This is a genomic window from Gordonia sp. VNK21 (genome assembly GCF_046098115.1).
GTDB lineage: Bacteria > Actinomycetota > Actinomycetes > Mycobacteriales > Mycobacteriaceae > Gordonia.
In genome coordinates, this window is record NZ_JBJURU010000009.1 from 6,019 (window position 1) to 63,689 (window position 57,671).

Sequence of the window (57,671 nt, forward strand, 5' to 3'; positions counted from 1 at the left end):
CGGCCCGGGTGGTGGCCACCCCTCCAGCTGTGGTCGCCACTGGAGTAGAATCGTCAGCCGCTGCAGCAGGCTGAGGTCACCGCTGGTGTCGACCTCCCCACCGGTGGTGGGCCCGGCCTCCGGGTCGGTGCTCAGCCACGATTTGATGGTCTCGACGGCGGCGCCGCCGTCGGTCGCACAATGGTGGGCCTTGAAGTAGAAGGCGAAACGATCGTTCTCGAGCCCTTCGATCACATGCGCCTCCCACAGCGGCCGGGTCAGGTCGAGTGGCCGCGAATGCAGGCGTTCGACCAGCGCACCGAGCTCGGCCTCCCCACCCGGTGAGGGCAGTGCATCGAGCCGGACGTGGTAGGTGGGATCGGGTTCGGTCTTCTTCCAGTACGCGGCGTCGGCGAGCGGCAGACCGGCGAGCCTGCTGTCGTACGGGAAGGGCAGAAAGGCCAGGGCGGAGAAGGCGCGGTAGACCTGCCGGACGAAGTCGTGCGGTGCGCCCGGCGGCAGCCGGAAGATCGCCAGAGCGCCGATGTGCATGGGCGTGCGCGGCGACTCCATGCGCAGCAGGGCGTGATCGACCGGGGTCAGCAGCCTCATGGCCCGATGGTAGCCGCGCAGCGGCGTCCCGGTGACGACGTTGCCGCAGCTCCCCGACTCACCAGTCCAGGCCGAGATCCAGGGCGGTGACCGAATGGGTGAGGGCGCCGACCGCCAGGTAATCGACGCCGGTGCGCGCATAGTCCAGAGCCATGTCCAGACTCAGCCCGCCCGACGACTCCAGCTTGGTGCCGGGATTGCGGCTGTCCCGGCGCTGGACCGCCATCTGGGTCTCCCACGGCTCGAAGTTGTCGAGCAGCACCAGCTGCGGATCCAGCGCCAGCACCTCGTCGAACTGGGCCAGCGAATCCACCTCCACCTCCACCGGCAGATCCGGGGCCGCCGCCCGCACCGACTCCAAGGCCGTCGCCACCCCTCCGGCGGCGGCCACATGGTTGTCCTTGATGAGGGCGGCGTCGCCCAGACCCATGCGATGGTTCACGCCGCCACCCGCGCGGACCGCATACTTCTGCAGGAACCGCAGTCCCGGCAGGGTCTTCCTCGAATCCCTGATCTGCGCACCGGTCCCCTCCACCGCGGCCACCCAGCGGGCGGTCTCGGTGGCGATACCCGACAGATGACAGAGCAGGTTCAGTGCGGTCCGCTCCGCGGTGAGCAGCGAGACGGCCGGCGCCCGCACGGCCAGCACAGTCTGTCCCGGCACCACCGGGTCGCCGTCGGCGATCTGCTCGGTGACCGCGTAGTTGTCCGCTCCGATCACCGCATCGAAGACGGCGCGGACCACCGGCAGCCCGGCGATCACGCCGGGCCGGCGGCTGACGATCCGGGCCTGGGCCACGGTCTCGGCCGGCACCGTCGCCAGAGTGGTGATGTCCGGCCCGTAGCGCAGGTCCTCGTCGAGCGCGGTGAGGATCAGCGAGCGCAGTTCCTCGCTCTCGGCGAAGTCCAGCTCCGCCGCGGGACCGGACTGACCGACGAAGCCGTCGCCCACCGGCGTCACTCCCCGCCGCCGGGATTGCCGATGGCGATCATCCGCTCGACGGACTTGCGGGCGCGTTCGGCCACGTCCGCGGCCACGTGCACCTCGTCCTTGCCCTCGGTGAGGCAGCGCTGCAGCGCGGCCGGGGTGATCATCTTCATGTACGGGCAGGCGGCCCGCGAATTGACCGGCTGGAAGTCGACGTCCGGGGCGGCCTTGCGCAGCTGGTGCAGCATGCCCACCTCGGTGGCCACCAGCACCTGACTGGCCCTGGTGGCGCGGGCGGCGTCGATCATGCCGCCGGTCGAGAGGATCTTCACCTTGTCCTCGGGCACCGCGCCCTCGCCGGCCAGGTACAGCGCCGAGGTGGCGCAGCCGCACTCCGGGTGGATGAACAGATCCGCATCCGGGTGGCTGTCGCTCTGGGCGGTCAGCTCGTCGCCGTTGATGCCCGCGTGCACGTGGCATTCGCCGGCCCAGATGTGGATGTTGTCCCGGCCCAGTTCGCGTTTGACGTGCGCACCGAGGAACTGGTCGGGCAGGAACAGCACCTCGCGATCCGGGTCGATCGAGGCCACCACGTCCACCGCGTTCGACGAGGTGCAGCAGATATCGGTCAGGCCTTTGACCTCGGCGGTGGTGTTGACGTACGAGACCACCAGCGCGTCGGGGAAGTCGGCCTTCCATTCGCGCAGCTCGTCGGCGGTGATCGAGTCGGCCAGCGAGCAGCCGGCCCGCTCGTCGGGGATCAGCACCCGCTTGTCCGGGCTGAGGATCTTGGCGGTCTCGGCCATGAAGTGCACACCGCAGAAGATGATCTCGTCGGCGTCCACCTCGGCGGCGATCCGGGACAGCGCCAGCGAGTCGCCGCAGTGATCGGCGACGTCCTGGATGGCCGGCAGCTGGTAGTTGTGCGCCAGGATGACCGCGTTGCGCGCCGCGGCGAGCCGCTTGATCTCGTCGGCCCATTCCGGGGTCGCCTCCACGCCGCCGAAGGCGGGCGGGATACTGGTTCGCGGATCGGCCATGCCCAGATCGGTCACGGTCCGGGTGATGCCGGTCGGCTCGGTGGTCACGGTTGTCGTCATGGCGACTGCACTCCCATCACAAGGTCTCCGGGAGCGGGCTGGCCCCGGAGGGGTTTTCGACCAATGATCGAAAACTGTTCGCCATGGTAACACCGTCCATTCGGCGGCCATTCCCGGCCGCCCCGCGGCCCGCCCGGCACCGGCCGCGCGCGAGGGGCCATACCCTAAACTCGACTGTCATGCCGACGTCCATTGCTGTCGAGGTGCTCAGCGCGGTCTTTCAGGTACGCGAACCCGACGAGGGCCCGGCCACCCTGCACGTACTGCTGGTGGGCGCCGACGGCGGTGAGAGCTGGCGGCTGCCCGGCGGAGCGCCCGGCGAGCGCGAGAACCTGGCCGCGGCGGCGCGACGCCACCTGGGCAGCCAATGCGGACTGACCCGGGTGGCCCACCTCGAGCAGCTGTCGGTGCTCTCCGATCCGGACCGGGTCCCGGTCACCCGCACCATCGCCTCCTCGTATCTGGGGCTGGTGCCGCGCGATGTGCCGGCCGAGTTCACCGGCTCCCCCGAGGGCGCCCGGGCCGCCTGGTTCGACGTGGACCACCTGCCCGGACTGATCTACGACCACGCCGAGGTGGTGGCACTGGGCCGCTCCCGGCTGGCCGGCAAGCTCTCCTACACGAATCTGGCCTTCGCGCTGGCCCCCGCGCGGTTCGCGATGAGCGAGCTCTCCGAGATCTACGGCGCCGCCCTGGGCTATCCGGTCGACTCGACGAATCTGCTGCGGGTGCTCTCCCGGCGCGGCGTGGTGGTGGCCACCGGCACCGTCGGCCGCACCGGCCGGGCCGGCGGCCGCCCGCCCGCGCTCTACACCTTCGCCGACGACGAGCTGGTCGTCACCGACGAATTCGCCACGCTGCGCCCGCCGCCCTGACCGTTCACGGGTGCGGGCCCGGTCCGGGCTGCTGCGGATCCGCACCGGGCCCGCCCACGGCCGACGGACCGGAGGGCGGCGGGCCGAGCACCGGCGGCATCGAACCCGGGACGTACACCGGGCCGCGGTCGGCCGGCTCGGGCAGATCACCGCGGCCCAGATCGGGATCGGACTTCGCGGACACCAGGAAGAAGTAGACGAGAGCGGCGAGTCCGGGCGCGCAGATCAGCAGCAGCCACGGAGCCGGCAGGTCACCGAGGCGGGCGCCGTCGAGCCAGATGTCGCCGAGCGTGTCGTACACGCCGGGCGTGTGCCGGTCCACCTCGTACCGGGCCGAGGCGATGCGCCGCCCCACCTCCATGGCGATCGCGCTGACCGCGACGGCGGCGACCACCGCGTACAGCAGACCCGACAGGCCGCGGCTGCGCGGCAGCAGGAACCACACCAGCAGCCCCACCAGCAGCCCGAGGACCGCGGAGACGAAGACGAAGACAGCAACGGCGCCGAACAGGCCTGCGGACTGTTCCTGGGTGAAGCCGACGATCTGGTCGGTGACCGTGATCTGCGTGGTCGGCGCGGTGAACGCCCAGGTCACGCCGCCGAGGACGCCGAGGATCAGCAGTCCGGCCACCACCAGCGCGGTGCGCCGCACATCGGCGACCGCGGCGGCGGGCTCCGGCGCCGAGGTGCCCGCCGGCGGTGACTCCGGCGAGGGCTGAATCGGCGGGTACGGACTCGGATCGGTCATCGGCGGTCGGATCTCCACTCGGCGGGACGGACGACGGGGACGCGGACGGAACGAACGCGTGCCCCGGACTCACGCCCACTGTAGTTCGGCGACGAGGCTCAGCGCCGGTCGAGTTCGGTCGAATCGACGGTGCCGTGCCGCGAACAGCGCGCAGTCCAGCCGTCGGGCCGCACCTGCACCACCATCCGGCGGCCGCACCGGCCGCAGTAGCGCGGCGGTTCGAGCCCGAGCCGGGCCGCGGTGGGCACCGCCGCCGGATCCTGTACCTCCAGCTCCAGGCCGGTGTAGACGCCGTAGCGCAGCGGCGGCTGCAGCGGACCGGGCACCGGCTCGGCCTGCAGCAGCGGATTGCCCCGGGACCTGCCCGCCGCCCCCGGTACCGGCGAACCCGCCGCCACCGGCTCCGGCGCCGCCCGGTCAGATGGTGTCATTGAGCGCCTTGATCGGCATGGACAGATCCTCGAGCAGATCCAGGTCCTGTTCGGCCGGCCGCCCCAAGGTGGTCAGGTAGTTGCCGACGATGACGGCGTTGATGCCGCCGAGGATGCCCTGCTGGGCGCCCAGGTCGCCCAGGGTGATCTCCCGGCCGCCCGCGAACCGCAGAATGGTGCGCGGCAGCGCCAGCCGGAAGGCCGCCACCGCCTTGAGCGCCTCGGCGGCCGGCAGCACGTCCAGATCGCCGAACGGGGTGCCCGGCCGCGGGTTGAGGAAGTTGAGCGGGACCTCGTCGGGTTCGAGCAGCGCCAGGTCGGCGGCGAACTCGGCGCGCTGCTCGAGGGTCTCCCCCATGCCCAGGATGCCGCCGCAGCAGACCTCCATCCCGGCGGCCCGCACCATGCTGAGGGTGTCCCAGCGTTCCTCGTAGGTGTGCGTGGTGACCACGTTCGGGAAGTGACTGCGGGCGGTCTCGAGATTGTGGTTGTAGCGGTGCACGCCCATCGCGGCGAGCTCGTCGACCTGCTCCTGAGTGAGCATGCCCAGACTGCAGGCGATCTGGATGTCCACCTCGTTGCGGATGGCCTCGATGCCCGCGGCCACCTGGCTCATCAGCCGCGCGTCCGGTCCGCGGACGGCGGCGACGATGCAGAATTCGGTGGCCCCGGTCTTCGCGGTCTGCTTCGCGGCCTCCACCAGCGACGGGATGTCGATCCAGGCGCTGCGCACCGGTGAGGCGAACAGTCCGGACTGGCTGCAGAAGTGGCAGTCCTCCGGGCAGCCGCCGGTCTTGAGCGAGATGATGCCTTCGACCTCCACCTCCGGTCCGCACCAGCGCATCCGGACGTCGTGGGCCAGTGCGAGGAGCTCTTCGAGGCGGTCGTCGGGCAGCCGCAGCACGGCCAGCACCTGGTCCCGGCCGAGCGGCTCGCCGCGCTCGAGCACCTGCTCGCGGGCGATCGCGAGGATGTCGTTCGGGTCGCCGCCCAGGTCGGCGGGGGTGCGATCGGTGGTCGTCGTGGTCACGTCGGAATCTCCTGCGGGTTTCGGGCCGTCTCGGCCGGATCGATCGGTGGGGCTGACAGTTCGGGTGGCGGTGGCGCCTCGGAGTCCCGGTCGCCGAGCAGCCGGCCGGTCTCCGGGCGCCACCAGTGCGGTGCAGCCGCCCGGAAGGCGGCCGGCTCGGCGGCGCCGCAGCCGTCGGGCAGGGCGGCGAGCACCGGCACGCCGGTGAGCCGCGGCAGGTCGTCGCGATTGCACGCCGTCGCGAGGTCGGGGACGTCGGGCCAGCGTCCGATCACCAGTCCGGCGGGCCGGCAGCCCGCCGTCCGCAGCGCCCGGACGGTCAGTTCGGTGTGGTTGAGGCTGCCCAGTCCGGGATCGGCGACCACCAGGACCGGTGCGCCGAGGGCGCGGGCGGGTTCGCAGATCGTCAGGTCCGGCGCCAGCCGCACCAGCACGCCGCCGGCGCCCTCGATCAGCACCAGGTCGTGGTCGGCGCGCAGCCGCTCGACGGCGGCGGTGATCTCCGCCAGGGTCAGGACGCGGTCACCGCTGCGCCGGGCCGCGGTCTCAGGGGCCAGGGGCTCGCGGTAGCGGATCAGTTCGACCGTGGTGATCTCGCCGGCCAGCCGCCGCACCTGCGCCAGGTCTCCGGGCTCGCCGGGGGCCACCCCGGTCTGTGCGGGTTTGACGACGGCCACCGCCGCGCCGCGGGAGCGGGCGGCGGCGGCCAGGGCCGCGGTGGCGACGGTCTTGCCGACGTCGGTGGAGGTGCCGGTGATCACCACGACGGACCCCGGACGGCGCGCGCTCATCGCGCCCCCACCGCGGCCAGGGCCTCGCCGACGATGCCCGCCACCGAACGCAGCGTCGCCGCGTCCAGGTCGGCACGGACGGTCACCCGCAGCCGTGAGGTGCCGGCCGGCACCGACGGCGGCCGGAAGCAGCCGACGAGCAGTCCGCGGTCGCGGCAGTGCGCGGCGGCGGCCACGGCCGCCTCCGGCTCGCCGACGATCAGCGAGACCACGGCGGATTCGGGCATCGGTGCACCCACCGCGGCGGCGAAGGTGCGCGCGTTCTCGCGCAGCCGCTGCGGGAGCTGCGGGTCGTCGCGCAGCACCTGCAGGGCGGCGTGCGCGCCGCCCACCGCGGCCGGGGCCAGCCCGGTGTCGAAGATGAACGGCCGGGCGGTGTCGATCAGGTACCGGCGCAGCACGGCGCTGCCGGCGACGATGCCACCCTGGGCGCCCAGCGACTTCGAGGCCACCGTGGTCACTACCAGCCCGGGCGCGCCGGACAGTCCGGACTCGGCCACGACGCCCCGTCCTCCGGGACCGCGGACCCCGAGCGCGTGCGCTTCGTCCACCAGCAGGGCGGCCCCGTGCTCGGTCGCGGCGGCGTACAGGCCGCCGATCGGGGCGATCCGGCCGTCGATGCTGTAGATCGAGTCGGTGACCACCAGCGCCCGCCGTTCGGTCCGCGCAGCCAGCGCGGCGCGCACGGCCTCGGTGTCGCCGCGCTCGACCACCACCACGCGGGCCCGGGAGAGCCGGCAGCCGTCGATCAGGGAGGCGTGGGCACCGGTGTCGCTGACGATCAGGTCGCCGCGGCCGGCCAGCGCCGTGACGGCGCCGACGTTGGCCAGGTATCCGGAGGAGAAGACCAGCGCCGCCTCGGTGCCCAGGAACTCGGCCAGATCGTCCTCGAAGTCGGTGTGCGCCGCAGTGCTGCCGACGACCAGCCGTGACGAGGTGGCGCCGGCGCCCCACCGCCGGGCCGCAGCCGCAGCGCCGTCGATCACCGCGGGATGCGTGGACAGCCCCAGGTAGTCGTTGGAGGCGAGGTTGATGCGCTCGTCCCCGGCCGGCCGGACCACCGGATCGCGGTGCAGTCCGGCGTCGTCGATCCGCGCGGCGGCGGCGTCGAGCCAGCCGAGCGGATCGACCGGCAGCGGACCGGCCGCGCCGATCCGGGTCTGTGCGGCGGTCACGCGTTCACCGCCTGCGGCGCGGTGGCGGTCAGGCAGGCACGGACGGCGGCGCCGATCGCGTCGGTGACGGCGCCGATCTCGTCGGCCGTACAGATGTAGGGCGGCATGGTGTAGACGAGATTGCGGAAGGGCCGCAGCCAGACGCCCCTCGCCGTCGCCGCGGTCGTGGCCGCCGCCATGTCCACCTCCCGGTCGAGTTCGACCACCCCGATCGCGCCGAGGGTGCGCACCTCGCGCACCCCGTCCAGGCCGGCCAGCGGCGCGAGCCCGGCCGCGAGCTGTGCGCCGATCGCCGGCACCTGGTGCCGCCAGTGCCCCTCCGCCAGCAGATCCAGCGAGGCGCAGGCCACCGCGCAGGCCAGCGGGTTGGCCATGAACGTGGGGCCGTGGGCCAGTCCGCCGGCCTCACCCGCGCTGATCACCTCGGCGATGCGGGAGGTGGTGAGGGTGGCCGCGAGCGTCAGGTAGCCGCCGGTGAGGGCTTTGCCCAGACACAGGATGTCCGGGGCGACGCCGGCGTGCTCGACGGCGAAGTATTCGCCGGTGCGGCCGAAGCCGGTGGCGATCTCGTCGCAGATGAGCAGCACCTGGTGGTCGTCGCAGATGCGCCGCAATTCGGCGATCAGCCGGGGCGGATGGAAGCGCATGCCGCCGGCGCCCTGGACCACCGGTTCGACGATCACCGCGGCGAGCTCGCCCGCGTGGGCGGCCACTTCGCGTTCGAGCATCGCGACGTAGTCGTGGTCCTCGACGGCCGGCGGGGCGGGCACGAAGATCTGTTCGGCGAGCACCCCGCGCCAGAGGGCGTGCATGCCGCCGTCCGGGTCGCAGACGCTCATCGGAGCGAAGGTGTCGCCGTGGTAGCCGCCGCGCCAGGTGAGCAGCCGGTGGCGCTCGGGCCGTCCCAGGCTGCGCTGGTACTGGATGGCCGTCTTCACCGCGACCTCGACGGCGACCGAGCCGGAGTCGGCGAAGAAGACCTTCTGCAGAGGTTCCGGGGTCACGGCCACCAGGCGCTGCGCGAGCTCGGCGGCCGGGGCGTGGGTGAGGCCGCCGAACATCACATGCGCCATCCGCTCGAGCTGACCGGTCGCGGCGGCGTCCAGCCGCGGGTGGGCGTAGCCGTGCACCGCCGCCCACCAGGAGCTCATGCCGTCGATCAGTTCGGTGCCGTCGGCCAGCCGCAGCCGGGTGCCGGCGCAGGAGTCGACGACCAGCGGCGGGGTGCTCGCCGGGAAGGCGCCGTAGGGATGCCAGATGTGCTCGGCATCGATCCGGCTGATCTGGGCTGCGTCCATCGTCGTCACCTCCGCGGGGCTGGTCCTGAACACCGTACAGGATTACTGGACGGTGTCCAGGACGGTGATCGCGCCGTATAAGGTGTCGGGCGTGGCACACACTCCGGCCGACGTCCTCGCCGCCGCCCGCGGCATCCTCGCCCAGCACAGCCTCGCGGACCTGTCCATGCGGCGCCTGGCCACCGAGCTCGGCGTCCGCCCCAACGCGCTGTACTGGCACTTCCCGGACAAGCAGACGATGCTCGCCGCGCTGGCCGACGATCTGCTCGATGCCGTGCAGATCCCCGCCGACGGCGCCTGGGACCAACGCCTCACCGCCGCCGCGACCAACCTGCGCTCGACCCTGCTCTCCCTGCCCGACAGCGCCGAAGTGGTGTCCTCGGCCTGGGCGTCGGGCCTCTCGCACAGCGACCTGACCGCGACCGTGGCCGCCGTCGCGGCCGACGGCGGGCTGCCGCCGCCGGCCGCGCACGGCGTGGCCACCGCGATCTGCCGGCTGACCATCGGCCTGACCATCGAGGAGCAGACCCGCGCCCAGATGGAGCGGCTCGGTGTGACCGGCCCGTCCGGCCGGGACTTCACCGAGGAGTTCACCCAGGCGCTCGCCGTCATCGTCGACGGCGCCCGGAGTCTGGCCGCCGCCCGGCGCTGACCCGCGGCGTCGGCCGCGGGCCGATAGGATCGATCCGCAGACCCGTCGCGGCGCACGCTGTCTCCACCGCCGACCCCGCCGACCGCAGGATTCCGATGCCCACCATTCCGGCCGAACCCGTCGCCACCTACCGGGTGCAGCTGACCGACGATTTCACCTTCGCCGAGGTCGCCGGAATCCTCGACGACCTCGCCGGCCTGGGCATCAGCCACCTGTACCTGTCCCCCGTCCTCGAAGCGGTGCCGGGCAGCAACCACGGCTACGACTGGCTGCCGCCGCCGCGGATCGCCGAACGCCTCGGCGGACTCGACGGGCTGCGGCTGCTCCGCGAACACGCCCGCGGCCGCGGGATCGGTCTGATCCTGGATCTGGTGCCCAACCATCTCGGTGTGGCGCAGCCGCTGCGCAATCCGTGGTGGCGCGCCGTCCTGCGGGACGGATTCGGATCCCGGTACGCCCACTACTTCGACCTGCATCCGGTGGTCCTCGAGCAGGGCGGCACGGTGATCGCGCTGCCCTACCTGCACGACGCCGGCGATCTCGAGGCGCTCCGGCTCGACGACGACGGCAACCTGCACCTCCATGAGTGGGTGCTGCCCACCGCCCCGGGCACCGCCGCCCCCGGCGACGATCCGCGGGCGGTGCACGAGCGCCAGCACTACCGGCTGGTGCGCTCGGACAGCAAGGCGATGAGCTACCGGCGCTTCGTCGACATCGGCACGCTGGCGGCACTGCGCCAGGAGGACCCCGAGGTCTTCGGCGCCACCCACGGGTGGCTGCGCGAGCTGATCGACGAGGACCTCGTCGACGGCGTCCGGGTGGACCACCTCGACGGTCTGCGCGAGCCGGTGCACTATGTGCGGCGGCTGCGCGAGCTGATCGGCCCGCACCGGCTGCTCTACGTGGAGAAGTCGCTGACCGACTCAGAGGTGCTCGATCCGGAGCTGCCGGTCGACGGGACCACCGGCTACGACCAGCTCGGACTCATCGAGGGGGTCTTCACCCCCGCCCCCGGGGTGGTCGAGCTCGACGAGGTGTACCGCTCGGTGACCGGCATACCCGGCGACGGTGATGCCCTGGCCGCCCAGGGCCGCAGTCTGCGCGAGGAGACCCTGCGGGGCTATTTCGCCACCCGGCTGCGCTGGGCCAGTCTGTCGCTGTCTGCCACCGCCCCCGACGTCCCGCTGTACGCGGTCGAGCATGCGATCGCCGCGTTCGTCATCGCCTGCCCGGTCAACCGTCCGGATTATCCGGCGCTGCGGGGTCAGGCCCTGGCCGCACTGGCCGCGCTCACCGCAGATCTGCCCTCGGCGAAGGCCGGCCTGGACGCGCTCACCGCCGTCTTCCGCGAGCCGCAGCGCTCCCCCGAGGCCCTGTTCCGGGTCAGCGAGCTGACCGCGGCGGTGGCGGCGAAGGCCATCGAGGACACCGGTTTCCACCGCACCGCCCGACTGGTCTCGAGCCAGGAGCTCGGCGCCACACCGCGCATCCCGTCGATCGCGCGCAGCGAGTTCCATGAGCGCAGCGGGCTGCGGGCACGCCGGCATCCGCTCTCACTGAGCACCCTGAGTTCGCACGACACCAAACGCAGCGGGGACACCCGCGCCCGGATCGCCGTTCTGGCCCAGGTGCCGCAGCGCTGGCAGGTGCTGGTCGACACGCTCTGGCGACGGCAGTCGCCGCCGGACGACGGCACCGGCTATCTGCTGCTGCAGAACGTCGTCGGCGTCTGGCCGGACAGTGGTCTGCCGGACACCCGGCTGAGGGACCGGCTCGCCGATTCGGCACGCATCACCGTCCGGCACGCCGGGGTGCTCAGCAGCTGGCGCGATCCGGATCCGGTGGCCGAGCAGGCGGTGCTGGCCTGGCTCGACGGCCTGCTGACCGGGCCGAACGCCGACCTGATCCGGGCCTTCGTCGACATCATCGCCCCGGTGGCCCGCGCCGAGGGCCTGGCCCGGCGGGCGGTGCTGTTGCTCGGTCCCGGCGTGGGCGATCTGTACCAGGGCTCGCAGTGGCAGGATCTGTCGCTGGGCGACCCGGACAACCGGCGTCCCGTGGATTACAGCCGGCCCGCCGACGGGCCCGAGGCACAGCTGATCCGGCAGGCCCTGGCCGTACGGCGCCGGCACGCCGACTGCTTCGGCACCGCAGGGGACTACCGGCCGCTGACCTCCCGCGGCCGGTACGCCACCCACCTGCTGGCCTTCGCGCGCGGCCGGGCCGGCGGCCCCGCCGAGGTGGTGCTGGCGGTGCTGCGGATGAGCCGGTCGCTGCCGCCCGGCGAAGAGCGCACCCTGGTGCTGCTGGACCTGCCGCCCGGCGACTGGCGCGATGCCGCAACCGGCGACGTCCACCGCGGCGCGGTGACCGGGGACGCACTGTTCGGCGACCGGCCCACCGCGATCCTCGAGGCCGTCACCGGCTGAGTGCACGGGCCGCCCCGGCTCAGCCGCCGGGCTGCGGCTGCGGTTGCGCGGCGTCGGGCACGGCTCCGTCGCCACTGCCCTGCGCCTCCATACCGGGCATCACGTTGATCTCGGAGACCAGCCAGGAGCCGTCCTTCTTGATCACGCCCACCTGCAGCAGGAAGACATTGGAGCCGCCCTGCGGGGCGGTCGGGCTGGTGCCGGTCACCTTGGCCGAGACCACTGTGGTGGCCTTGTCGGCATCGAAGGACTCGACGGTGGCCGCGGTGACGTCGACGGTGACGTTCTGGATCCCGGCCTCCTTGGTGACGCTCACCATCTGCTTCGCGTCCTGTTCGACGCGCTCGCGCGCCTTGCCGGTGGTCATCGGCGCCACCTTGGCCTGGAAGGCGTCGACGTCGGCCTTGGGGCTGAGCATCTCGGTGAAGTAGACCTCGGTGAACTTCGTCGCCGTGGATTTGGCCGCGTCGAAGGCGGCGAGCTGCTGGTCCTTCTGGTGGTACTTCCAGCCGCCGACGCCGAGCAGCACCAGTGCCGCGATCAGCACCAGCGACAGCAGAGTGGTCAGCAGACCCTTCCAGGTGATCGTCAGGTGCAGTCCCCGCGACGGCTGATCGTCACGGTCGGCGACCGCGGCCCGGGCCGCACGTTTGCGGTCGACGGCGCCGGTCCGGCCGAGCCGGCCGGGTGTCCGGCCGGCGGCCGCGCCGTCCGCCTCACCGGCATCCGGCTCGTCCACGGTGTCCTGATCGTCCACGGTGTCCTGCTCGTCGCCTGTCTCCTGCTCGTCCAGGTCGTCGTCGCGGTCGCCGGCAGCCTTCGAATCCTTGCTCATACGTCCTTCGTCGTCGAATTGATCGGAGTCCCACGCGCGGCGACACCGTCGCCGGGCGCCGGCCTCAGTTCAGCGGAACCGTGCGTCCGTTCGGATCGTAGTCCGCCGGCGGCCCCGCCGTGTCGTCCCCCTCCGGGCGCGGAGCCATCGCCGCACCGCGCCGGAGCAGATCCGGATCGGCCTGCACACAGTACAGGTTGGTGGGCACCGAGGCCTCCTGGATCACCGTGGGCCGGGTCGGGGTGACCGGGTAGTTGCAGTACGGGCGCGGGAAGATCGATCCGAGCGCCCACCAGGCCCCGTGATGGAACATGTTCTGTGCGGCCGCCGAACCGTCGCGCACCGACGGCAGCAGCTCGGCCAGGGCCGGAGCCCGCAGCGCGCCCTGCCTGCCGATGTCGATGAGCTGGCCCATCACGTCGGTGATCGGGTCGGTGATGGTGTCCACCGAGCCGGCCAGGCTGGTCAGCCGCCCGGGACCGGTGCCCAGCAGGGTGCGCAGTTCGGCATCGGCCGCGGTGGCGCCGTCGACCAGGCTGCTCACCCCGCCGACCAGCCGCGAGAAGTCCGGCTGCACCTGCGCGGTGGTCTTGAAGATGGTGCCCGCGTCCTGAATCAGCGAGGTGGTCTGCGGCATCACCTTGTACAGATCCGCGAAGACCGTGCCGGCCGCGTTGAACAGGGTCCGCAACTGGTTGGGGCCCTGATCGTTGAGCGCGATGGTCAGTTCGTCGAGCGCGCCGCTGAGTTTGCCGGTGTCGACCTGGGCGATCACCTCCATGCTCGCCTGCAGCATGTCCGAGAACGGCACCGTGTGCTTGGTCTGCACCGGCTCGATGACGTCGCCGTTGCGCAGATACGGTCCGTCCGCGGTCTCGGGCACGACGTCGACGAACTGCTCGCCGGCACCGGACAGCGCAAGCGCCGAGAAGGTGGCGTTCTTGTTGATCTTGTACTGCTTGTCGAGGCTGAGCCGGACGTCGACGGTGTGTGCGGTCACCTTCAGCGATTCGACGTCGCCGATCTCCACCCCGCGCAGGGTGACCTTGGAGGTCTCCTGCAGGCCGCCGGAGATCGGGAACTTGACCGTCACCTCGTAGCGGCTCTGCCACGGCCGCCAGCCGAGCGAGCCGAACGCCAGCCACGCCAGCCCGAGCAGCATCACCAGGAACAGGGCGATGTTGCCGAGCAGGATGTGGTGTTTACGCAGCCAGGCCATCAGCGCGCACCCCCGCTCGCGGTGAGCCTCGCCAGCAGCGTGGTGAGGGTCTGCTGCAGACTCTCCGAGGCGTTGTCGACGTCGGTCAGCTCCGGCAGCCGCGAGGCCGAGTCGAAGCCGGCGCCGGGGGTGAGCCAGTAGAGCTTGCCCGACACCGTGGCCGCACTGCCCGAGGTCGACTTGACCCACTTGGGCACCAGGGTGACCAGCCGGTCCATCATCGGTCCGAGCTTGGGTGCGGTCGTGTCGAGCGCCACCAGCAGCTCGTTGAGGTGGGTGAACAATTCGATCAGATCCGACTTGCCGGTCTTGAGGAAGTCACTGGTCGCGGCGGTGACCGTATTGGTCTTGTCCAACGTGTCCAGGATCGACTGCATCTGATTGTTCACCGCGTCGATCGCCGGCGGAAGCTTGTTGATGCTCGCCGCGATCTGGGCGCGGCCGTCGGAGAGCTCCCCGGTGAGCTCGGCGGTGGTGGCCATCGCCTGATCCACCTCGGCCGCGTTCTTGTTGAACTTGTCGATCGCCTCGGTGAAACCGGTGATGGTACCGGCCAGTTCGGTGGAGTTGCCGGAGACCGCCGTGCTCAGTTCGGTCATGATCCGCTGCAGCGAGCCCACCGAGCCGGAGTCGACCTGCGCGGTGATGCTCACCAGCAGATCCTCGACCGTGGCCGCGGCCGATCCGTCGCCGGTGAGGGTCTGCCCGTCGCGGGCCGGCACCGCGGCGTTCTCGGCCGGCGGCAGCAGGGCGACGAAGACGTCGCCGAGCGGAGTCGCCTGGCGCAGTTCCGCATTCGAGTTCAACGGGATCTGCACCTTCTTGGACACGTTCATCGTGACGATGGCGCGGTAGTTCTTGACCGCGATGTCGGTCACCTCGCCCACATCGGTGCCGCCGAGCCGAACCTTGGCCTGGCCGGGCAGATTCAGGGCGTTCTCGAACTCGGCCTTGATCGAGACCGAGTCGCCGATGTCGCCCGGCGCGGGCAGCGGGATCTGCTCGACGGTGATGCCGGGCACGGCACCGCAGGCCGTCAGGCTGATCGTGGTGGCCAGCGCGACGGCGGCGGCGGCGAGTCTCTTGGTGCCGATCATTTCTCCATCAACCTCAGCAGCGATGAGTAGACGCCCAGATCGGGGCCGAAGTCGGCGAGCTGACCGGTGCGGCAGCCGTTCTTCTGCAGGTTGATCGCCTCGCAGAAGCGGTTGACCATCTCGTTGTCGAGCAGCGACTTGTCCAGCAGCACTTGGGCACGCCAAGCGCCCTGCTCGGCGGAGACGGAGTTGGTGAGGTTCTGGAACAGCAGCGGCCCCAGGTCGATGGTCTCGACGACCTGCCGTGAGTAGTCGGACAGGTTCTCGATCAGCGAGGAGAGCCGCCCGGTCGCGTCGCCGAGCGTCCCGGAGTTGGCCTGCAGGAACTCGGCGGTGTTGGCCAGGGTGGTGTTCACGTTGGCCAGCGTCGCGTCCAGACCCGGTGCCTGGTCGCCGAGCATCTCGGCCACCCGGGTGATCGAGTTCGAGAACGACAGCATCTTCGGATAGTTGTCGGTCAGCGCGGTGGTCAGCGAGCTAGTCGCCTTGATGATCTGCGCCAGGGCATCGCCGTTGTCGGCGGTGGTGCGGCCGGCCGCGGCCAGCGCGGCGAGTGCATCCTTCATCCGCTGCCCGTTGCCGTCCGCGATACCGGAGCTGATGTCGACGAAGTCGGCCAGCGGACCTTCGCCGGGGGCGTCGCCGGACAGGTTCTCCACCAGCGAGTCGATCGAGTCGAACAGGGTGTCGAGCTCCACCGGCGCCTTGGTGTCGGTCACCGTACCGCCCGGCGAGAGCTTCTCGCCGCCCTGATACACCGGCGTGAGCTCGATGTGCCGGGTGGTGACGATGGAGGTGTTGACGATCGCCGCCGTAACATCCTTGGGCAGGGTGATGTCGTCGTCGACGCTGAACTCCACCTTGACCCGGGTGGCCTCCGGCGTGATCGACAGCACCCGGCCCACCGGCATGCCGAGGATCGCGATGTCGTTGCCGGCGTACAGGCCCGGCGCCCGGTCGAAGTAGGCCGTGTACTTCTCGGCCTGGCCGAAGGTGACCTGCCAGCTGTCCGGGAGCAGCGAGCAGCCGCTGAGGCCGAGCACGGCCGCGGTGATCAGCGCGATCGCCGCCGGCACGCCGCGGCGGCCGGACCGCCGGCGGGAGAACAGTCGATTCAGCATCCGTCCACCACCCGGGCCAGGCAGAGCCAGTTGTCGGGGAAGATGCCCCACGGCAGATAACCGGTGGCGTACGGACCGTCGCCGGTCAGGTTGACCACCGTGCGGGCGGTGATCGGCAGGATGTCGAGCAGGTTGCGCAGGTTGTCCCGGTTCTTCTCCAGACCCTGGGTGATGGTGTTCAGGTTGGCCATCACCGGCGCGAACTGATTCCGGTTCTCCGCGGCCAGGGCGGTGGCCTGCTCGGTCATCTCCGCGACCCCGTCGAGCAGCCGGGTGACCAGTTGTTCGCGGGCGGTGATCTTCCCGGCCAGCTGCGAACCCTGCCCCACGATCACCGACAGCTGCTGCTGGCTGGCGTTGACCTGATCGGTGATCGCCTGGGTGTCCTTGATCAGCTGGTTGACCTGATCGGTCCGGTTGTTGAGCACGTCGGCCATGTCCGTGAGCGCGTCGAGGGTCGGCGCGGCGATCGCCGGGGCGCCCTGCAGCTGCTTGTTGAGCGAGGTGATGCTGGCGGCCAGTTCCTCGTCGTCGATGCCGGCCAGGATCGGGGTGCCCTTGGCGAGTGTCTGCTGCAGGTCGTAGGGCACCCGGGTCTCCTCGATCGTGCCGTTGGGCGCCTCGTGGGCGCCGTCACCGAGTTCGAGGTCGATGAAGCGCTGACCGAGCAGCGTGGACATCTTGATCTCGGCGGACCCGGTGTCGGTGACCTTCACGTCGTCGTTCACCCGCATGGTGATGGTGACGTGGTCGCCGGCCAGTTCCGTGCCGGAGACCTCGCCGACGTCCACGCCGGCCACGCGCACCTTGTCGCCGGGCCGGATGCCGCCCGCCTGGGCGAAGTCGGCCGAGTAGGTCCGCTTGCCGATGCCGAGCTCCTTGAAGCCGACGATCGCCACGATCAGCGCGATGATCACCACCAGGCCGATCAGGCCGTACCACATCAGCCGCCGGCTGCTCGGGCCGCGTTTGGCGTTGTGCCGGCCGCCGGCCCCCTTCGCTGCGGCCGCCCCGGTTTCAGCGGAACTCTGCTTCTCAGTCATCGGCTTCTCGCTCATCGGCACACCACCGAATGGTTCTCTCCACCGATCTTGTTGATCAGTCCCGGCGGCAGCAGAACGTCGCCGATGGCGATGTCGAGGTCGCAGAGATAGATGTTCAGATACGCACCCTGGCTCATCACCATCGGGAAGTGCACGAAGAACTCCGGCAGCAGGTCGGCACCCTTGTCGAGCTTTCCGCCGATCCGGATCAGTTTGTCGGTGGCGGTACGGGCGTAGGTGCCGGCCGACCGCAGCTGGCTGCGGCTCTGCGTGAGCACGTCGCCGAAGCCCTCGGCGGTCTGCCCGATCAGGTCCACCGAGCGCCCGAAGGCCTGCGAGTTCCCGTTCAGGTTCTCCACCAGCGCCGATGCCGAGGTCAGCAGGGTGCTGATCTGATCGCCCTGGGAGGCCATCTCCCGCATCACCGACGACAGCCCGTTGATGATCTCGCCGAGCACCTGGTCCCGGTCGGCCATGTCCTCGGCGAGCTGCCCCACCTGCGCCACCGTCTGGGTGAGCGCCACCTGGTCGCCCTGGAAGGTCTTGACCAGCGACTCGGAGAGTCCGTTGACCTGTTCCGGGGTGAGGGTGTCGAAGACCGGCTGGAAGCCGGCGAGCAGCCGGGTCACGTCGAACGAGTCCTCGCCGGGCAGATCCAGCTTGGCGCCCTTCGAGAGCTTGGTGCCGGGCACCTGACCGTCGAGGCTCAGCGCCAGATAGCGCTGCCCGATCAGATTCTGGTAGCGGATGGCCGCACGGGTGTTGTCGTAGACCGGCTGATCGTTGAGCACGCTGAAGCTCACCTTGGCGGTGTCGCCGTCGAGGTCGATGGACTGCACGCGGCCCACCCGCACGCCCGCCATTCGCACGTCGTCGCCCACCGACAGTCCGGAGGCATCGTTGAAGGTGGTGGTGAAATCGCCGGTGGGGCCGTCGATGGTCCGCTCGAGGGTCGACCAGATCAGGTAGGTCAGCAGCAGGGCGACCACGGCGAAGATGCTGAAACCCAGCAACGGCTTGCGGATACTCGCTTCGGCACTGCTGCTCATCACCGGCCTCCCTTCTTCGTCGGGGCGGCGCCGGAGACCAGCGGTCCGAGCATCAGCGTGTCTGCGGCGCCGGGCCTACGGCCGAGGGCCGCGCCGAGGGTCTCGTCGTCCTGTTTGGTGGTCACCGTGCCGGCGACGGTGCGGCGCTGCATGTCCTGCGGGTACACCCGCAGCGGCCCGGAACTGGTGGGACCGGTGCCGGTGCCCGGGCCCACACAGCCCGGCCCGCGCAGAGTGCCGTACTTGCCGCCGTTGTACACCGGGCAGTTCAGTCGGCTGTAGCGCTCGAAGGCGCCGAAGCTGACGCCGATGTTGAGCTGGACGTGACCGTTGACGCCGGTGAACACCCCGAGCACGCGGCCGGCCAGCACGTACAGCTGCTCCACGGCCTGCGGCATGGCGTCGGGCTCGTAGACCAGCGCGCCGAGGGAGGTGTTCAGATCGGTCACCACCCGCTTGCCGGCGTCCCCGTTGCGGGCGAACAGCGTCTGGGTGGTGTCGAGCAGTCCCTGGCCGCCGGCCAGCAGGGCGGTCAGGTCCTGTTCCTTCTCGGCGACGGTGATCGCCGGGACCACCGACTTGCCGAGTGCGTCGAGCAGTTCGGGAGCCGACGAGGCCAGTCCGCTGACCGAGCGGTTGAAGTTCTCGAAGCCGGACGGCGCGCCCGCCGGGAACTGCGCGTTGAGGTTCTTCCAGTAGTCGTCGAGCACGCCGACGAAGGTGTTGAAGACGTCGCCACCGCCCTGCAGGGCGTCGGCGATGGTGGTGAGCACCATGCCCAGGTCCTCGGCCGGCACGGCCTGCAGGAGTTTGCGCAGGTCGTTCTGGGCGTCCTGCAGCCGCACGGTCGGCTCGGAGGTGTCGGCCCGCACGGTGTCGCCGGAGGTCAGGTGATCGCCGCTGGCGGTGACGCCCTCGGCCAGCAGCAGCTGCACCGAGTTCACACCGAACAGGTTCGAGGGCACGGTCCGGGCGGTCACGTTGGCCGGAATGCCCGAGGACTGATTCTCGTCGAGTTCGATGTCGACCTTCTTGAGCGCGTCCGCACCCGAACTGCCCTCGGGCACCGACACCGAGGCGACGCTGCCGACGATCAGCCCGTTGTAGCGGACGTCGGCACCCGAGATGAGGCCGTCGCCCACGTCGTTGAGTTCGGCGGTGACCGTGGTGTAGCTGTCGAATTTGCCCTCGTAGCGCATCATCAGCAGCACCAGCACCACCACGGCGACGGCCAGGAAGGCCAGTCCGCGCAGGACGTAGTCGCGGATCGACGGATCGCGGCCGCCCACATCGATTCTCACCATGGTGCCCGCCTACCCCGAGATCCTGATGCCGGCGGTGGTGCCCCAGAAGACCAGGGTCATGATCAGGTTCGCGAAGACGATGGTGATGATCGACAACCGGATCGCGTGACCGGCGGCGATCCCGACGCCCTCCGGCCCGCCCGAGGCGAAGTACCCGTAGTAGCACTGGATGAACGTGGTCAGCAGGACGAAGACGATCACCTTGAGGAAGGACCAGACCACGTCCTGGGACAGGATGAACTGCTGGAAGTAGTGCAGGTAGGTGCCCGTGCCCTGACCGCTCTGCAGCTGGAACATCAGCTGGGCGGCCAGGTAGTTGGCGGCCAGCGAGATGGCGTACAGCGGGATGATCGACAGCACCGCGGCGGCCATCCGGGTGGTCACCAGGTACGGCAGCGGCCGGATCGCGATGGATTCGAGGGCGTCGATCTCCTCACTGATCCGCATCGAGCCCAGCTGTGCGGTGAACCGGCAGCCGGACTGGGCGGTGAAGGCGGTGGCGGCGAGCAGCGGGGCGATCTCGCGGGTGGTGGCGAACGCCGACAGCGCACCGGTGACCGGCGACATGCCGAGCAGGTTCAGGGCGGTGTAGCCCTCGATACCGACGGTGGCGCCGCCCATGATGCCCAGGATCACCATGACGCCCACGGTGCCGCCGCCCACGACCAGCGCGCCGTTGCCCCAGGCCACGTCCGAGAGCAGTCGCCACACTTCCTTCTGGTAGTGCCGGAAGGTGATGGGCGCCAGACCGATCGACTTCACCAGGAAGGTGATCAGGTGCCCCATGGCGACGAGGCCGTCGCGCGGGTACTCCCACAGCTTCTTGAGCCAGCCGAAGGGGCGCAGGGCCGGCGCGGTGTACCGCGATGCCGTCACGTCACACCACCTTCGCCGGGACGACGAGGGCGAAGATCTGCGTGAGGACCACGTTGACCGTGAACAGCAGCAGCACCGAGTTCACCACGGCCGCGTTCACCGAGTTGGCCACCCCGGCCGGACCACCGCTGGTCTGCAGTCCGCGGTCGCAGGCGACGATCGCCACGATCGAGCCGAAGATGACGGCCTTGATCAGAGCGAAGATCAGGTCGGAGGTGCCGGCGAAGGAGGCGAAGGTGCCGGTGTAGCTGCCCGGTGTTCCGCCCTGGAAGTAGACGTTGAACAGGTAGCCGGTGATGAAGCCGACGAAGCAGACGAAGCCGCAGAGCAGGAAGCTGACGACCATGGTGGCCAGCAGCCGCGGCGAGATCAGCCGCTGCACCGGGTTCACGCCCATCACCTTCATCGCGTCGATCTCGTCGCGGATGGTGCGCGAGCCGAGGTCGGCGGCGATCGCCGAGCCGACGGCGCCGGCCAGCAGCAGCGAGGTGACCAGCGGGGCGCCCTACCGGATCACGCCCAGGCCGGTGGCCGCACCGGAGAACGAGGTGGCACCGATCTGGCCGGCGATGTTGGACACCTGGATCGAGACGATGACCCCGATCGGGATGGCCACCAGCAGCGTCGGGAAGACCGACGTCGACGACATGAACGCGCACTGCCGGACGAATTCCTTGAACGGGAACTGCCGCTTGACGATGTCGGTGAACAGCGCCTTGAAGACCTCGACGAACATCGCCAGCTGACGACCGAAGGTTTCGAAGGACTTGACGATGTGGTCGTTGAACCACTTTCCCGGTCCGGATGCGGACCAGCGGCGGGGAGCCGGAACGGCACTTGCGGTGTCTGCGCTCACTCCCCTGCCTTCACGCTCGTCGACGCTTTTGCGGAACGGTGTTCCGGCCCCGCGCAGGCCGCCTCGCGGGCGACCGTGGCTAGCAATATACAGAACACTGCGACACAGATGTGTTCGCCATCACTAGTTTGCGGAGCTGTGACCCGGGCGTCTGACGGCTGATGCAGGTGGGGCCGTATCCGGCGGATCAAGCGGACCGAGGTGCTAATTACCGACGGGTAGCGCCCGGGCGCGTCGTACGGCGTGTCGCGTCAGCGTGTCGCGAACGGTGTCGTTCGTTCAGGTGAGGTAGCGGTATGCCGGAGTGCCCGGTTCGAGGCGTTCGACCTGAAGCCGGGAGCGCGCCATGCGGTCCTGCAGGCCGGGCAGCGATGCCGGGTCGCCGAGCTCGATGCCCACCAGTGCGGCCCCGGTCTCGCGGTTGTTGCGCTTGACGTATTCGAAGAGGGTGATGTCGTCGTCCGGGCCGAGGACCTCGTCGAGGAAACGACGCAGCGCACCGGGCTCCTGCGGGAAGTTCACCAGGAAGTAGTGCTTGAGTCCGCGGTGGACGAGTGAGCGTTCGATGATCTCGCCGTAGCGCGAGACGTCGTTGTTGCCGCCGGAGACCAGCGCCACCACATCGGCGTCGGGCGGCAGGGCCAGCTCGGCGAGCACGGTGGCCGCCAGCGCCCCGGCCGGCTCGGCGATGATGCCCTCGTTCTGGTACAGCTCGAGCATCGTCGAGCAGATCGCGCCCTCGTCGACATGGGTCACCAGCACTCCGCCCGGCTCCACCCGGGCCTCCCGCCGACCGATCACCGGCACCGCCGGGGTGCCCGGGATGCTCGCCAGTACCGGGTGGTCCACGACCACCGCACCGGCGGCCGCCATCACCGAGTGCCCGAGGCTCCCGATGCGTTTGACCGAAGCGCCGTCGACGAACGGATCCACCTCGTCGAGGGTGTGGGGTTCACCGGCCACCAGCGCGGCCGCCAGGCTCACCGCCCCGCGCGGCTCGACGGCGACGATGGACACGTTCGGGTCGAGGGCCCGCAGGTAGGTGACGATGCCGGCCAGGCAGCCGCCGCCGCCCACCGGCAGGACCACCACGTCCGGGACCCGGCCGAGCTGGTCGACGATCTCCAGGCCGATGGTGCCCTGTCCGGCCGCGGTGCGCGGATCGTCGAAGGCGTGGATCCAGGTGGCGCCGGTGCGCAGCACGTCGGACTGGGCCGCCGAGGCCGCCGCGTCGTAGGTCTCCCCCACGGCGATCAGCTCGACGAAGTCCTTGCCGTGCCAGCGGATGCGATCGCGCTTCTGCTTGGGGGTGGTGGTCGGGACGTAGATGCGGCCGTGCACCCCCATCGTGGCGCAGGCGAAGGCCACGCCCTGCGCGTGGTTCCCGGCGCTCGCGGCCACCACCCCGGCCTCGCGTTCGGCGGGGGTGAGCTGCGCCATCACGTTGTAGGCGCCGCGGATCTTGTAGGACCGCACCGTCTGCAGGTCCTCGCGCTTGAGGTGGACGGCGGCGCCGGTGTTCTGCGAGAGCCGCGGCGTCTTCTCCAACGGGGTCCGCGCCACCACGCCGTCGAGCCGCCGGGCGGCCTCTTCGATGGCCGCGACGGTCAGTCCGGGATCGACGGGTTCGACGGCGGGCCGGTCAGTATCGGATGTCGCGCTCACGGTTTCTATGGTCGCACCGACGGGCTGCGAGGCTGCGCTCGCCCCACCAGACGACGACCATCGCCGCACCCGCGAGCCATGCGGCCAGGGAACCGGAGCCGCCGAGGGCCAGCACGAGCGGAACCACCAGGACGGCCACGACGAGTGCGTGCAGCTTGTGCAGCGGCCAGTCGACACCGAAGACCGTCGCCGCGGGCAGTGCGGTCGCCGGCTCGTTGAGGGTGGTCATGACACCAGTATAACCACAACCGCAGGGAAAGTTTCGGCTGTCCGAAACAAAATGCTCAGCCGGCCAGGCAGCTCGGTCCCAGCAGCGCCTTCAGGTCGCCCATCAGCGCCGACGACGGAGTGACCCGTAGCGCCTCGGTGAGCCGCAGCTGGGTCTGATTGCGCTCACTCACCAGCGTGACGTGCACATCCGAGGTGCCCGGATGGCGGCTCAGCACCTGTTTGAGGGCGGTCACCTTGGCCGGGGTGCAGGCGCGGGCGGTGAGCGTGAGGCTCAGCGGTTTGCTCGCGCCGGCCGCAGACAGGTCCGGCACCGCCAGATCGTTGGCGCTGATCATCGTCGAATCGTCGCGCTTGTTCACCCGCGCCTTGACCAGCACGATGTTGTCGACCGTCAGGTCCATGCCGTACACGGAGAAGGCCCGCGGGAAGAAATAGACCTCCACCCCGCCGACCATGTCCTCGATGGTCACCGCCGCCCACGGCTCACCCTTCTTGTTCACCCGCCGGGTGACCGAGCTGATGATGCCGCCGATGGTGATCTGTGCGCCGTCTTTGACCTGATCCTCGAGCAGCGCAGAGATCGCGGTGTCTGTCTGCGCCGACAGCGCGTGCTCGATGCCGGCCAGCGGGTGACCGGACACGTACAGGCCCAGCATGTCCCGTTCGAGCGCCAGCTTGTGCTTGGAGTCCCACTCTTCGTCGGGCACCTTGACCGCGAAGACCTCGCCGAGCGAGTCGTCGCCGCCGGCATCGCCGAACAGGTCGAACTGGCCGATCGCCTCGGCCTTCTTGGTGCTCAGCACCGAGTCGACGGCGTCGGCGTGCACCAGGAACAGGCCCTTGCGGGGATGCTCGAGCGAGTCGAAGCCGCCGGCCTTGATCAGCGACTCGGTGACCTTCTTATTGCAAGCGGTCACGTCGATCTTGGCCAGATAGTCCGAGAACGTGGTGAAGGCGCCCTTCTCCTCGCGGGAGGCGATGATCGAGGCGACCACGCCGCTGCCCACGTTGCGGATGGCGGCCATGCCGAACCGGATGTCGTCGCCGACGGCCGCGAAATCGGCGCGCGAGGCGTTCACGTCCGGCGGCAGCACCGTGATACCCATCTTGCGGCAGTCCGCCAGGTAGATCGCGGACTTGTCCTTGTCGTCGCTGACCGAGGTGAGCAGGCCGGCCATGTACTCGGCCGGGTAGTTCGCCTTGAGATAGGCGGTCCAGTACGAGACCAGGCCGTAGCCGGCCGCGTGCGACTTGTTGAACGCGTAGCCGGCGAACGGCAGCACCGTGTCCCAGAGCGCCTTGATGGCCTGTTTGGAGAAGCCGTTGCCCTGCATCCCCGCCTCGAACTTGGCGAAGTTCTCGTCGAGGATCTCCTTCTTCTTCTTACCCATCGCTCGGCGCAGCAGGTCGGCTTCGCCGAGCGAATAGCCGGCCACCTTCTGCGAGAGCTGCATGATCTGCTCTTGGTAGACGATCAGGCCGTAGGTCTCGGCGAGGATCTCCTTGAGCGGCTCCTCGAGCTCCGGGTGGATCGGCTTGACCTCCTGGAGCCCGTTCTTGCGTTTGGCGTAGTCGGTGTGCGCACCGACGTCCATCGGGCCCGGACGGTACAGCGCCAGCACGGCGACGATGTCCTCGAAACCGGTGGGCTGCATCATCTTGAGCAGTTCGCGCATGCCCGCACCGTCGAGCTGGAACACGCCGAGGGTGTCGCCGCGGGCGAGTAGTTCGTAGGTCTTGGCATCGTCGAGCGGCAGTTTGTCCAGGTCCAGGTCGATGCCCCGGTTGGCCTTGATGTTGTCCAGGGCATCACCGATCACGGTGAGGTTGCGCAGACCCAGGAAGTCCATCTTCAGCAGGCCGATGGCCTCGCAGGAGGGATAGTCCCAGCCGGTGATGATCGCGCCGTCCTGGGCGCGCTTCCACACCGGGATGGCATCGGTGAGCGGCTCACAGGACATGATCACCGCGCAGGCGTGCACGCCGGCGTTGCGGATCAGGCCCTCGAGGCCGAGCGCGGTGTCGTAGATGCGTTTGACGTCCGGGTCGGTCTCGATCAGGGTCCGCACCTCGGCGGCCTCGCCGTAGCGCTCGTTGGACGGATCGGTGATGCCGGCGACGGTGATGTCTTTGGCCGCGACCGGCGGCGGCAGCGCCTTGGCGATGCGGTCGGCGATGGCGAAGCCGGGCTGGCCGAACTGGACGCGGGCCGAGTCCTTGAGCGCGGCCTTGGTCTTGATGGTGCCGAAGGTGATCACCTGGGCGACCTTGTCGCTGCCCCACTTCTCGCTGGCGTAGGTGATCATCTCGCCGCGGCGGCGGTCGTCGAAGTCGATGTCGATATCGGGCATCGACACGCGTTCGGGGTTGAGGAACCGCTCGAACAGCAGACCGTGCGGGATCGGATCGATGTTGGTGATGCCCAGCGCCCAGGCCACCAGTGAGCCGGCGGCGCTGCCTCGGCCGGGCCCGACCCGGATCCCCACCTCGAGGGCGTGGGCGATCAGGTCGCCGACCACCAGGAAGTAGGCCGGGAAGCCCATCTGGTTGATCACCGTGAGCTCGTAGTCGGCGCGCTCGGCGTAGTCCGCCGGGACCGGGCCGCCCTCGAACCGGCGGTCCAGTCCGGCGAGCACCTCGCGGCGCAGCCACGACTCCTGGGTGTGGCCGTCGGGCACCGGGAAGACCGGCATCCGGTCGCGGTGGGTGAAGACCTCGGAGTAGGACTGCACCCGCTCGCCGATCTCCAGCGTCGCATCACAGGCCCCGGGCACCACGTCGTCCCAGAGCGCGCGCATCTCGTCGGCCGATTTGAGGTAGTAGCCGTCGCCGTCGAACTTGAAGCGGGTCGGATCGGAGAGGGTCTTGCCGGTCTGCACGCACAGCAGCGCCTCGTGGGCGGAGGCGTGCTCGCGGGTCACGTAGTGGCAGTCGTTGGTGACCAGCGGTTTGATGCCGAGTTTGCGGCCGATCTCGAGCAGGCCGCCGCGGACGCGCTGCTCGATCTCGAGACCGTGCTCCATGAGCTCGAGGTAGAAGTTGTCCTTGCCGAAGATGTCCTGCCACTTGGCGGCGGCCTCGAGGGCCTCACGGTCGTGTCCGAGCCGCAGCCGGGTCTGCACCTCGCCGGACGGACAGCCGGTGGTGGCGATGATGCCCTCGGCGTGCTCGGCGATGATCTCGGCGTCCATACGCGACCACTTGCCCAGCTGCCCCTCGATCGAGGCCAGCGAGGACAGTTTGAACAGGTTCCGCAGACCGGTCGCGTTCTCGGCGACCATGGTCATGTGCGTGTACGCACCCGAGCCGGAGACGTCGTCGCTCTTCTGGTCGCGGCTGCCCCACAGCACGCGTTTGGTGTTGAACCGCGACTCCGGGGCGACGTAGGCCTCGATGCCGATGATCGGTTTGATGTCGTGCTTGATCGCCGTGTTGTAGAACTCGCTGGCACCGAACATGTTGCCGTGGTCGGTCATCCCGATCGCCGACATGCCCAGCCGCTGCGCCTCGGCGAACAACGGCGCGACCTTCGCGGCGCCGTCGAGCATCGAGTACTCGGTGTGGTTGTGCAGGTGGACGAACGACCCGGACACTCGGCGGCTCCTGATGCATCGCGGCTGATGGAAACTGCGGGAACGACCCCCACTCTAGGCGGCCCCTCCGACAGTACCGGCGCGGCTCGCCCGCCTGTGACGGATGAGGCGTCACGGCTCCCGGAGAACCGCCAACGCATGCTCCAGATCGGCGGGATAGGGTGCGGTGAATTCCACACGCCGGCCGTCCGCGGGGTGGGCGAAGGAGAGCGATCGGGCGTGCAGCCACTGCCGGTCCAGGCCCAGCCGGGTGGCGAGTTTCGGGTCGGCGCCGTAGGTCGGATCGCCGACGCACGGGTGGTGCAGCGCCGAGAAGTGCACCCGGATCTGGTGTGTGCGACCGGTTTCCAGGTCGATGTCGAGCAGGCTGGCTGCGGCGAACATCTCCAGGGTCTCGTAGTGCGTCACCGACTCCTTGCCGTTGCTGGTCACCGCGAAGCGCCAGTCCGAGCCCGGATGCCGGCCGATCGGCGCATCGATGGTGCCCTCCGGCGGATCCAGGTGTCCCTGGACCACCGCGTGATAGACCTTGTCGACGGTGCGCTCCTTGAACGCCCGCTTGAGCACGCTGTACGCGTGTTCGGACGCCGCGAGCACCATCGCTCCCGAGGTGCCCACGTCCAGCCGCGAGACGATGCCCTGCCGCTCGGCCGCCCCCGAGGTGGCGATCCGGAAACCCGCCGCGGCCAGCGCACCGACCACGGTCGGGCCGGTCCAGCCCTGCGAGGGATGTGCGGCCACTCCCGGCGGCTTGTCGACGACGATGATGTCCGAGTCGTGATAGAGCACGTCGAGGTCCTCGACCGGGGTGGGCTCGACGCGCAGCGGCCGGACCGGTTCGGGCAGGGTCACGTCCAGCCAGCGGCCGGCCGCCAGTTTGTGCGACTTGCCCACGGGCACACCGTCGACGGTGATGTCGCCGGCGTCGGCCAGGCCGGCCACCACCGTGCGGGACAGTCCGAGCAGCCGGGACACCGCGGCGTCCACCCGCAGTCCGTCGAGCCCGTCGGGCACCGGCATCGATCGTGATTCGCGGCTCATCGCTGCTCCCCAGTTCCCTGCTCTCCAGTTCCCTGCTCTCCAGTTCCCTGCTCTCCGGTTCCCTGCTCCCCTGCGTCTGGGCCTCCGGCCGGCTGGTCGTCGTCGCTGAATCCGGGCTCGTGCCGGGCCGCCCAGCCCGATCGGCTGCCGTCGTAGTCGTAGCCGAGCAGGGTGAGCACCACCAGCAGTACGGCGCCGCAGACCACCGCCGAGTCGGCGACGTTGAACACCGGCCACCAGCCCACCGAGACGAAGTCGACGACGTGCCCGCGCAGCGGGCCGGGTTCGCGGAAGATCCGGTCGGTCAGATTGCCCAGCGCCCCGCCGAGCACCAGCCCCAGTCCGATCACCCAGCCGAGCGAGCCGAGCCGGCGGCTGTACCGGATGATCACGGCCACCACCGCCAGGGCCACGAAGGTGAGGATCCAGGTGTAGCCGGTCGCCATGGAGAACGCCGCCCCGCTGTTGCGGATCAGCGTCAGCGTGACCGTGTCACCGATGATCTGCACCGGATCGGCCGGATCCAGGTAGTCCACCGCCAGCGTCTTGGTCAGCAGGTCCAGCAGATAGGCGGCCAGCGCGGTGACCGCGAGCACGACGAGCAGGGTGCGGGAGGACGAGGCGCGGGCGCCCGATGCGGGCGGCGCGGGTTCAGTCATACCGTCGATTGTTCCGCACGGCGCCTGCCGGTGCCGCGACCGCCCCGCACTAGGGTGATGGGCGTGATGTCCTCCTCCCGCTCCGGCCGGTTCCGCGGCCTGGTCCCGCTGTCCGTCGCCGTGACCGCCGCACTGACCCTCGGGGCGTGCTCGTCCGGCGGCGAAAACACCCCGGCCGACGACGACGGCGGGTGCGCCCGCACCAGCACCTCGGCCGCCGCGGGTGTCCGTCCGATCAGCATCTCGCCGGCCGCGGTGACGGTGCTCGCGCCGGGCGACGGCGAGCGGCGGGTGCCGGCGCCCGAGCCGGACCTCCAGAGCCCGCAGCAGGTACAGCTGAGCACCGAGAGCACCGAGGTCTCCGTGGCCCCGGGCAGCGACCAGGAGCAGGCCGATCCGGAGAACGGCGGCGTGCAGAACACCGTCGAATCGCTGACCGTGCCGCTGACGGCGCGGGCCGGCTGCGAGAACACCGACGACCTGGAGATGACGCTGGGCAGCCCGCAGTCTCCGGACGAGGCTCTGCAGCCGGGGCTGCCGGCCATGGACGGCACCCGCAGCGGGGTGACCTACCGGGACGGCCTCAATCCGACCAGCCTGCGCATCCTGCCGGCCGACGGTTCGGAGGCGCCGGCCCAGCGCGCCGTCGAACAGTCGCTGGTCAACGCCTTCACCCACGCGGTGCCGCTGCCGACCACCGCGGTCGGCCTGGGCGCGCACTGGCGGGCCACCCGCACCGTCTCGTCGGCCATCACGGTGGCCCAGACGATCGACGTGGTGCTCAAGCGCTGGACCGGCCGGGTGCTCACGCTGGAGGTGAAGGTGGACGAGAGCCCCGCCGATTCGACCTTCCGGATCCCCGGATCCACCGAGACCCTGCAGGTCAGCCGGTTCGCGAATGCGGGCTCGGGGACGCTGACGGTGGATCTGGGCCGGCTGCTGCCCACCGGCGGTGAGCTGACGATGGCCGGCGCCCGGGAACTGGTGGGCGCCGATCCGGGCCGGCCGATCCTGCAGCGCACCGGCTTCACCATGTCCTGGAAGACGGCTTCCTGATCTGCGGGTGCGCCCGCCCCGCAGAGACGACGATCCTCCCGCCGGCGCGGCCGGACGGGAGGATCGCTGCGTTGCGGGACCGCGGAGCGGTCAGTTCGCCGACGAGGTCTTCGACGACTTCTTGGACGTGGTCTTCTTCGACGAGCCGGTGGTCTCGTCCGCGCACAGCGGGGACTTCACGTCGCCGGAGCTCAGCAGCGGGCACACGGTGGACTTGGCGAGCTTCCAGCGGCCGTTGTCGTAGACGATTGCGGCGTCGACCTTGGTCGGCGGGTTGTCCGGCAGCTTCACCTCCACCTTGACCTTGGCCTTGCGCGGGCCGTCGCTGATCACCGGGCGCTTGATCTCGTAGGTCACGTCCGGGTTGTCCTCGGCGACCGTGACCAGCTGATCGAACAGGTCCGGGTCCACCTCGGAGCCCTCGACCAGGTTGGTCTTGTCCGCAGCCGGGATCTTGGGGTTGAGCGCCTTCTGCAGCATCTCGTTGAGCACCTCGACGCTCGGCCGCTTGGACGCATTGGTCAGCTGCGCGTCCAGGCCGTCGTCGGCGGCGGTCGAGGCCGACGACGAGGTCGTCACCTCGGGCAGCCCCGAGTCGTCGTCGCCACCGCCACACGCGGCGGTCGCGGCCACGGCCGCAGCGGTCACACCCACCATCACGAACTTGCGAAACTTCACCGATCATCCTCCATAAGCCTCTGCCCGGCCGTCCTCCTGGGCGCGGGCTCACCCAACTATGCCAAAAGAATCCGCCTGCGCGCATTGTGCACACGGGCGGCCAGGCCCGCCGGGCCACCGATCCCCGGCCCCGACCCACGGGCAGCCGGCCGTCATTAGTGACAGAATCAGGCCATGAGTCCACGTCAGGTTGTGATGATCACCACCGGCGGCACCGCCGCCTCCCGCACCACCGAGGACGGCGCGGTGCCCGTGCTCACCGCCCGGGAGTTGATTCCCGAGACCGTCTCGCAGGTGCAGGTGCGTCCCGTGGATCTGATGAACGTCGATTCGTCGGCGATGACGGTGCATCAGCAGTTCGAGGTGGTCCGGGCGATCGCCGAGGCGCTGAGCGATCCGGCGGTGGACGGCGTGGTGGTGGTGCACGGCACCGACACTCTGGAGGAGACCTCCTATCTGGCCGACTGCTTCGCCGACGATCCGCGGCCGGTGGTCTTCACCGGCGCCCAGTATCCGGCCGATCACCGACTCTCCGACGGTCCGGCCAACATCGCCGCGGCGATCGATCTGGCCGCCGGCCCCGACTCCCGCGGCCGCGGCGTGCTGATCGCCCTCGGCGGGCGGGTGCTGGGTGCTCGAGGCTCGTTCAAGGCGTCGACCACCGAGGTCACCGGCTTCGACACGGTGCACCCGGATCTGCCGCGGCCCCTGGTGGCCGCGGAGGTTCCCGGGGCGCTCCCGGCCCGGGTGGATCTGCTGGCGCTGTATCCGGGCGTCTCGCCGGGGACCATCGCCGCGGCGGTCGCCCAGCGCGCCGCGGGCATCGTGCTCTCGGCCACCGGCTCGGGCAATACCCATCCCGACATCACCGCCGAGGTCACGCTGGCCGTCCGCCGGGACGTCCCGGTGGTGGTCTCCACCCGGGTGCCCTACGGCGAGGTCGAACCCACCTACGGCGGCGCCGGCGGCGGGGTGGCACTGTTCCGGGCGGGCGCGATCTTCTCGCACTGGCTGCGTGCACCCCAGGCCCGGATGGCACTGATCGCCCTGCTCACCGCGGGCGCGAGCCGCAGCCAGATCGCCGATTTCTTCGCCGCCTCCGAACCCTCGTAGAGCGGGTCGATCAGGGCGGGTCAACCGTCGGATCCGCCTGTCCCGCCGGGCATCTCGGCACCGGTCTCGCCGGTGCCGTCGCCGCTCGGGTCGAGGTCGGGCCAGTCCAGCGAGTCGAGTGGATCGGCCGGGGTCAGTCCCGGTTCGGGCAACCGGAAGGTGACCGCCCGGCCGGGCCCGGTGGTGCGGGTCTCGAAGCGGACGGTGACGAAGCCGTGGCCGCCGCCCTGCACCCAGCCGTGTCCGTGGTCGCGGTGCGAGACGTCGGCGCCGGTGGGCCAGTGGTCGGTGTCCGGCCGCGGTCCGGCCTGCACCCCGGGCGCCGGCGGCCCGCCCTCCCGGTAGGCGGCACCGGTGGCCGCGCCGGCGGCCGGGTCGAGGGCGGCCGGATCGTCGAAGAGGGCGTACTGCTCGGCGTCGGTCAGGCCCGAGTAGCTCACCCCCACCAGGCGGATCGGCCCCACCTCGAGCGGGTCGAGCACGATGCGCTGGGCCGCGGCGGTGAGCACGTCCAGGTCGGTGCTGGCGGCCGGCATGGTGATCGACCGGGTGAGGATGGACATGTCGGCGCGGCGCAGCTTGACCACCACGGTGCGGGCGCCGCGGCCGTCGTCGAGCAGCCGCCGATGCGCGCCGGCCGCCGCACCGGCGACGGCCGAGCGCAAGCCGGGCAGGTCGACGATGTCGGTGGCGAAGGTCGATTCGGCGCTGATCTGCTTGGCGACGGCCCGCTCGGCCACCGGCCGCTCGTCGATACCGCGGGCCAGCCGGTGCAACGCCGGCCCCACGGTGCCGCCGAGCACCGAGGCCGCCTCGGCCTCGGTCATGGCGGCGAACTGACCGATGGTCTCCACACCGAGCCGGGCCAGCCGGTCGCCGGAGACCGGACCGATCCCCCAGAGTTTGCGCACCGGCAGCCCGTGCAGGAACTCGATCTCCCGGCTCGGCGCGATCACCGCGAGCCCGTCGGGTTTGGCCAGCCCGGAGGCGATCTTGGCGATCTGCTTCCCGGAGCCGAATCCCACCGAGGCCGGCAGCCCCACCTCGTCGCGAATGGCCGCGCGCAGGGTTTCGGCGAAGGCGCGGGCCTGCGCCGCGGTACCGCCGGCGAGCTCGGCCGGTTCGGCGAAGGCCTCGTCGAAGGACAGCGTCTCGATCACCGGGACATGGCGCCGGATGATGCCGAAGACCCGGCCGCTGACCGCCCGGTACACCGCCCCGCGCGGCGGCAGGATCACCGCCGACGGTCCGACCAGCCGGCGCGCCTGGTGCATCGGCATCGCGGAGTGGGCGCCGAAGGCGCGGGCGGCATAGCTGGCTCCGGCCACGACGCCGCGGCCGCCGGCCCCGCCGACGAGGACCGGACGGCCGGCCAGGGTGGGCCGGGTCAGTTCCTCCACCGATGCGAAGAAGGCGTCCATGTCGATGTGCAGCACCCAGCGCCCGCTGCGCTCGAGGTCCTCGGACGGATCCACCTCGCCAGCCTATCGGGGCCGGACGCGGCGCCCGCCCCGGCTACGTCCCCGGCCGGGCGTGGAAGACCGGCAGCGCGTCGAGGTGCCGACGCAGGGTCGGCGCGGCGTCGCCGGGAGTGATGCCGTCGGGCAGCAGACCGGCCACCTCCCAGCCCCAGCGCTGCAGATAGCGCTCGATCACGGCGAGTTTGATCTCCGGATCGGTCACCTCGGCCAGGTGGACGGCGGTGACCGAGCGGCCGCGGCGCAGCTGTGCCTGCGGATGGGCCCGGGCGTTGCGCACCCAGTCGGTCTCGCCGCGCGGTGCGACGAGGTACTGCTCGCCGCCGAGCCGGAGCGGATTGACCGGTACCCGGTGCTCGGCACCGGTACGCCGGCCGCGCACGGTCAGCGTCCGCGCCCCGGCCAGGCTCACTCCGAGATCGGCGAGTCCCCGGACGACGGCGTTGAGGGCTCGTTCGCGGCGGCGCAGGCCCCGGTGGGCGGTGTGGGCAGTCATGGTGTTCCCCAATCTGTGAGCGGCGCTCTCGTTTCAAGTGTGCGCGCCCCGGGCGAGGAATTCAAGAGCACCGCTCTCATTCGTGGCAGGATCGGAGCATGACCGGAACGCGAGCCCGCCGACGCCACGAGATCGAGCAGCAGATTCTGCAGCTAGGCCGACGACAGCTCGCCGAGTCGGGTGCGGCGGCGCTGTCGCTGCGGGCCGTCGCCCGGGAGCTCAACATGGTCTCCTCGGCCGTCTACCGCTACGTCGAGAGCCGCGACGAACTGCTCACCCGGCTCGTCGTCGCCGCCTACGACGACCTCGCCGACACCGTGGACGAGCAGCTTGCGGCCACCACCGCGGACCCGGCCGAGCGGCTGGCCGCCGCCGCGACGGCGGTGCGGTCCTGGGCGGTGGCCCATCCCGCGGAGTTCTCCCTGCTCTACGGCAGCCCGGTGCCCGGCTACCACGCGCCGGCCGAGCGCACCGGCGGTCCGGGCACCCGGGTGATCGGCGTCCTGCTGCGCACCCTGGCCGACGCCGAGAACACCGCCGCGACCTCCACTGCGGGCACCACCCCTGCGAGCCCCGCTACTGCGAGCCCCACTACTGCGAACTTCGGACCCGCACCGGACGCGCCCCTGGCCGGGGAACTGCAGGCGGTGGCCGACGAGTTCGGCGCGGTGCTGAGTCCGGCCGCGGCGATGCGCGCGATCGCCTTCTGGGGCTGGCTGATCGGGGCCGTCGGGCTGGAGGTGGCCGGCGGCTACGGCGCCGACACCTTCAGCGATCCGCAGGCGGCGTTTCAGGCTCAGCTGTCCGGGCAGCTCGCCGCGCTGCTCGGGAGCGGCCCGGATGGTGCGGCGAGCGCTACGGAGCCGACCGGCGGCGCGACCGGCACAGCCGCAGGACGTCGTCGGCCGAGCTGATCAGCCGGTCCATCTCCTCCCCGCCGTCACAGGTGCGCAGGGAGACGGTCACCGTCTCGCCCACCGGGCCGAGCACCTGCCACAGCGCACCGGACTCCTCCCAGCGGAGCAGGCGGTCGAGGTCGTCGGACATGCCCCCATTCCAGCACGACGAGCCGCCGCCGCGCGGAAACCGGCGAGTCGTGGATCACATCGGGGCCGCGCGTACCGTGACCCGGGTGAGCTTTTCGCGGTATGTGGCATTGGGAGATTCGTTCACCGAAGGCGTCGGGGATCCGGCACCGGACCTGCCGAACGGGGTCCGCGGCTGGGCCGACCGGGTCGCGGCCGCCCTGGCGGCCGGCGAGCCCGACTTCGGCTACGCCAACCTCGCGATCCGCGGCCGCAAACTCGGCCCGATCCTGACCGAACAGATCGAGCCGGCCATCGCCCTCAACCCGGATCTGATCACCCTCTACGCCGGCGGGAACGACGTCCTGCGGCTCTCCGTCGACATCGACGCGCTGATGGCGAGCTACGACGAGGCCGTCGCCCGGCTGGTGGACACCGGCGCCCGGGTCGCGATCTTCACCCCGCACGACACCGCCGGCGGCGGCCGGCTCTTCGACGCGCTGCGCGGACGCTTCGCCATCCTCGCCGAGGCGGTCCGCGAGATCGCCGACCGGCGCGGTGCGGTGATCGTCGACTTCTGGCGGCTCGAGGACTATCGGGACTGGCGGCTCTGGGACACCGACCGCCTGCACATGTCGCCGGCCGGCCACCAGCGGATGGCGATCGCCGTCCTCGACGCCCTGGGCGTGGCCCACGACCTGGCACCGCTGCCGCTGGCCGAGCTGCCGGAGTCCTCCCCGCGTGAACAGTTCGCCGAGAACCTGCGCTGGACGCGCGAATTCCTCGGTCCGTGGCTCGGCCGCCGCCTGCGCGGCACCTCCTCGGGCGACGACATCACCCCGAAGTACCCCGACTACATCCATCCCGCCGCGCTCGCCACCGCCTGACGACGGCCCGGCCGGTCACGGCCGGGCCTGCCGGGATGCGGCGCTCAGCCGCGGGTCACGGTCTCGAACCGGTACCAGCCGTACCAGGCCAGCAGGAGCGCGAACACCGAGCCGGCCGAGGCGATCGAGTCGGCCCCGAGGAACAGGTTGTAGTCGGCCGTCTCCCCCGCCTCCTGGCCGGCGCCGACCACGGTCAGCAGCACCCCGGAGGCCGCGACCAGCAGACCGAACAGCGCGAGCAGGGTCACTGCGAGCGCGCGCAGCGGCGCCCGCCGGCCGGGAACCGGGCGGACCAGCCCGAGCCGCGCCAGGATCAGCGCCCCGACCGCCGCACCGATCAGCGCCATCGCATTGCCGCCGACGGTGTCCGAGGCCCGGTGCCAGCGGGCGATCACCGTGTAGCCGCCGATGCCGATCGCCCACAGGCCGACGACGATCATCGCCGGGGTGCGCCAGCGCCAGGGCACCACCACCAGCACCCCGCAGGCCACGGCCATCGCCACCGTGGTGTGCCCGCTGGGAAAACTGTTGTGCAGGATCGAATCCGGGGCGTCGACCAGCTCCGGACGCGGCAGCACCCAGCGTTTGAGGACCTCCGTGGCCACGACCGGTCCGCCGATCGTGGCGACTCCCGCGCAGGCGAGCCACCAACCCTCCCGGATCAATCCGATCAGGCCCACGATCGCTACCGCGACACCCAGGCTGGTCACCGTGATGGTGGCGAGCACCTCGTCGGCGCCGGTCACCTCGGCCGGGTTCACCTGCAGGGCGCCCCGCAGTGCGGCGTTCTCGAGCCGCTGGCCGGTCGCGGTGCGCACGGCCAGCACATAGGCCGCGCACAGCACGGCGGTCGCCAGCAGGGCGAGCAGCAGCCAGCGCCGGCGGAAGCCGGCCGTCTCGATGCCCATCGTCGAGCCCACGGTCAGCCGGCCCGGTGCAGGTCCACGGTCACGCCGTCGCCGAGCTCGGTGGCCCCGGCCGGCGCGTCGTCCGCCGAGTCCACGGTCAGCTCCGTCGCCAGCACCTCGCCGGCGATCAGCGCGGCGTGCTCACGCGCGGTGGCCACCCGATCGGCCGGCACCACCAGCCGCACCGTGATGCGGTCGCTGATGTCCAGGCCGGCGTTGCGGCGGGCGTCCTGCAACTCGCGCACCCGGTCCTTGGCCCAGCCCTCGGCTTCGAGCGCCTCGGTCACCGTGGTGTCGAGCACCACCAGACCGCCGCCCCCGGGCAGCTCACCGGTCGAATCCGGTTCCACTGCAACGAGTTTGCGAGTGAACTCCGCGCCGCGCAGTTCGATCCCGTCGGCCACGACCACATCCTCACCGGTCTCCGGATCGGTCACCAGTTCCCAGTTCCCGGATTTGACCGCCTTGATGGCGCGCTGCACGTCCTTGCCGATCCGCGGGCCGGCCGCCCGCGCATTCACCGCCACCTCGATGCGGCCGTAGGCGTCCACGTCGGTGCTCAGCGCCACCTGCTTGACGTTCATCTCGTCGGCGATCAGATCGGTGTAGGGCGCCAGTGCCTGCGCCTGCGGGGAGGCCACGGTCAGACCGGCCAGCGGCAGCCGCACGCGGAGCTTGTTGGCCTTGCGCACCGCCGAGGAGACCGAGCAGACGGACTGCACCTGATCCATGGCCGCCACCAGGTCGGCGTCGGCGGGCAGCTCACCGGGCTGGGGCCAGTCGGTCAGGTGCACCGAACGCCCGCCGGTCAGCCCGCGCCACATCGCCTCGGTGGCCATCGGCAGCAGCGGTGCGGCCAGCCGACCGGCCACCTCGAGCACCGTGTAGAGGGTGTCGAAGGCGTCCGGATCCTGGTCCTGTCCGGCCCAGAACCGGGCCCGGGAGCGGCGCACGTACCAATTGGTGAGCGCCTCGCAGAACAGCCGGAACGACTCGCAGGCACCGGCGATGTCGTAGACGTCGAGCGCCTCGGTGATCTCGTCGCGGGTGGCGGCCAGCTTGGCCAGGATGTAGCGGTCGAGCACGTGGGTCGAATCGGTGCGCCAGGTGGCCGGCCGCTCGGCGTAGAGCTGCAGGAAGCTGTAGGCGTTCCACATCGGCAGCAGCGCCTGCCGCACACCCTCGCGGATGCCGCGTTCGGTGACCACCAGGTTGCCGCCGCGCAGGATGGGGCTGGCCATCAGGAACCAGCGCATGGCGTCGCTGCCGTCCCGGTCGAAGACCTCGTTCACGTCCGGATAGTTGCGCTTGGACTTGCTCATCTTCTGGCCGTCGTCGCCGAGCACGATGCCGTGGGCGGCCACCGTGCTGAAGGCCGGGCGGTCGAAGAGCGCGGTGGCCAGCACGTGCAGGTTGTAGAACCAGCCCCGGGTCTGGCCGTTGTATTCGACGATGAAGTCGCCCGGATTGTGCGGCAGCACCCCGGTGGCCGGGTCGCCGTCGAACCAGTCGGCGTTCTCGAACGGATAGTGGACCTGCGCGAACGGCATCGAGCCGGATTCGAACCAGCAGTCGAGTACCTCGGGCACCCGGCGCATGGTGGAACGCCCGGTCGGATCGTCGGGATTCGGCCGGGTCAGCTCGTCGATGTAGGGCCGGTGCAGATTGTCCGGACGCACCCCGAAGTCGGCCTCGAGCTGATCGAGGCTGCCGTAGACGTCCACCCGCGGGTACGCCGGATCGTCGGAGATCCAGACCGGGATCGGCGCCCCCCAGTACCGGTTGCGGCTGATGTTCCAGTCCTTGGCGCCTTCGAGCCATTTGCCGAACTGTCCGTCGCGGATGTGCGACGGCGACCAGACGATCTGCTGGTTCAGTTCGAGCATCCGCTCCTTGATCGGCTGCACGGCGACGAACCAGGACGGCACCGCCATGTAGATCAGCGGCTGACCGGACCGCCACGAGTGCGGATAGGAGTGTTCGATGGTCTCGTGCCGCACCACCCGGCCCTGCTGGGCCGCACCGGCCCGCGGGCTCTGCGGGTCGGCCGCCTTGAGGTCCCTGATGATCTCGGGGTTGGCGTCGAAGACCATCAGTCCCTGGTAGTCGGGCACCTGTTCGGTGAACCGGCCGCCCGGATCCAGCGGCTGGACCACCTCGATGCCGTTGGCGACGCTGACGTCCATGTCCTCTTCACCGAAGGCCGGCGCCAGGTGCACCACGCCGGTGCCCGAGTCGGTGGTCACGTAGTCGGCCAGCAGGATCCGGTGCGCGTTGGGGTGTCCGAGGAAGTAGCCGAACGGCGGACGGTAGTGCAGCCCGGCCAGCTCCCGGCCGGTGTAGGTGCCCACGGTCTCGGTCTCGCCGAACTCGCGGCTGTAGCCGCCGACGAGGGCGGTGGCCAGCAGGTACTCGCCGCCGTCGGCGGTCCGCACATGCGAGTACTCGACGTCCGGGTGCACCGCGATCGCCAAGTTGGACGGCAGGGTCCAGGGCGTGGTGGTCCAGATGACGGCGTTCACCCCGTCCAGAGCCGCCAGCGGGGCGTCGGCCTCCACCACCAGCGGCATGGTCACGGTCAGCGCCGGATCCTGCCGCATCCGGTAGGCATCGTCGAGCTTGGCCTCCTGATTGCTCAGCGGGGTCTGCTCGTACCAGGAGTACGGCAGCACCCGGTAGCCCTGATAGATCAGCCCCTTCTCGTGGAGACTCTTGAACGCCCACATCACCGATTCCATGAAGTCGATGTCGAGGGTCTTGTAGTCGTTGTCGAAGTCCACCCAGCGGGCCTGCCGGGTCACGTACTCCCGCCACTCGCCGGTGTAGCGGAGCACCGAATCACGGCAGTAGGCGTTGAACTTCTCCACGCCCATGGTCTCGATCTGCGCCTTGTCGGTGATGCCGAGCTGCCGTTCGGCTTCGAGTTCGGCGGGCAGGCCGTGGGTGTCCCAGCCGAAGCGGCGCTCGACCTTCTTGCCGCGCATGGTCTGGTAGCGCGGCACGATGTCCTTGACATAGCCGGTGAGCAGGTGCCCGTAGTGCGGCAGGCCGTTGGCGAACGGCGGGCCGTCGTAGAAGACGAACTCCGGGGCGTCGGCGCGGTTGGCGATGGACGCGGCGAAGGTGTCGTCGGCGGCCCAGTAGTCGAGAACCCGGCGTTCGAGTTCCGGGAACGACGGGGCGCCGCGGTCGGCGCCGCCGGTCAGATCGACCAGCGGGTAGGCGCGCTGCGATCCGGTGCGGTCGCCGGTCTCGGGCTGGTGATCCTGCTGCTCGGTCAACGTCTCTTCACTCCTCGTGCCTGCGGACATCGCTGTCACTCGTTTGGCACGGGGACGCCGGATCTGCGAGAACCGTCGCGGTACCACCCCGCTTGCGCCGTGGCCGGCGCCTCTCGGTGAAGAGCCGCACGGAGGCGGTCTTCGGCGGCGATCACGGGCCGCACCCGCCCGGTTCTACTGGGGACGCACACGCATCCTGTTCTTCCGGGTGCTCCCCGGTGATGGCCGGATCATCGCAGTGCTGGGGCGGGCTGCTCGCTGTCGGCGAGAGGCCCGCTCACCTGGTCGAGTCTACGTCAGAGCCGGTCAGCCCTGGGAATCGTCGCCGTCGGACTGCTCGTCGGGATCGACGAAGGTGATCTTGGGCAGCGGACCGGTCTGGTCGTGCAGGATCATCGTCTCCGACGAGACCTCGTCGGCGTCGGTATCGTCGCCGGTCTCGGGCTCCGGCGGGGCCGGCCGGGTGATCGGCGGTTCGGTCCGCTCGGCGCGGCGGCGACGGCCCACATAGGGCGAGGTCGCCGGGATCGGCCCGGTCCCCGGGCCCGGCTCGGCGGGTGCGGCCGGCGGCACCGGCTGCTGCGGGTAGGGCGGCTGCGCGGCGGGCCACGGGGCGCTCGGCGGGCCGGACTGCGGGGCCGGACCCGGCTGCGGGACGGGACCGGCCTGCGGATTGGGGCCGGTCTGCGGGACCGGCGGGGTCTCCGGAACGGACGGGGCATCCGGCGCCGGGGTCGGCGTCGCGCCGGCCGAACGCTGGACCGGGAACGATCCGGTCACCGAACGGATGTAGTCGCCGGCATCGCCCTCGGCGGGTTCGCCGGTGCCCGGCCCGACCGGGGCACTGGGCGCCGGCTGCTCGGCTGCCTCGTCGGCGGCGGCTTCGGCCGCGGCGGTCAGCGGCTCGTCGACCACCAGTCCGCCGAGTCCCGCACCGCCGGCGAGCGGACGGTCCTCGGCGTCTGCGCCGTCAGCGGCGGCGGGCTGATCGGGAGCGTCGTCGCCGAGCAGCGGTTCGGCCCGCACGGCCGACTCGCGGCCGCGGATGGTGAACAGCAGATCGTCGTCGGTGCCGCCCTTGGACCGGCGGCTGGCGCGGATCGCGTCGATCAGCAGCAGCACCAGGCCCAGTGCGCAGACCACGATGCAGGCCACCGCGAGGGCGAACTGGCTGGTCACCAGGGCGACGACGAGCAGCGCGAAACCGATGAGGGTCACGCCGAGAATGACAGTCAGCACGTTCGGCCCCTCATCGGTGCGCGGCGGAAGGTGTCGAAGGACATGACGACGACGTCAGCCCTGCTGGTACCCGTTTTCCGGTGCATAGCCGCCGGCGTCGACCGGTGCGGCGCTGCCCCGCTGCTGCAGCTCCTCGAGCTGCGACTCCAGGTAGGTCTTGAGCCGGGTGCGGTACTCCCGCTCGAAGGTCTTGAGCTGTTCGATCCGGCCCTCCAGCACGCTGCGCTGCTGGTTGATGGTCGACATGATCTCGGAGTGCTTCTGCTCGGCGTCGCGCTGCAGGAACTCGGCGCGCTCGTTGGCCTGCCGGACCTGGGTCTCGGCCCGCGTCTGAGCGTCGGCGAGGACCGCCTCGGCCCGCTGGTGCGCGTCGGCCAGGGTGGCGTCGGCGCTGGCCTGCGCCTCGGAGACCATCGCATCGCTGCGCTGGCGGGCGTCGCTGAGCAGCGCCTCAGCCTCGCTGCGCGCCGAACCGGTGACCCGGTCGGCCGTGTCCTGGGCCAGTGCGAGCACGCGGGCCGCCCGAACGGAGGCTTCTTCGTCGGCGACACCGGTCTCGGCCACGGGAGCCGGTGCCGGGGCCGGGGCGACGGGGGCCGCGGGCTCGGGCGCCGCGGCGAAGGAACGGGTCTGGTCGCCGCCGGCGTTGCGCGCCTGATCCAGTTCGCCTTCGAGTTCGTCGACACGCTGCTTCAGGTCGGCGTTCTCGTCGAGCAGCCGGGCGAGCTCAGCCTCGACGAAGTCGAGGAACTGATCCACCTCGTCTTCGTTGTAACCGCGCTTACCGATCGGCGGTTTGCTGAACGCGACATTGTGCACATCAGCTGGTGTCAGCCGCATTTCGGTGTCCCCTTTGGTCATCGAGCGTGTCTCTTGAAAAACACTCTGGTCGATTTCTGACGGCGGCGGCACATCAACGGCGTCCACAGGCTGTGTACGTATGACATGTCACCAGTCGCAGTTCTATTAATACCAGTAGCACTGCGTAACTAGCGTGTCATCTTGTCACATCTGGACCAAGTGTGTCAGGTCGGGTGTCGCCGGATCGCAACGCAACCGCGTTCCCTCCGGGATTGACCCGGGCTCGGCGCAATTCGCTCCGCCGACCTCTCCATCGGCTCTCACCAGGGACGACACGACGCACGGGCCGCTCCGGACTAGCCCAGCGAACCGGCGAAGTGCCGGGTGATCTGCATTCCGATCGTCAACACCAACAACACGATCAACAACGACAAATCCAGTCGCACCGGCCCCAGACTGACCGGCTTGAGCACTCGCCGGAGGGCTTTCACGGGCGGATCGGTCAGGGTGAAGACGATCTCGACGATCACCACCACCACCCCGCGCGGACGCCAGCGCCGGGCGATGGACTGCACCATCTCGAGCACCAGACGGCCGAGCACCAGCAGCCAGTAGAGGAAGAGGACCAGATAGAAGATCCAGAGGAAAGTTGCCACGTCTTCTAGACTGCCATCTCTTCTCGCGGGGCCGCCCGTCCGGGCCGACCGGGCCGGTTCAGGACTGGTTGGTGAAGCCGGTTTCCACGGCGCGCCGCCGCTCCTCCGGGCTCACGTCGATGCCGGCCGGGGAGAGCAGGAAGACCTTGGTGGCCACCTTCTCCAGCGAGCCGCGCAGGGCGAAGGCCAGGCCGGCGGCGAAGTCGACGAGCCGCTTGGCGTCGTCGTTGCTCATGTCGACCAGGTCCATGATCACGGGATTGCCCGAGCGGAACCGCTCACCGATGGTGCGGGCCTGCGAGTAGTCGGCCGGCCGCAGGGTGCTGATCCGTCCGGCGCTCTCGTAGGACGCCTCCACCCGCGGCTCGGGAGCCAGTGCGGTGGCCCCGCGCACGGTGACGTTGGCCGAGCGGTTCAGCGGCTCGAGCCGCGGACGGGTCGACTCGGCCACCACCGGGGCGCGGCGCACAGCGGGGACGGCGGCACGCTCGGCCGGACGCTCGAGGCGGGTGCCGTAGCCGCGGTCGTCGGCGTAGCCGCCGCGGACCTGCACGGCCGCGAACTGCGCCTCGGCGTAGGCGCCCTCCTGCTCGAACTGGGCCTGCTCGTAGTCGAGCTCGTAGCCCTCGTCCTGGTAGTACGGCTCCTCGCGGCCGGCGCCGCGGTAGCGCTCGAGGTAGGCGCGTTCGCGAGCGGTCATCGCCCGCTCCTCGCCCGAGAGTTCAGCGGAGTCGGCCAGGTAGTCGTCCTCGTATTCACTCGGAGGCACCATGCCGAAATATGCCTTGAACTTCTGCATCGTCGTCATCGGACTAGCCTTCCTGAAGCCGTGGTCTGTGATCTCAATGGTTCTCTTGTTACCAATGTGACTAGGGTGAGAGTATCGGTCGCGGGCCCATGATTGCGGTTCCGACACGCACGCATGTCGATCCGTTGACGATCGCGTCTTCCAGGTCTCCGGACATGCCGGCGGAGAGCTCGACGGCCTGCGGATACCGCTCTCGGAACTGCTCGTGGACCCGGGCCGCGGCCGCCAGATGAGCGCCCGCCTCGCCGCTCAGCGGGGCGATCACCATCAGCCCGTCCAGCCGCAGCGCGTCGTCGGCGGCCAGCACCTGATCGGCCAGAGCAGGCAGGGCGCCGGCCACCGCTCCCCCACGCCGCGGATCGCCGTCCAGACTCAGCTGCAGCAGGACGCCCAGCGGTGTGGTGCGGTCCCCGCGCTCGAGACTCGACCGCGCCGCGGCGGCGAGAGCGTCGACGAGTTCGGCCGAATCGACCGACTGCACCCGGTGCGCCCAGCGGGCGACCGTGCGCGCCTTCTTGCGCTGCAGCGAGCCGATCATGTCGACGGTGAACACGCTCTCCGGCCGGTCCTCGCGCACCTGCGCCACCTTGCGTCCGGCCTCCGGCTCGCGGTTCTCGCCGAACTCGGCGGCACCGAGTTCGATCAGCAGTTCCATGTCGCGGGCCGGGAAGTACTTGGTGACCACCATCAGCCGCGCGCTCCCCGCCGGACGGCCTGCGGCGCGCTCGGCCGCCGCGACCCGCTCGCGGGCCGCCGCCAGCGACTCCGACAGCTGCGCCCGGCGCACCTGGTCCGCCGACCCCTCGCCGATCGGCCCGGCCATCACGCGGCCCCGCCGGTCTCGCGCCAGATCACCGACGCCAGCCGGCCGGTGGGAGCGCCGCGGCGGTGACTGAACAGTGCGGGGTCGTCGATCGTGCAGCGCGGATCCACCGCGATCGCCTCGACCCCGGCGGCCTCGAGCTGCGCGTACAGCCCGGCCCGGATGTCCAGGCCGGCGGTGCCCTGCCGGGTCCGGCAGGCGCTGCCCGGCAGGTGCCGCTCCACGTCGCGCTGCATCTCCGGCGGCACCTCGTAACGCTCGCCGGAGGCGGCCGGCCCGAGCAGCGCGCCGATGCGCTCCGGGCGCGCGCCCAGTCCGATCATGGTCTCGAGGACGGCGGGCAGAATGCCGATCCGGGCCCCGATCCGGCCGGCGTGCACCGCGGCGATCACCCCGGCCTCGTCGTCGGAGAGCAGCACCGGCACGCAGTCGGCGGTGAGCACCGCCAGCGCCAGATCAGGCTGTGCGGTCACCAGCGCATCGGTGGCCGGCACCGGACCGTCCACCGGGCCGTCGACGACGGTCACCGTGCGCGAGTGGATCTGTTCCATCCAGACCATCCGCTCCGGCGGCACTCCCAGGTCGCGGGCCAAGCGCTCCCGGTTGGCCGCCACCGCGGCCGGATCGTCGCCGACGTGGTCGCCCAGGTTGAACGAATCGTAGGGCGGTGCGGAGACGCCTCCGGCGCGCGTGGTCACCGCGCGCCGGGTGCGAGTCTGCGGGGCAGACATCACTTCATGAAGTCGGGGACGTCGACCTCTTCGTCGTCGAACCGGACCGCGTTGCGGCGCGGTGCGGCGCTGTCGAACGGATCGCCGGCCGGCGCCGGATTCTTACCGAAGAGCGGGTCGTCGGCCGGCGCCTTGGCCGTGGTGCCCGAGGTCTCGGACGAGACGGTGCCCGGCCTGACGGCCGCCGCCTCGGACCGCTTGCGCGGCGAGCCGCCGTCGAAGCCGGCGGCGATCACGGTGACCCGCACCTCGTCGCCGAGGTTGTCGTCGATCACGGTGCCGAAGATGATGTTGGCCTCCTCGTGCGCGGCCTCCTGGACCTGGCTGGCCGCGTCGTTGATCTCGAACAGACCCAGATCGCTGCCGCCGGCGATGGAGATGAGCACGCCGCGCGCGCCCTCCATGGAGGCCTCGAGCAGCGGCGAGTTGATGGCCGCCTCGGCCGCCTTGCGGGCCCGGTCCTCGCCGCGGGAGGCGCCGATGCCCATCAGCGCGCTGCCGGCGTCGCTCATCACGCCCTTGACGTCGGCGAAGTCGACGTTGATCAGACCCGGGGTGGTGATCAGGTCGGTGATGCCCTGCACACCGTTGAGGAGCACCTCGTCGGCGCTGCGGAAGGCGTCCATCAGGCTCACCTGCGAATCGCCGAGCTGGAGCAGCCGGTCGTTGGGGATGACGATCAGCGTGTCGCAGGACTCGCGCAGCGCCGTGATTCCCTCGTCGGCCTGGTTGCCCCGGCGCTTGCCCTCGAAGGAGAACGGCCGGGTGACCACACCCACGGTCAGGGCACCGAGCTTGCGGGCGATGCCCGCCACCACCGGCGCGCCGCCAGTGCCGGTGCCGCCGCCCTCACCGGCGGTGACGAAGACCATGTCGGCGCCCTGCAGCAGGTCCTCGATCTCGTCGCGGGCGTCCTCGGCGGCCTTGCGGCCGACCTCCGGATTGGCGCCGGCGCCCAGACCGCGGGTGGACTCGCGGCCGATGTCGAGCTTGACATCGGCATCACTGATCAGCAGAGCCTGCGCATCGGTGTTGATCGCGATGAACTCCACGCCCTTGAGGCCCTGCTCGATCATCCGATTGACGGCGTTGACGCCTCCGCCGCCGATGCCGACGACTTTGATGACAGCCAGGTAGTTGTGCGGTGGCGTCATGATGCCTTCCTGATCCGAATCAAACCCTAAAGCTCAACCAAAGGGTTATAGTTATGTCAAGTTCCGGTGTTGAGAGAGACGGTATTGACCGCCTGCACGCTCTGCCAGGAGGCGCGCCGCGTGTCGGGGATTTTTCCTGCGGATATCGCCCGGTCCGGTGCACGGCCCGGTTACGTGACCGCCGGAAACTCCGGGCTCGAGACGTTGTAGCGGCGGCCGGTGATCTTCAGCACGTGCATCAGAGCGTCTGCCTTCTCCGCCGACTGCTCGTCGTCGCCCCAGATCACGGTGCGGTCCTTGGTCAGCGAGAGGGTGATGTTCGACGGCGAGTCCGCCTGCACCCCGGTGACGATCTTCGCGAGCCAGCCGGGCAGCTCCCCCACCACCGTCAGGGCGGCCAGGGTGGTCGGATCCTGAGGACCCGGCTCGGGGACGTTCAGCGTCGGCAGGTCGCGGTAGCGGCGCCCGTCCACTCCGTCCTTGCCCATCGCGTCCTTGGACGGATAGGTGCGGTAGACCAGGCCGAGCCGGTCCATCACGCCGAGTCCGTCGTCCTCGGCCGGCACCAGCACCCGCGGGGTGCGCTCGCGCACGTCGATGGTGATGGTGGACGGATAGTTCCGTTCCACCTTGACCGTCTCCACCGCCGGGATCGTCGAGACCCGCTGAGCCACCGCGGCGGTGTCCACCTGCAGCAGCGGTGTGCCCATCGGCACGTCCGCCACCCCGAGAACCTGGCCGCGCGGGAGCGTGGTCAGCCCGTCGACGGTGACCGTGCGCACCGACATCAGCGGCGAGAAGTAGGCGACAGCCGCGAGTCCGGCGATCACGGCGACCAGGCCGATCGCGCCGAGCAGCCGCCACAGCCGACGACGGCCGGCGTCCCGGGCGGCCAGCGCCTCCGGGTCGAGGCGCCCCCGGTCGCCGCGCCGCGCGGGCTCCCGTCTCTGCTCGGATCCGCGAGTGGTCACGACAGCGAACTCAGCGCGTCCAGGATCGGCGGGGCCTGCATGGTGATGTCTCCGGCGCCGATGATCAGCACCACGTCGCCGGGCCGGGCCCGCTCGGCGACGGCCGGGGCCAGTTCGGAGATCGAGTCGACGAACACCGCCGGCACGGTGACCTGGTCGGAGATGAGCCGTCCGGTGACGCCTGGCTGCGGCTCCTCCCGCGCCCCGTAGACGTCGGCGACGATCACCTCGTCGGCCAGGCTCAGTGCGGCGGCGAAGCCCTCCGCGAATTCGGCGGTCCGCGAATACAGGTGCGGCTGGAAGACGGCGATCACCCGGCGGCCGCGGTCGTCGGCGACCAGGGTCCGGGCCGCCGACAGCACCGCCCGCACCTCGGTGGGATGGTGGGCGTAGTCGTCGTAGAGGTCCACCCCGCCGGAGCGGCCGCGGAACTCGAACCGGCGGTGCACGCCGCCGAAGCTCTCGATGCCGTCGATCAGCCGGTCGATCGATCCCGGGTCGCCGAGCAGCGCGGCGGCACCGGTGAGCGCACCGAGCGCGTTGAGTGCCATATGCCGTCCGGGCAGGGTCACCTGCAGGCTGCGCTCGACCCCCGGGCCCACCGGCGCGGCCAGCCGCACCCGATTGCTCGACCCGGTGCCCTGCGCACCCGCCTCGAGGAGTTCGGCCACCAGCGGCACCGAGGGCGCCAGGTCCGCGTGGGCGCCGGTGCCGTAGCCGAGCACCGTGACCCCGGCCGCGAGCGAGCCGGCGCAGCGGCCGCCGAACGCCGCCGCCCCCGGATCGTCGAGGCACACCACCAGCGTGCCGCCGGGACGGATCTGCGCCGCGAAGGCGTCGAAGACGTCCACATAGGCCTGTTCCGAACCGAAGAAGTCGAGGTGGTCGACCTCGATGTTGGTCACCACCACCACGTCGGGCCGGTACTCGAGCAGTGAGCCGTCGCTCTCGTCGGCCTCGGCGACGAAGACCTCGCCGCTGCCGTGATGGGCGTTGGTGCCCGATTCGTTGAGTTCACCGCCGATCGCGAAGGACGGGTCGGCCCCCTGCTGCTGCAGGGCCACCACCGCCATCGAGGTGGTGGAGGTCTTGCCGTGCGTGCCGGTGATCAACAGTGTGCGGTAGTCGGCCATCAACTGCGCCAGCACCTGCGGGCGGTAGAGGACCTCGATGCCACGCTCGCGGGCCGCGACCAGTTCCGGATTGTCGGCCGGGATGGCGGCGTGGGTGGTGACGACCACCGTGGGTCCGCCGTCGAGCAGGGTCAGCGCCGCGGGGTCGTGACCCACCTGCACCTGCGCGCCGCGGGCGCGCAGGGCGATCACTCCGCGGCTCTCCCGGGCATCCGAGCCGGAGACCTGTCCCCCGCGGGCGAGCAGGATCCGGGCCAGCCCGGACATGCCCGCGCCGCCGATCCCCACCATGTGCACCCGCCGCAGCAGGTCCGGCAGCGCCGGGCCGGGCGGGGTCAGGCCGTCGGCGCCGGCCGGTGCGGTCTGGTCGGTCATGCCCGGCCTCCCCGGCCGCGTCGGGCCCCGGCGAGTTCCAGGGCGGCCGCGGCGACGATGTCGGCCGCGTCCCGGTGCCCGATACCGGCCCCGGCCTCGCTCATGGCCGCGAGCCGCTGCGTATCGCGCAGCAGCGCGGGCACCTCGCGGCGGACCCAGTCCGCGGTCAGGTCGGCGTTGTCCACCAGCAGAGCGGCCCCGGCCTGCACGGCCGGCTGAGCGTTGAGCGCCTGTTCGCCGTTGCCGTGCGCCAGCGGCACGTACACGGCGGGCAGGCCGGTCGCGGAGATCTCGGCGACGGTCATCGCGCCGGACCGGCAGATCACCAGGTCGGCGGCGGCGTAGGCGAGATCCATCCGGTCGATGTAGCTCACCGGAACGTAGGCGGGGGCGCCGTCCGGGCTGCTGACCTCCACCGTGTTCTTGGGGCCGTGCGCATGGAGCACGCCGATACCGGCGGCACCGAGTTCCGCGGCCGCCCCGGCGACCGCGTCGTTGAGCTGCTGAGCCCCCTGCGAGCCGCCGAAGACCAGCAGGGTGGGCGCCTGCGGGTCGAGGCCGAAGAACTCCCGGGCCTGCCGGCGCACGGCCGCCCGGTCCAGGTCGGCGATCGCCGCGCGCACCGGAATGCCCACGACCTGGGCGTCGGCCAGTCCGCTGCCGGGTACGGCGGCGAGGATCCGGTCGGCGAAGCGGGCGCCGATCTTATTGGCGATGCCCGCGCTGGCGTTGGCCTCGTGGATCACCACGGGCAGGCGCCGCGCCGGACGCACCCGGCTGCGCGCCGCCAGGTAGGCCGGCAGCGCCACATAGCCGCCGAAGCCGATCACCACGTCGGCCTGGACGTCGGTGAGCACCCGGCGGGCGGCGGCCACCGACCGGCTGAGCCGGTACGGGGTCTTGAGCAGGTCCATGCCGGGGGTGCGCGGCAGCGGGGCCGGCGGAATCAGTTCCAGGCGGTAGCCGCGATCGGGCACGATGCGCGTCTCGAGCCCGCGGGCGGTGCCCAGGGCCGTGATCCGGGCCTGCGGATCGCGCCGCGCCACGGCGTCGGCGACGGCCAGGGCGGGTTCGATGTGGCCGGCGGTACCCCCGCCGGCGACCACTACGGACAGGCCAGCGGGCCGATCGTCACTGCTCACCGGTGCCTGTACTCCGTTCGCCTCGGCGCGCCGGCACTCCGCCCACCGCGACCGGTGGAGCGGCGGAGATCCTGCGGATTCCTGGCGCGTGTCTGCCCTGCAGGATAGTGGATCTCGTCGGACCGCTGATCACGCGCCCGTACACCTCGGACCGGCGGCGTCCCGGTCACCGGCCGGCGCACCCGGGCGGCGGCCGGTGCGGGCCGCGGTCCGCGGCGCGGCTCGGCCGGACGGGTGCCGGCGCTGCGCCGGCGATCGAGCCGGTCGTGCAGGCGGTCCACCGCTCGCGGCTGGTAGGCGGCCGGGGCCGGCAGCCGGAGCAGCCGGGACAGCCCTCGCTGGCTACCGGTCGAGAGCGCCGCGACCGCTTCGGGTTCGTGCCGGGCGGCGCTGGCGAGCAGGCCGAGCATGGTCAGCATGGTCAGCATCGACGTGCCGCCCTGCGAGAGCAACGGCAGCTGGATACCGGTGACCGGCAGCAGACCCACCACGTAGCCGATGTTGATGAACACCTGCGCGGTGATCAGCACGGTGATGGTGGCGCACAGCAGCCGCAGGAACGGGTCGGTGCTGCGCCGGGCGATCCGCATGCCGGTGTAGGCCAGCAGCAGGAACAGGCCCACCACCGACAGCGCCCCGATCAGGCCAAGCTCCTCGCCGATGATGGCGAAGATGAAGTCGTTGTGCGCGTTGGGCAGATAGTTCCACTTGGCGGTGGACTGCCCGAGGCCGACGCCGAAGACCCCGCCGTTGGCCAGTGCGTATTTGGCCTGGGTGGCCTGGTAGCCCGAGTCGAGCGCGTCTCCCGAGGAGTCCAGGAAGCTGAACACGCGGGCGGCGCGGTAGTCGGCGCTGAGCGCCAGCAGCGCACCGGCCAGCGCGAACAGCCCGGCGAAGCCGGCGAAGACCTGCCCGGGCAGGCCGCTGAACCAGAGCAGCGAGGCCACGATGATGCCGATGATCATGGTAGTGGACTGGTTCGGCTCCAGGATGATCAGCACGCACATGAACACCGCGACCGGCACCAGCGGGAAGAGTAGTTCCCGGCCCCAGGCGCCGACGTGTTTGCGCGAGGCCAGCAGGTGCGCGCCCCACACGCACAGCGCCACCTTGGCCAGCTCGGACGGCTGGATGGAGATGCCGGCGATGTCGAACCAGCGGCGTGCACCGTTGACCTTCACGCCGATGCTGGGCACCAGGACCAGGGCGAGCAGTGCCAGGGAGGCCACGATGCCGACGGTGGCGAAGCGGCGGAAGTAGCGGATCGGCATCTTGAGGATGCCGTAGAAGCTCAGCCAGCCGGCGATCGCGAAGATCACCTGGGTGGCGAACATGCCGTACGACGAGCTGCCTTCGGCGTAGCCCTCCACCGACGAGGCCGAGAGCACCATGATCAGACCGAGCGCCGTGAGCACCACCGCCAGCGAGACGATCAGGTGGAAGGAGGTGAGCGGCCGGGCGAGCAGGGTGCCGATCCCCTCCCGCAGGGTCGAGAGCCAGCTGCGCGCGTCCAGCCGCGGCATCGTGAAGTTGAGCTGCGGAACGGACCGGCCCGACGAGGACTCGTTCTGGTCGGTCTTCACCGCAGACTGCTGATCGGCTGCGGCCATCGCTCAGCGCTCCGCGGCGGTCGCCAGCTCGGCGGCGGCGGCGGCGAAGGCATCGCCGCGGGCGCTGTAACCGGGGAACATGTCCAGCGAGGCGGCGGCCGGCGCCAGCAGCACGGCGGTGGTGGCGGGATCGTCCTGAGCCAGCGCCCAGGCGCTGTGCACCGCCTGCGTCATCACCGCGACGGCCGGATCGCCGCCGGCCGGCAGCGTCTGGACACGATCGGCACGATCTGGGTCAGCAGTCCGATGAAGAATCACGCTCCCATCGTCCCCTGTGAATACTGAGACGGTTGGGACTTGTGGGGCGTGTCGCGCAATCGCGTCCACAATGATCTGCCGATCGGCGCCGATCGCGATTACCCCGGCCAGCCGATCGGCGCTGCGCTGCACCAGCTCGTCGACCGGCGCACCCTTGAGCAGGCCGCCGGCGATCAGCACCACCCGCTGCTGGCCGTCGATCGCGGCCTGCGCAGCGTGCGGGTTGGTGGCCTTGGAATCGTCGACGAAGCGCACCGGACCGATCGAGGCGACCACCGCACCGCGGTGCGCCCCGGGGGTGAAGCCGGCCAGTCCGCGGGCCACCGCATCGACCGGCACCCCGATCGAGCGGGTCAGCGCGGCGGCGGCCAGCGCATCGGCGATGCCCGACGGCCCGGACGGCCGGACCCGGTCGGCCGGCAGCAGCTCGGCCGGCGCACCGTCGGTGAAGGCGGCGTCGACGAGCACGCCGTCGCGCACGCCGAGCTCGCCGCGGGCCGGAGCGCCCAGGGTGAAGCCCACGCGCCGGGACGGCGGTTCCACCGGCAGAGCGCCGGCCACCGCATCGTCGAGGCCGACCACCGCAATCCGGCCGCGCAGCACCCGCGCCTTGGCGTCCCGGTACGCGGCGAAGGAGCCGTGCCAGTCCAGGTGATCATCGGCCACATTGAGCACCACCCCGGCATCCGGACGCACCGACGGCGCCCAGTGCAGCTGGAACGACGACGCCTCCACGCACAGCACCTCGGCGCGCGGCTGCGCGCGCAGCGCGTCGAGCACGGTCAGGCCGATGTTGCCGCAGGCCACCCCGGCGATGCCGGCCGCCTGCAGGACGGCCTCGGTCATCGACGTGGTGGTGGTCTTGCCGTTGGTGCCGGTGATCACCAGCCAGCGGCGCGGCGGGCCGGTCAGCCCGGCCCGGTCGGCACGCCAGGCCAGCTCCACATCGCCCCACACCGGCACGCCGGCGGCCGCGGCCGCGGTGAGCACCGCATCGTCGGGGCGGAAGCCCGGCGAGGTGACCACCAGGTCGATGCCGGTGAAGGCGCCGGGACGGTCGGCGTAGTCGGCCGGAACCGCGGTCTGCGCGCCGGACGGCACGGCGGCGTCCGGATCGGCGAACCTCCGGTCCACCAGGATCGCCTCCGCACCCCACTCGGTGAGCGCGGCCAGCACCGCGACGCCGGTGGTGCCGGCACCGGCGATCAGCACCCGCGCGCCGCTCAGGTGCAGGCGCGCCGGATCGTCGTCGACACGGGGAGTCATCGGCCGGTCAGCCGCCGGTCTGGCTGACGAACTCGCCGTAGAACAGGCCCAGGCCGAGCGCACACGAGGTGGCCGCGAGCAGCCAGAACCGGATGATCACCGTGGTCTCGGCCCAGCCGCCCAGTTCGAAGTGGTGATGGAAGGGCGCCATCCGGAAGGCGCGTTTGCCGGTGGTCCGGAAGTAGCCGATCTGAATCACCACCGAGACGATCTCGGCCACGAACAGCGCGCCGATGACCACCATCAGCAGTTCGGTGCGGGTGGTGATCGACAGTCCGGCCACCAGGCCGCCCAGGGCCAGCGAGCCGGTGTCGCCCATGAAGATCTTGGCCGGGGCCGCATTCCACCAGAGGAAGCCCAGGCAGGCGGCCGCAGCGACCATGGCCACCAGCGCCAGGTCGTGCGGGTCGCGCACGTTGTAGCAGCCGTTGGCATTGGCGCCCGGCTCGAGCACCTGGCAGGAGTTGCGTTCCTGCCACATGGTGATCAGCACGTAGGTGCCCATCACCATCGCGGCCGAGCCGGCGGCCAGCCCGTCGAGCCCGTCGGTGAAGTTCACCGCGTTGGACCAGGCGGCCACCACCAGCCAGCAGAAGATGACGAAGCCGACGGCGGTGAGACTGATCGCGTTGATGTCCCGGACGTACGACAGCTTGTCGCTGGCCGGGGTCAGATCGGCGCCGTTGCGGAACTGCAGCAGCAGAATGCCGAAGATGATGGCGGCGGCGAACTGGCCCACCGACTTGGCGGTCTTGTTCAGGCCCAGGTTGCGCTGCTTGTGGATCTTGATGAAGTCGTCGAGGAAGCCGACGGCGCCGAGTGCGGTCGCCAGCCCCAGGACCAGCAGGCCCGACGCGGTGGGGCCGCCGTCGCCGATGGCCGCACTGTAGATGTAGGAGCCCAGGTAACCGGCCCAGATGGCCACCAGGATGGCCACGCCGCCCATCGACGGGGTACCCCGCTTGGCCTGGTGGCTCTGCGGCCCCTCGGTGCGGATCTCCTGGCCGAACCCCTGCCGGGAGAACACCCGGATCAGCACCGGCGTCAGCAGGATCGACACCACCAGTGCGATCGCACCGCCGATCAGGATCTGAGTCACTGCATGCGTCCTTCTGCCCTATCTTCCGTCACGACGTCTCGTCTCGACGACCGGCGCGGACCCCTGTCCGGCCGAGGAATGAATGTACTGTGCCCGGGCCCGATCACCCGGGAACGACTCCCGTGCGCTTGTTCATTGTGTCCGCTCCGGTATCCGACGGTGACGTCCGGGTACCGATTCAGCTGTCCCGCACCGACACCGCGAGCCCCGCCCGCTCACGCCAGTAGGTCAGCAGCGCGTCCGCGAGGCCCTCGCCGCCGGCCACCACCACCACGTCACCGGCCCGCGGCGCGTCGTCGGCCGGACCGGCCTCGAGGGCGGCCACCAGCTCGTCGGGGGTGCGGTAGAAGTCCGCCTCCTCTCCCCACGAACCCTCCATCACCGCTCCCTGGTGCAGTGCCCGGGCCACCCGGGTGGCGCCGACGGCCACCGTCTGGTCCACCGCCAGCCGGACCGCCTGCCGGCCGAGCAGATCGTGCTGCACCGCCCGGGCGTTGTCGTCGGTGCCCTCTCCCGGGTCGGCGGCCAGCTCACCGAAGAACGCCCAGGTCCGGCGTCCGGGACCGGACTGCTCGCCGGCACCGCCTCGGTGTGCGCTGCCGGCCCCGGTGTCGGCGGCGTGGGCCACCATCTCGCGCAGCAGGGTTCGGGCTCGGCTCACATCCGCGCCGGCGGGGGCGACGAAGGCCGTCAGCACTCCGGCGCCGTCCTGATCCGTCCGGGGCCCGGACGTGCGGCCGGCGCGCGCCGTCTCGAGCGCCCGGCCCAGCTCCACCCGGTCGTCGAAGGGCAGCACCGTCTCGCCCACCTGCTGTCCGGTCTCGTGGCCCTTGCCGGCCACCAGCACGATGTCGCCGGGCTGCGCCCAGGTCACGGCCGCATCGATCGCCGTCGCGCGGTCGCCGATCTCCCGGATCTGCGCGGCGCGGCGCTGGTCGCCGGTCACCTGTTCGGCGCCGGACAGCACCGCCGCCCGGATCGCGGCGGGGTCCTCGCTGCGCGGATTGTCGTCGGTGACGATCACCAGGTCGGCACCGCGGGCCGCCGCGGCCCCCATCAGCGGGCGCTTCTCGGTGTCCCGGTCGCCGCCGGCACCGAGCACCACCGCGATCCGGCCCGGGTGGCCGGCGCCGAGTGTCTCGAGCACGGCCTGCACCGCCGCGGGCTTGTGGGCGTAGTCGACGACGGCCAGGAAGTCCTGGCCCCGGTCGACCTTCTCCAGCCGGCCCGGCACGGCGACCTGCGTCAGGCCCTCCGCGGCGACCGGCACCGGCACCCCGGCGGTGTGCGCGAGCGCGACGGCGAGCAGGGCGTTGGCCACGTTGTAGGCGCCCGGCAGCGGCACCGTCAGCACCTCCTCGGACCCGTCGGGGGCGGCGGCGAGCACCGTCTGCGTCCCCGCGTCCTCGGCGATTCGCCCGGCCACCGACCAGTCCGCCCGGCCCCGGGTGGACACCGTCGCCACCTTCTCCGCGCCGGACCGGGCGCGCTGGGCCATCCGCTCGCCCCAGTCGTCGTCGACGCAGATCACCGCCTGCACTGCCCGCACCGGGGAGGTCCCGTCGAAGAGCCGCGCCTTGGCCTCGAAGTACTCCTCCATGGTGTGGTGGAAGTCCAGATGGTCCTGGGACAGATTGGTGAAGCCGCCGACGGCGAACCGGCAGCCGTCGACCCGGCCCAGCGAGAGCGCATGGCTGGAGACCTCCATGACCACCGCGGTGACGCCCCGCTCGGCCATGACCGCCAGCGTCCGCTGCAGATCCGGGGCCTCCGGGGTGGTCAGCGCGCTGGGCACCGGCCGGCCGTCGATCCGGATGCCCACGGTGCCGATCAGCCCGACCACCTCGCCGGCGGCGCGCAGCGCCGCCTCGGTCAGGTAGGCGGTGGTGGTCTTTCCGGAGGTGCCGGTGATACCGATCAGGGTGAGCCGGTCCGAGGGGTCGTCGTAGATGCGCGACGAGATCAGTCCGAGCACCTCGCGCGGCGCGGGATGCACCAGGGCGGGCACCTGCACGCCGCGTTGAGCCAGCAGGTCGGCGCCGGCCGGGTCGGTGAGCACGGCCACGGCACCGCGGGCGACCGCGTCGGCCGCGTACGCCCCGCCGTGGGCGCGCGTACCGGGCAGCGCGGCGAAGAGTTCACCGTCGCCGGCCCGCTGAGCCCGCAGGGTGGCCCCGACGACCACCGTGTCCCCGGAACCGAGCAGATCGGCGCCGGTCAGCCGGGCCAGTTCGGCCAGTGAGACACCGGCGATCCGTTCGGGCCGCACAATGCCCGGCGCACCCGGATCGCCCGCTGCCGCAGAGTTGTCCACCACTGTCCTCGTCACACCTTTCCGTGGGCCGCTTCGCAGGCCGATCGTCTCGCCGCCGCTTCCGTCCGGCCCTGCACCGAGCCTAGGACGTGTCCGGCCCGCCGGAGCGGTCTCAGGCCTGCAGCTTGAGCTTAGGCGCCGGGTGGGCCGATCGCGGCACCTGTCCGTGCTGCAGCAGCCAGCCCCCGATGGTGGAGAACAGCGGCGCCGCGGACTGTCCGCCGCTGCCGTCGGAGCTGCGCACCGGATTGTCCATCATGATGCCCACCACGTAGCGCGGATCGTCGGCGGGTGCGATGCCGGCGAAGGTGATGTTGTAGCTGGACTTGGAGTAGCAGTTGCACGCCGGATCCACCTGCTGGGCGGTGCCGGTCTTACCCGAGGTCTGGTAGCCGGCGATCGCCCCGGTGGCGCCGGTGCCGTTCTGCACGCCCGTCGGATCGTTCTGCATGACCGCCCGGAACATGTTGCGGACCGTGGTGGCCGACTGCGGACTCACCACCCGCACCGACTCGGGCGCCTCGAATCCGGTGCCGTGCAGACCGTCGGCCGGCACCAGGATGCGCGGGGTCACCCGGACCCCGTCGTTGGCGATGGCCTGATACATCGAGGTCATCTGCAGCAGGGTCATCGACAGACCCTGCCCGATCGGCAGGTTGGCGAACGAACCGCCGGACCACTGGCTCAGCGCGGGCACGTTGCCGCCGCTCTCACCCGGAAGGCCGATGCCGGTGCGGTGACCGAGCCCGAACTTGGCGAGCATGTCGGCGAAACGCTTCTCCCCCACCCGCTGCGCGAGCATCAGGGTGCCGACGTTGGAGGACTTGCCGAAGATCCCGGTGGTGGTCAGCGGCAGCGTCCCGTGCTGCCAGGCGTCGTTGACCGTGATGCCGGACATGGCGATCGAGCCCGGCACCTGCAGTACCTCGTCGGGAGTGGTCAGCCCGGCCTCGATCGCCGCCGATGCCACCACCAGCTTGTTCACCGAGCCGGGCTCGAAAGGCGAGGTGACCGCCCGGTTGCCGGTGTCGACGTCGTCGTCCTGCTCGTCGAGCGGACGGTCCGGGTTGAAGGTGGTGTCGTTGGCCATGGCCAGCACTTCGCCGCTCTTCGCGTCCAGGACCACCGCCGAGACGTTCTGGGCGCCGGAGTTCTTCTTGGCCGCGTTCACCTGGCTCTGCACGAACCACTGGATGTCCGAGTCGAGGGTGAGGCGGACGGTCTTGCCGTCGATCGCCGGATGCACGTTGCGCATGCTGCCCGGGATGATGGCGCCGTCCTGACCTCGATCGTAGGTCTGGGTGCCGTTCATGCCGGCCAGGATCGGGTCGAGCGAGGACTCCAGGCCCATCGCGCCGTTGCCGTCGTAGCCCACGTCGCCGACCACATTGGCCGCCAGCGAACCGCCCGGGTACACCCGCACGCTCTCCGGGTCGGCACCCACCTCCGGGAACTCGTCGGTGATCCGGCCGGCGAGATCGGGCGGGATGGACCGCGCCAGGTAGACGAAGCCGGTGTCCGAGCTCAGTTTGGCGAACAGATCCTGCTCGCTGATCGAACCGCCGAGCGCCTCGGACACGCCGGCCGCGATCTGGGCGAGCCGGGTGGGCACATCCGGCAGTTCCGGATTCTTCTTGTGCTCGGTGTCGATGGACTTGCGGACCGCCTTGGGCAGGAAGGTCAGGGACCGCGCCTCGGCGGTGTAGGCCAGCGGTCGGCCCTCGCGGTCGAG

General features: G+C 70.9%; 50 protein-coding genes and 1 pseudogene (1 of these 51 running past the window's edge). 7 read left to right on the forward strand and 44 right to left on the reverse strand.

Translation table 11 applies throughout. The features are described 5' to 3' along the window. The 3 genes from ACJMNC_RS10995 to nadA form a co-directional block, all read right to left on the reverse strand. Window positions 1-591: wax ester/triacylglycerol synthase domain-containing protein (locus ACJMNC_RS10995; protein WP_408947999.1), on the reverse strand; the 591-nt coding region annotated here is incomplete at its 3' end. Window positions 592-649: 58 nt separating this feature from the next. Further along, on the reverse strand, window positions 650-1,543 hold the full coding sequence (gene nadC / locus ACJMNC_RS11000) for a carboxylating nicotinate-nucleotide diphosphorylase (protein ID WP_408948000.1): 894 nt from the start codon (window positions 1,541-1,543) through the stop codon (window positions 650-652). Between the two features lie 5 nt (window positions 1,544-1,548). Further along, entirely contained in the window at window positions 1,549-2,559 is a 1,011-nt protein-coding gene (gene nadA, locus ACJMNC_RS11005) for a quinolinate synthase NadA (RefSeq protein WP_408948171.1), read from the reverse strand. A gap of 239 nt (window positions 2,560-2,798) precedes the next feature. Here nadA and ACJMNC_RS11010 point away from each other — a divergent pair, with 239 nt between their 5' ends. Beyond that, entirely contained in the window at window positions 2,799-3,494 is a 696-nt protein-coding gene (locus tag ACJMNC_RS11010; protein WP_408948001.1) for an NUDIX hydrolase, read from the forward strand. 4 nt (window positions 3,495-3,498) lie between these two features. Here ACJMNC_RS11010 and ACJMNC_RS11015 read toward each other — a convergent pair whose 3' ends face one another. The 6 genes from ACJMNC_RS11015 to ACJMNC_RS11040 form a co-directional block, all read right to left on the reverse strand. Next, a complete protein-coding gene (locus ACJMNC_RS11015; protein WP_408948002.1) occupies window positions 3,499-4,242 on the reverse strand; it encodes a DUF2567 domain-containing protein in 744 nt (247 codons plus the stop codon). 98 nt (window positions 4,243-4,340) lie between these two features. Beyond that, window positions 4,341-4,583: a hypothetical protein gene (locus ACJMNC_RS11020; protein ID WP_408948172.1), complete on the reverse strand. Its 243-nt coding sequence runs from the start codon at window positions 4,581-4,583 to the stop codon at window positions 4,341-4,343. A gap of 76 nt (window positions 4,584-4,659) precedes the next feature. Next, a complete protein-coding gene (bioB, locus tag ACJMNC_RS11025; protein ID WP_408948003.1) occupies window positions 4,660-5,703 on the reverse strand; it encodes a biotin synthase BioB in 1,044 nt (347 codons plus the stop codon). Further along, window positions 5,700-6,494, reverse strand: coding sequence for a dethiobiotin synthase (bioD, locus tag ACJMNC_RS11030; RefSeq protein ID WP_408948004.1), 795 nt, complete (start codon window positions 6,492-6,494; stop codon window positions 5,700-5,702). Before bioD ends, bioB begins: the two co-directional genes overlap by 4 nt. Further along, window positions 6,491-7,669, reverse strand: coding sequence for an 8-amino-7-oxononanoate synthase (locus tag ACJMNC_RS11035; RefSeq protein WP_408948005.1), 1,179 nt, complete (start codon window positions 7,667-7,669; stop codon window positions 6,491-6,493). Before ACJMNC_RS11035 ends, bioD begins: the two co-directional genes overlap by 4 nt. Next, on the reverse strand, window positions 7,666-8,967 hold the full coding sequence (locus ACJMNC_RS11040; protein WP_408948006.1) for an adenosylmethionine--8-amino-7-oxononanoate transaminase: 1,302 nt from the start codon (window positions 8,965-8,967) through the stop codon (window positions 7,666-7,668). Before ACJMNC_RS11040 ends, ACJMNC_RS11035 begins: the two co-directional genes overlap by 4 nt. 91 nt (window positions 8,968-9,058) lie before the next feature. On the opposite strand from ACJMNC_RS11040, the gene ACJMNC_RS11045 reads away from it, so the two are divergent. Beyond that, the gene (locus ACJMNC_RS11045) at window positions 9,059-9,619 is read left to right on the forward strand and encodes a TetR/AcrR family transcriptional regulator (RefSeq protein WP_408948007.1); all 561 of its coding nucleotides are present in this window, start codon (window positions 9,059-9,061) and stop codon (window positions 9,617-9,619) included. 95 nt (window positions 9,620-9,714) lie between these two features. Next, window positions 9,715-12,048, forward strand: a complete 2,334-nt coding sequence (treY, locus tag ACJMNC_RS11050; RefSeq protein ID WP_408948008.1) for a malto-oligosyltrehalose synthase — start codon at window positions 9,715-9,717, stop codon at window positions 12,046-12,048. Between the two features lie 19 nt (window positions 12,049-12,067). On the opposite strand, the gene ACJMNC_RS11055 is transcribed toward treY, so the two are convergent. From ACJMNC_RS11055 to lspA, 14 genes and pseudogenes are all read right to left on the reverse strand, one after another. Further along, window positions 12,068-12,883, reverse strand: a complete 816-nt coding sequence (locus ACJMNC_RS11055) for a hypothetical protein (protein WP_408948009.1) — start codon at window positions 12,881-12,883, stop codon at window positions 12,068-12,070. A gap of 64 nt (window positions 12,884-12,947) precedes the next feature. Then, window positions 12,948-14,102, reverse strand: coding sequence for an MlaD family protein (locus ACJMNC_RS11060; RefSeq protein WP_408948010.1), 1,155 nt, complete (start codon window positions 14,100-14,102; stop codon window positions 12,948-12,950). Continuing rightward, window positions 14,102-15,199, reverse strand: coding sequence for an MlaD family protein (locus tag ACJMNC_RS11065; protein WP_408948011.1), 1,098 nt, complete (start codon window positions 15,197-15,199; stop codon window positions 14,102-14,104). The genes ACJMNC_RS11060 and ACJMNC_RS11065 overlap by 1 nt, the downstream gene beginning before the upstream one ends. Then, complete coding sequence (locus tag ACJMNC_RS11070; protein WP_408948012.1) at window positions 15,196-16,320, reverse strand: MlaD family protein; 1,125 nt, start codon at window positions 16,318-16,320, stop codon at window positions 15,196-15,198. Before ACJMNC_RS11070 ends, ACJMNC_RS11065 begins: the two co-directional genes overlap by 4 nt. Then, window positions 16,314-17,264, reverse strand: a complete 951-nt coding sequence (locus tag ACJMNC_RS11075; protein WP_408948173.1) for an MCE family protein — start codon at window positions 17,262-17,264, stop codon at window positions 16,314-16,316. The genes ACJMNC_RS11070 and ACJMNC_RS11075 overlap by 7 nt, the downstream gene beginning before the upstream one ends. Before the next feature lie 110 nt (window positions 17,265-17,374). After that, window positions 17,375-18,412: an MCE family protein gene (locus ACJMNC_RS11080; protein WP_408948013.1), complete on the reverse strand. Its 1,038-nt coding sequence runs from the start codon at window positions 18,410-18,412 to the stop codon at window positions 17,375-17,377. Further along, entirely contained in the window at window positions 18,412-19,713 is a 1,302-nt protein-coding gene (locus ACJMNC_RS11085) for an MlaD family protein (protein WP_408948174.1), read from the reverse strand. The genes ACJMNC_RS11080 and ACJMNC_RS11085 overlap by 1 nt, the downstream gene beginning before the upstream one ends. Window positions 19,714-19,725: 12 nt before the next feature. Beyond that, on the reverse strand, window positions 19,726-20,592 hold the full coding sequence (locus ACJMNC_RS11090) for an ABC transporter permease (protein ID WP_408948014.1): 867 nt from the start codon (window positions 20,590-20,592) through the stop codon (window positions 19,726-19,728). A 1-nt stretch (window position 20,593) separates the two neighbouring features. Further along, window positions 20,594-21,448 (reverse strand): annotated as a pseudogene (locus tag ACJMNC_RS11095) (MlaE family ABC transporter permease). Between the two features lie 279 nt (window positions 21,449-21,727). Further along, window positions 21,728-23,113 (reverse strand): threonine ammonia-lyase IlvA, encoded by a 1,386-nt coding sequence (gene ilvA / locus ACJMNC_RS11100; RefSeq protein WP_408948015.1) that lies wholly within the window; start codon window positions 23,111-23,113, stop codon window positions 21,728-21,730. Further along, window positions 23,091-23,342, reverse strand: coding sequence for a hypothetical protein (locus ACJMNC_RS11105; RefSeq protein ID WP_408948016.1), 252 nt, complete (start codon window positions 23,340-23,342; stop codon window positions 23,091-23,093). Before ACJMNC_RS11105 ends, ilvA begins: the two co-directional genes overlap by 23 nt. 55 nt (window positions 23,343-23,397) lie before the next feature. Then, a complete protein-coding gene (dnaE, locus tag ACJMNC_RS11110) occupies window positions 23,398-26,937 on the reverse strand; it encodes a DNA polymerase III subunit alpha (RefSeq protein WP_408948017.1) in 3,540 nt (1,179 codons plus the stop codon). A gap of 111 nt (window positions 26,938-27,048) precedes the next feature. After that, window positions 27,049-27,978, reverse strand: coding sequence for an RluA family pseudouridine synthase (locus ACJMNC_RS11115; RefSeq protein WP_408948018.1), 930 nt, complete (start codon window positions 27,976-27,978; stop codon window positions 27,049-27,051). Next, window positions 27,975-28,637 (reverse strand): signal peptidase II, encoded by a 663-nt coding sequence (gene lspA / locus ACJMNC_RS11120; RefSeq protein ID WP_408948019.1) that lies wholly within the window; start codon window positions 28,635-28,637, stop codon window positions 27,975-27,977. Before lspA ends, ACJMNC_RS11115 begins: the two co-directional genes overlap by 4 nt. Window positions 28,638-28,700: 63 nt before the next feature. Between lspA and ACJMNC_RS11125 the strand changes: the two genes are divergently transcribed. Then, a complete protein-coding gene (locus tag ACJMNC_RS11125) occupies window positions 28,701-29,693 on the forward strand; it encodes a hypothetical protein (RefSeq protein ID WP_408948020.1) in 993 nt (330 codons plus the stop codon). A gap of 90 nt (window positions 29,694-29,783) precedes the next feature. Here the strand turns inward: ACJMNC_RS11125 and ACJMNC_RS11130 are convergent, their stop codons facing one another. Further along, on the reverse strand, window positions 29,784-30,371 hold the full coding sequence (locus tag ACJMNC_RS11130) for a hypothetical protein (RefSeq protein ID WP_408948021.1): 588 nt from the start codon (window positions 30,369-30,371) through the stop codon (window positions 29,784-29,786). Between the two features lie 174 nt (window positions 30,372-30,545). Here ACJMNC_RS11130 and ACJMNC_RS11135 point away from each other — a divergent pair, with 174 nt between their 5' ends. Next, window positions 30,546-31,484: an asparaginase gene (locus tag ACJMNC_RS11135; protein WP_408948022.1), complete on the forward strand. Its 939-nt coding sequence runs from the start codon at window positions 30,546-30,548 to the stop codon at window positions 31,482-31,484. 20 nt (window positions 31,485-31,504) lie between these two features. Here ACJMNC_RS11135 and ACJMNC_RS11140 read toward each other — a convergent pair whose 3' ends face one another. Next, window positions 31,505-32,905, reverse strand: coding sequence for a DNA polymerase IV (locus ACJMNC_RS11140; RefSeq protein WP_408948175.1), 1,401 nt, complete (start codon window positions 32,903-32,905; stop codon window positions 31,505-31,507). A 94-nt stretch (window positions 32,906-32,999) separates the two neighbouring features. Beyond that, the gene (locus ACJMNC_RS11145; protein ID WP_408948023.1) at window positions 33,000-33,458 is read right to left on the reverse strand and encodes a nitroreductase/quinone reductase family protein; all 459 of its coding nucleotides are present in this window, start codon (window positions 33,456-33,458) and stop codon (window positions 33,000-33,002) included. 98 nt (window positions 33,459-33,556) lie between these two features. Between ACJMNC_RS11145 and ACJMNC_RS11150 the strand changes: the two genes are divergently transcribed. Next, window positions 33,557-34,372 (forward strand): TetR/AcrR family transcriptional regulator, encoded by an 816-nt coding sequence (locus tag ACJMNC_RS11150; protein ID WP_408948024.1) that lies wholly within the window; start codon window positions 33,557-33,559, stop codon window positions 34,370-34,372. On the opposite strand, the gene ACJMNC_RS11155 is transcribed toward ACJMNC_RS11150, so the two are convergent. Further along, window positions 34,314-34,505 carry a hypothetical protein gene (locus tag ACJMNC_RS11155; protein ID WP_408948025.1) on the reverse strand — a complete coding sequence of 64 codons (192 nt, stop codon included), beginning with the start codon at window positions 34,503-34,505 and terminating at the stop codon, window positions 34,314-34,316. The two genes, ACJMNC_RS11150 and ACJMNC_RS11155, sit on opposite strands and share 59 nt — an antisense overlap. An 85-nt stretch (window positions 34,506-34,590) precedes the next feature. On the opposite strand from ACJMNC_RS11155, the gene ACJMNC_RS11160 reads away from it, so the two are divergent. After that, window positions 34,591-35,370, forward strand: coding sequence for an SGNH/GDSL hydrolase family protein (locus tag ACJMNC_RS11160; protein WP_408948026.1), 780 nt, complete (start codon window positions 34,591-34,593; stop codon window positions 35,368-35,370). A gap of 44 nt (window positions 35,371-35,414) precedes the next feature. On the opposite strand, the gene ACJMNC_RS11165 is transcribed toward ACJMNC_RS11160, so the two are convergent. The 17 genes from ACJMNC_RS11165 to ACJMNC_RS11245 all read right to left on the reverse strand — a co-directional run. After that, entirely contained in the window at window positions 35,415-36,278 is an 864-nt protein-coding gene (locus tag ACJMNC_RS11165) for a phosphatase PAP2 family protein (RefSeq protein WP_408948027.1), read from the reverse strand. 14 nt (window positions 36,279-36,292) lie between these two features. After that, window positions 36,293-39,589, reverse strand: a complete 3,297-nt coding sequence (gene ileS, locus ACJMNC_RS11170) for an isoleucine--tRNA ligase (protein WP_408948028.1) — start codon at window positions 39,587-39,589, stop codon at window positions 36,293-36,295. A gap of 276 nt (window positions 39,590-39,865) precedes the next feature. Next, window positions 39,866-40,798, reverse strand: coding sequence for a hypothetical protein (locus ACJMNC_RS11175; RefSeq protein WP_408948029.1), 933 nt, complete (start codon window positions 40,796-40,798; stop codon window positions 39,866-39,868). Between the two features lie 54 nt (window positions 40,799-40,852). Beyond that, window positions 40,853-41,638 carry a DivIVA domain-containing protein gene (locus tag ACJMNC_RS11180; protein WP_408948176.1) on the reverse strand — a complete coding sequence of 262 codons (786 nt, stop codon included), beginning with the start codon at window positions 41,636-41,638 and terminating at the stop codon, window positions 40,853-40,855. A gap of 317 nt (window positions 41,639-41,955) precedes the next feature. Continuing rightward, on the reverse strand, window positions 41,956-42,255 hold the full coding sequence (locus tag ACJMNC_RS11185; protein WP_408948030.1) for a YggT family protein: 300 nt from the start codon (window positions 42,253-42,255) through the stop codon (window positions 41,956-41,958). A 58-nt stretch (window positions 42,256-42,313) separates the two neighbouring features. Further along, window positions 42,314-43,063 carry a cell division protein SepF gene (locus tag ACJMNC_RS11190; RefSeq protein ID WP_408948031.1) on the reverse strand — a complete coding sequence of 250 codons (750 nt, stop codon included), beginning with the start codon at window positions 43,061-43,063 and terminating at the stop codon, window positions 42,314-42,316. Window positions 43,064-43,124: 61 nt separating this feature from the next. Continuing rightward, a complete protein-coding gene (locus tag ACJMNC_RS11195) occupies window positions 43,125-43,886 on the reverse strand; it encodes a YggS family pyridoxal phosphate-dependent enzyme (protein WP_408948032.1) in 762 nt (253 codons plus the stop codon). After that, window positions 43,886-44,617 (reverse strand): peptidoglycan editing factor PgeF, encoded by a 732-nt coding sequence (pgeF, locus tag ACJMNC_RS11200; RefSeq protein WP_408948033.1) that lies wholly within the window; start codon window positions 44,615-44,617, stop codon window positions 43,886-43,888. The genes ACJMNC_RS11195 and pgeF overlap by 1 nt, the downstream gene beginning before the upstream one ends. Beyond that, a complete protein-coding gene (gene ftsZ, locus ACJMNC_RS11205) occupies window positions 44,617-45,771 on the reverse strand; it encodes a cell division protein FtsZ (RefSeq protein ID WP_408948034.1) in 1,155 nt (384 codons plus the stop codon). Before ftsZ ends, pgeF begins: the two co-directional genes overlap by 1 nt. A gap of 170 nt (window positions 45,772-45,941) precedes the next feature. Then, entirely contained in the window at window positions 45,942-46,742 is an 801-nt protein-coding gene (locus ACJMNC_RS11210) for a cell division protein FtsQ/DivIB (protein WP_408948035.1), read from the reverse strand. Continuing rightward, window positions 46,739-48,250: a UDP-N-acetylmuramate--L-alanine ligase gene (murC, locus tag ACJMNC_RS11215; RefSeq protein ID WP_408948036.1), complete on the reverse strand. Its 1,512-nt coding sequence runs from the start codon at window positions 48,248-48,250 to the stop codon at window positions 46,739-46,741. The genes ACJMNC_RS11210 and murC overlap by 4 nt, the downstream gene beginning before the upstream one ends. After that, window positions 48,247-49,392 carry an undecaprenyldiphospho-muramoylpentapeptide beta-N-acetylglucosaminyltransferase gene (gene murG, locus ACJMNC_RS11220; protein WP_408948037.1) on the reverse strand — a complete coding sequence of 382 codons (1,146 nt, stop codon included), beginning with the start codon at window positions 49,390-49,392 and terminating at the stop codon, window positions 48,247-48,249. Before murG ends, murC begins: the two co-directional genes overlap by 4 nt. Beyond that, window positions 49,389-51,002 carry a putative lipid II flippase FtsW gene (gene ftsW / locus ACJMNC_RS11225; RefSeq protein ID WP_408948038.1) on the reverse strand — a complete coding sequence of 538 codons (1,614 nt, stop codon included), beginning with the start codon at window positions 51,000-51,002 and terminating at the stop codon, window positions 49,389-49,391. Before ftsW ends, murG begins: the two co-directional genes overlap by 4 nt. A gap of 3 nt (window positions 51,003-51,005) precedes the next feature. Then, window positions 51,006-52,526: a UDP-N-acetylmuramoyl-L-alanine--D-glutamate ligase gene (gene murD, locus ACJMNC_RS11230; protein WP_408948039.1), complete on the reverse strand. Its 1,521-nt coding sequence runs from the start codon at window positions 52,524-52,526 to the stop codon at window positions 51,006-51,008. A gap of 7 nt (window positions 52,527-52,533) precedes the next feature. Beyond that, window positions 52,534-53,625, reverse strand: coding sequence for a phospho-N-acetylmuramoyl-pentapeptide-transferase (gene mraY, locus ACJMNC_RS11235; protein ID WP_408948040.1), 1,092 nt, complete (start codon window positions 53,623-53,625; stop codon window positions 52,534-52,536). 178 nt (window positions 53,626-53,803) lie between these two features. After that, the gene (locus ACJMNC_RS11240; protein WP_408948041.1) at window positions 53,804-55,942 is read right to left on the reverse strand and encodes a UDP-N-acetylmuramoyl-L-alanyl-D-glutamate--2,6-diaminopimelate ligase; all 2,139 of its coding nucleotides are present in this window, start codon (window positions 55,940-55,942) and stop codon (window positions 53,804-53,806) included. Window positions 55,943-56,051: 109 nt separating this feature from the next. Then, window positions 56,052-57,671, reverse strand: the 3' portion of a protein-coding gene (locus tag ACJMNC_RS11245; protein ID WP_408948042.1) for a peptidoglycan D,D-transpeptidase FtsI family protein. It continues 306 nt past the right edge of the window; the window shows 1,620 of its 1,926 coding nt (coding positions 307-1,926); the start codon falls outside the window, past its right edge — the gene reads right to left on this strand; the stop codon is at window positions 56,052-56,054.

Bases quoted from the DNA above. Each gene is read 5' to 3' on its own strand.
- ACJMNC_RS11150 (WP_408948024.1), top strand. From the start codon at position 33,557: ATGACCGGAACGCGAGCCCGCCGACGCCACGAGATCGAGCAGCAGATT.
- ACJMNC_RS11135 (WP_408948022.1), top strand. From the start codon at position 30,546: ATGAGTCCACGTCAGGTTGTGATGATCACCACCGGCGGCACCGCCGCC.
- murD (WP_408948039.1), bottom strand. From the start codon at position 52,526: ATGACTCCCCGTGTCGACGACGATCCGGCGCGCCTGCACCTGAGCGGC.
- ftsZ (WP_408948034.1), bottom strand. From the start codon at position 45,771: ATGACGCCACCGCACAACTACCTGGCTGTCATCAAAGTCGTCGGCATC.
- ACJMNC_RS11040 (WP_408948006.1), bottom strand. From the start codon at position 8,967: ATGGACGCAGCCCAGATCAGCCGGATCGATGCCGAGCACATCTGGCAT.
- lspA (WP_408948019.1), bottom strand. From the start codon at position 28,637: ATGACTGAACCCGCGCCGCCCGCATCGGGCGCCCGCGCCTCGTCCTCC.
- ACJMNC_RS11070 (WP_408948012.1), bottom strand. From the start codon at position 16,320: ATGCTGAATCGACTGTTCTCCCGCCGGCGGTCCGGCCGCCGCGGCGTG.
- ACJMNC_RS11105 (WP_408948016.1), bottom strand. From the start codon at position 23,342: ATGACCACCCTCAACGAGCCGGCGACCGCACTGCCCGCGGCGACGGTC.
- ACJMNC_RS11180 (WP_408948176.1), bottom strand. From the start codon at position 41,638: ATGCGGCTGACACCAGCTGATGTGCACAATGTCGCGTTCAGCAAACCG.
- bioD (WP_408948004.1), bottom strand. From the start codon at position 6,494: ATGAGCGCGCGCCGTCCGGGGTCCGTCGTGGTGATCACCGGCACCTCC.
- ACJMNC_RS11165 (WP_408948027.1), bottom strand. From the start codon at position 36,278: ATGGGCATCGAGACGGCCGGCTTCCGCCGGCGCTGGCTGCTGCTCGCC.
- ACJMNC_RS11055 (WP_408948009.1), bottom strand. From the start codon at position 12,883: ATGAGCAAGGATTCGAAGGCTGCCGGCGACCGCGACGACGACCTGGAC.
- ftsW (WP_408948038.1), bottom strand. From the start codon at position 51,002: ATGGCCGCAGCCGATCAGCAGTCTGCGGTGAAGACCGACCAGAACGAG.
- ACJMNC_RS11195 (WP_408948032.1), bottom strand. From the start codon at position 43,886: ATGGCCGGGCCGATCGGCGAGGGGTCGGCGGACCAGGTGCGCCGGGCG.
- ileS (WP_408948028.1), bottom strand. From the start codon at position 39,589: ATGTCCGCAGGCACGAGGAGTGAAGAGACGTTGACCGAGCAGCAGGAT.
- ACJMNC_RS11140 (WP_408948175.1), bottom strand. From the start codon at position 32,905: ATGGACGCCTTCTTCGCATCGGTGGAGGAACTGACCCGGCCCACCCTG.
- ACJMNC_RS11010 (WP_408948001.1), top strand. From the start codon at position 2,799: ATGCCGACGTCCATTGCTGTCGAGGTGCTCAGCGCGGTCTTTCAGGTA.
- ACJMNC_RS11115 (WP_408948018.1), bottom strand. From the start codon at position 27,978: ATGAGCCGCGAATCACGATCGATGCCGGTGCCCGACGGGCTCGACGGA.
- ACJMNC_RS11065 (WP_408948011.1), bottom strand. From the start codon at position 15,199: ATGATCGGCACCAAGAGACTCGCCGCCGCCGCCGTCGCGCTGGCCACC.
- ACJMNC_RS11075 (WP_408948173.1), bottom strand. From the start codon at position 17,264: ATGTGGTACGGCCTGATCGGCCTGGTGGTGATCATCGCGCTGATCGTG.
- ACJMNC_RS11015 (WP_408948002.1), bottom strand. From the start codon at position 4,242: ATGACCGATCCGAGTCCGTACCCGCCGATTCAGCCCTCGCCGGAGTCA.
- treY (WP_408948008.1), top strand. From the start codon at position 9,715: ATGCCCACCATTCCGGCCGAACCCGTCGCCACCTACCGGGTGCAGCTG.
- ACJMNC_RS11080 (WP_408948013.1), bottom strand. From the start codon at position 18,412: ATGAGCAGCAGTGCCGAAGCGAGTATCCGCAAGCCGTTGCTGGGTTTC.
- ACJMNC_RS11155 (WP_408948025.1), bottom strand. From the start codon at position 34,505: ATGTCCGACGACCTCGACCGCCTGCTCCGCTGGGAGGAGTCCGGTGCG.
- nadA (WP_408948171.1), bottom strand. From the start codon at position 2,559: ATGGCCGATCCGCGAACCAGTATCCCGCCCGCCTTCGGCGGCGTGGAG.
- ACJMNC_RS11190 (WP_408948031.1), bottom strand. From the start codon at position 43,063: ATGACGACGATGCAGAAGTTCAAGGCATATTTCGGCATGGTGCCTCCG.
- pgeF (WP_408948033.1), bottom strand. From the start codon at position 44,617: ATGTCTGCCCCGCAGACTCGCACCCGGCGCGCGGTGACCACGCGCGCC.
- murC (WP_408948036.1), bottom strand. From the start codon at position 48,250: ATGACCGACCAGACCGCACCGGCCGGCGCCGACGGCCTGACCCCGCCC.
- ACJMNC_RS11145 (WP_408948023.1), bottom strand. From the start codon at position 33,458: ATGACTGCCCACACCGCCCACCGGGGCCTGCGCCGCCGCGAACGAGCC.
- ACJMNC_RS11060 (WP_408948010.1), bottom strand. From the start codon at position 14,102: ATGGCCTGGCTGCGTAAACACCACATCCTGCTCGGCAACATCGCCCTG.